Here is a 56,480-nt window from a genome sequence, read left to right as displayed (position 1 = left end):
AACCTGACCTGGTGGGGTTTCACCTTCCCGCTCGGCACCTGCGTCACCGGCAGCACCGTGCTCTACAGCCACACCGGCGCGGACCTTTTCGCGGTCGTCGCGGTGCTGCTGTATCTGGTGCTGGTCGCCGCGTGGGCGGTGGTCGCGGCACGCACCGCTCGCGGCGTGCTGGACGGATCGCTGCTGCGCCCGGCGGCGCTCACTGCAGCAGCGGAAACCGCCCGGACCGGAGCAGCCCGCTGATGCCGTCCATTTTCGCCTGCGCTCGACGAACCGGTGACGATGTCCGAGCCACCCATCGAGCGGTACATCCGTATACGTCCAGTAGATATGACAGTCAGGCTGAAATGATCCTGAGAAAAGTCCCGAATCAGCGACCGCGACTTGCCAAGATCACTCCCCATTATCTACTGTCCTAATACGTAGAACACCCCCTGAACATCACGAGCTAGCTCGCCCAGCGCGGTTCGACACCTCGGGACCTCCCTCATCAGCCCCGTGGTGTCGGTGTGTGCGGAATCGGGACTGGACATCCTTCCGCATCGCCGCACTTCGCGGTCGCAGTGACTCGTGATCCGCCACCCCCGAGTCGGCGCCGGCACGGCGACTCGGGGGTGGCTTTTTCTTTCAAGGGCCCAGCTGTGCGGAAAGTCATATAGGGCAATCACTTACGCCACCTCGGCCGCCGGATACGTTGGCGGCCGTTATAGTTCAGGTGGTTGGCGTTAGGAAGCTCGATGAAGTTCACAGCACAGCGACTCGCTTTGATCGTCTTGGCGATCGTGACATTCATCGGAGTCTCCTACTACTACGTGAACCGGGTGGAACCGCCGAAGGCGAACGCGCAGTGCGAAACCGGATCCGCCCAGGTCTGCGCCGACGCACCGGCGAGCATGCCGAGCCGCGACGCGCTGGCCCTGCTCGACACCGTCCGCGTCGCCGGGCGTGCCCCCAAAACCGGTTACACCCGTGAGCAATTCGGCCCCGCCTGGTCCGATGACGTGTCAGTACCCGGCGGACACAACGGTTGCGGCACCCGCGACGACATCCTGCAGCGTGATCTCATCGACGTCACCTTCAAGGACACCAAGCGCTGCGTCGTGGCCACCGGCACCCTCAACGATCTCTACACCGGTAAGACGATCAAATTCGTGCGCGGGCCCAAGACCTCGGACGACGTGCAGATCGACCACATCATCGCCCTCTCGGACGCCTGGCAGAAAGGCGCGCAACAGCTTTCCGCCGAGCGCCGCCGCGACCTGGCCAACGACCCGCTGAACCTGCAGGCCGTCGACGGCCCGACCAACCAGTCCAAGAGCGACTCCGACGCGGCCAGCTGGCTGCCGCCGAGCAAGGGCTACCGCTGCGCCTACTTGACCAGGCAGATCCAGGTCAAAGCGGCGTACCAGCTCTGGGTGACCCAGGCCGAGAAGGACGCCATGACACGCGAACTCGGCACCTGCCCCTGATCAGTCCATACCGACGGCGACCTTGCCGAACGGGTCGCCGTCGCGAAAGTGGCGGCACATCAACCGCGCAGCGGTTCCAGCTGATCGGCGGTGCCGCTCATCGCACGCCCTCGATGAACTGGTGGTCGGTCAGGATCCGGCCCTCGGCGTCCAGGCCGATCACATCGAAGCCACCGCCCGCGATCGCGCCGTCCGCCTTCGCCACCATCACCCAGCTGAGGCCGATCAGCCCGGCGGGCAACGGGATCGCCGGTGCCGGCACCGCGAACTCGTAGTCACCGGACGCGACGAACAGCTCGTAGGCCCGAGTCACCCGGCGCGACAACGCCGCATAGCCGCGCACCTCCAGCGCGGGCAGCGCGAACTGCAACCGCTGCACCTGCTCGCGCATCTCCACCGGCGGATCGACCAGCACCTGGACTCCGGTGGGCGCGAAGAATTCCCGGATGCGCTGCTCCCGGGCCTCGGGGTCCGATTCGTTCCACAGCGCGGCGAACTGCTCGGCGAAGGTAGCCAGTTCTCTTTCGTTCATCTGCTTGCTCATGGCACAGAGCTTTGCCGTCACGGCGATACCGCGCGATTCCCGGCAGGGAATAGCCGAATCCCTGCCCAGATGCTCGCGCCATACCCTCCGCGGAATCGCGGACCCGCAGGGCGCAGACCAGACTGAGCCCATGACAACGGCGATCGAGACCCCCGGATTCGCCCGGCAGTTGAAACATTGGCGGACCCTGCGCGGGGTCAGCCAGCTGGACCTGGCGATCCGGGCGGACACCACGCAGCGGCACCTGAGCTTCCTGGAACAGGGGCGGTCACGACCGGGCCGCACCATGGTGGTGCGGCTGGCCGAATCGCTGGAATTGTCGCTGCGGGAACGCAACGCGCTGCTCCTCGCCGCGGGGTACGCGCCCGCCTTTCCCGAATCCGCACTGGACACACCGGAATTGGGTCCGGTTCGTGAGGCGCTGACAACGATCCTGGACGGCCATCGGCCCTATCCCGCGCTGGTGGTGCGCCCGCACGGCATCCTGTTCGCCGCCAACGACGCGTTCGCCGTGCTCACCGAGGGCGCGGCGGACGCACTGCTCGAGCCGCCGGTCAACGTGCTGCGGCTCGCGCTGCATCCCGACGGGCTCGCGCGACGCGTGGTGAACCTGCCCGAGTGGGGCAAACACGTGACCGAGGCACTGAACGGCCGCCTCGCCCGCAGTCCCGACCCGGCGCTCGAAGAACTCGTCCAAGAGCTGGAAGGCTATCTCCCGCAGGCCGAACCGGGTCCCGACCACCTCGGCTTCGCGGTCCCGCTGCGGCTGCGCAGCCCCGACGGCGAACTACGGCTCATCACCACGCTGACCTCGTTCGCCACGGCCACCGACATCACCCTGGCCGAGCTACACCTGGAGGCCTTCCTCCCCGCCGACGAGCAGACGGCGCAGATCCTGCGCAGGCGCGCGGCCCAGGAGTACGGACCGCGCTGAGCGCCACGCGGTCACCACGTGCGGGCGGCGCGGCGGAGGTGGGTGTGCACCAGATCGACGTGGGGCAGGGTGGTGCCGGGCCGCCGGACGAGGAAACCGGTATTGATCGGCGGGTCCGACGGCTCCAGGAGCGGGACCAGGGCTCCTGAATGCAGTTGTGGCGCACAGAGGTAACGGGGCAGCACACTGATGCCCGCACCCGCCGCGACCGCGGCGACGACGGCTCGCAGGTCGGCGACGACGACCGCCGCCGCCGCGGTCAGGCGGATGCCGAAGACATGCCGCCAATAGCGGCGCAGGATCGGCAGATCGGCGGCATAGCTGACCAATGGCAGACCGGACAGCGCGGCCGGGCCGTCCGCGCGCAGCCGGTCGAGATCGATGCGCGCGGCCAGCGCCGGAGCGGCGACCAGGATGAATTCCTCGTCGATCAACGGCTCGGCGAGGACGGTGCGCCCCCGCGGGCGGACCGTCGAGACCACCAGGTCGTAGTGTCCGGCCCGTAGACCTGTCAGCAGTTCCTCGGAGAGTCCGGCGGTCACGGTCAGCCGGACACCGCGTCGGATCAGCGGCGCCAGCGCCGGAAGGGCCTGCACCGCCAGCATTTCCGCGGGCCCGGCCAGCCGGACCGGGGGCTGCGGCGCAGCGGCCGCGGGATCGGCGGGCCCGGCGACGGCCGTCAGCGCGTCCATCGGCTCGGCGATGCGCGCGGCCAGTTCGGCGGCCGCCGCGGTCGGCGCGACGCCCCGCGGCAAACGCTCGAACAGCTGCTGCCCCAGCCGCTTCTCCAGCGCCTGCAACTGCGCGGTCACGGTCGGCTGCGACAACCCCACCAGCCGCGCGCCGGCGGTGATCGAACCCGCCCGGTGCACCGCGAGGAACGTGCGAAGCTGATTCAGATCCAAGTTGCCATCGGGATCCCTATCGCTCACCCGGCCAGTCTATTGCCGGGCCGATGTGAGCCGCGTCGTTGCGCCCCGCTACGGCGTGTGGGGACGCAGCAGAGGTGCGTCAGCGGGGGCGCAGCGTGGTGAGCAACTCAGGACCGCGGGTAGTCAAGCGGTGCTCGGCGATGCGGGCACCGAAGAAGATCGCGGCCAGGCCGGTCGCGATGCCGACGGGAACCGCCAGCCATTCCACCGGTTCCCATTCGGTCAGGTAGCCGATGATCAGGACGGCCAGCACCGGCAGTAGGGCGACGAACTGGCCGAAGATCATGGCCACCTGGACGAGCATCTTCGCGCAACCGGGATTGCCGGAGCCGGAGAACGGGTTACCCGTCCGGGGCGGCAGCGGGTACGGCGCGAGCACGGACAGGATGAGGGCCGAGCAGACGCCGACGCCGAGCGCGGCCGCGTACAGCGACAGCACCCACGGATAGACGCCCCAGCGTCCGAGGGCACCGGGCAGGACGAGGGCGAGCAGCAGCGTGGGCACGCCGATCACGACGAGCAGGGCGAGCAACCGGCCGCGCACGTCGGCCCGCGCCGCGCCGGGCGTGATCAGGGTTTGCCACAGCGCGGTGCCGTCGTAGCCGTAGAGGTTGGCGCCGGCCAGCGCGGCGAATGCGGCGGAGGTGACGCCGGCGAACGGTACGCCGCCGGCACCGCTGCCCTGCACCGCGGGAAACACCGGCATCAGGACGCCGACCACCAGCACCGGCAGCAGTGTGGCGCGGCGCCTGCTGTCGCGGGACCAGGCGCGCAGTTCCTTCACGAGCACCGCGCCGACGGGTCCGCCCTGGCGAACCCGGCCGAGCAACCCACCGCCCGCCGACCCGCCGACCGAGTTCATCGGCGCGGCCAGCCGCCGCGCGAGCAGCACCGACCACGCCTGCCACAGGCCGAGCGAGACCAATACGAGGCCGAGCAACGGCAGCGCCGCGAGCACCCAATTCCCTTGGGCCGCAGCTTCGACCGCGACGGCGGCCCAGCCCGACGGAAGCAGGCGCACCGTGTCGGCCACCGCGGGCGGCACGTCGCGGAGCGCACCGACATGCGACAGCAGCCAGCTCATCGGGTAGTAGGCCAGCCCGAGCAGCCCCGCGACGAGCACGCCGAGGTCTTTGCCGCGCCGAGACCGCATCGCGGCCCCGACCCAGGCGAGCACCACCCTGGACAGCAGCACGACGAACACGAGCTGCAGCACCACCCCGAACACCGCGACGACCGTTGCCGCGACTCCCGATCGGGCCGCGAGCAGCACGAGCCCGCTGAACGCGACGAGATTCAGCACCGGTGCGGGCCCGGCGAACGCGGCGGCGAGCAAGCCGGTGGCCAGCTGCCGATGGCTGAGCGGCAGCAGGCGCAGATGCTCCGGTTGCACCGTCTCGTCACTGCTGCCGAACAACACCGGCCCGCACAGCCAGCCGAGCGTCCATATTCCGAAAAGCGTTGCCGCGATGGTGATGCCGCGGTCGATCTCGCCATCGCGGACCGCGAATCCGATCAGGGCCGCGGTGATGATCGCGAAGCAGAGTCCGATCACGATGCCGATGACAAAGGTGACGCCCTGCCAGCCGTTGGTCAGCGATCGTTTGGTGAGCAGCAGCCGCAGCCGGATCAGGACGCCAGCCACGACAGCCCGTCCTCTCCCCCGACCCGGCCGCCGACCAGCCGAACAAAGGTCTCTTCCAACGTGTTCTGGCCGCGCACCTCGTCCAGCGTGCCCGCGGCGACCACCCGTCCCCCGGTGATCACCGCGACGCGGTCGCACATGTTCTCCACCAGCGCCATCACGTGACTCGACAGCACCACAGAGCCGCCTGCCCCGACGAAGCGTTGCAGGATCGTGCGAATCGTGCTCGCCGACACCGGATCCACCGCTTCGAACGGCTCGTCGAGCACCAGCAGTTTCGGTCCGTGCAGCAGCGCGGTGGCCAGCCCGATCTTCTTGCGCATGCCCGCGGAGTAGTCGACGACGAGAGTGCCTTCGGCGCTGGTCAATTCGAACACCGAGAGCAGCTCGTCGGCGCGCTCGGCGACGATGCGCTCCGGCATACCGCGCAACAGGCCGGTGTAGGTGAGCAATTCGCGCCCGGTGAGCCGTTCGGGCAGCGCGAGCCCGTCCGGCAGCACACCGGCCAGCGTTTTCGCGCGCACCGGGTCGCCCCAGACGTCGGCCCCGAAGATCTCGGCCCGCCCGCCGTCGGGCCGTAACAGCCCGCAGGCCATCGACAGCGTCGTTGTCTTGCCCGCCCCGTTGGGGCCGACCAGGCCGAAGAACGAACCTGGCGGCACCACGAGACTCACGTTGTCGACCACCCAGGGTCCGCCGAAGCGTTTGCACAGGCCGGCCAGGTGTAATGCGGGCTGATGGTCAGGATGTTGCACAGGTCCCCTAGGTCGTTTCGGTGGCTTCCCAGGGTACGGACCACCAGCCCGCGCGGTTCGAACCGATCAGCCCGCGGGGGCGAGTTCCCGCTGCACCGGCGCGTCCCAGTCGATCCGGTACCGGAAATTCAGGCCCTGGGTCTTCTCCGGGTTCATCGCGGTCTTGAGCATGATCGGCATGAGCAGGTTCATGATCTTGCGCCCCACCGGCCCCGGCGTCTTGCTGTGGTTGATCTTCGCCGCGGCGGCCGTGATCCGCTCGACGCGCTCCCGGCGCAATTCCTCGTAGGCGACGAATGCCGCTCTGGGCGTGGGCAAGTCACGCAGACAACGAGCCAGCTGGACCGCGCTCTCGATTGCCAGCGACGCGCCCTGCCCCGAGCTGTTGGACGGCGCGTGCACCGAATCGCCGACCAGCACCATGCGGCCCCGCCACCAGTGCGGCACCGGCGGCATGATGTGCAGCGCCCCGGTGATCTCCAACTGTTCCTCGGTGGTGTTGCGCGCGAGTTCACCGCCGGGCGTGTCGTCGCCGTAGACGTCGCGCAAGATACCGAGCCAGTGCGCCGCCGGGAGCGCACGCGCCTCGGTGAGCGACATGTACTGCTTGCTCGGCAGATTGACGCCCCACATCACCCGGCCGTCCGGTGTCTTTCCGTACAGGTAATAGGCCCGCTTGCCGAACGCGAAGGTCATCGTGTCCGGCGCGATGTCGGCGCTGCACTCGGTGATCGCGCCGAACCCGAGCATGCCGGTGTAGTCCGGTCCGGGCGCGTTCGGATCGATCAGGCCGCGCACCGTCGAGCGGATGCCGTCCGCGCCGATCAGCACATCGGCGGTGGCGGTGCTGCCGTCGGTGAAGCGGGCCGTGATGCCGGACTCGTCCTCGACCACATCGACCAGACGCTTGTCGTATTCGAACGCCACGCCCGCTTCGACCGCGTGATCGTGCAGCACGCGGTGCAACTCGCTGCGATCCACCACGTGCAACGCCATACCGGGGATCCCCGGCACGGTGTAGGACTTGCCGCCGACTGAGAGGCTCTGCCCGGTCACGGGGTAGGCGATGGCGCGGACGGCCTTACCCGCGCCGATGATATCCAGTGCGGCAATGCCGTTCGGCGCGAGCGCGAGGCCGCTGCCGATGTTGTAGGACGGGCCGGGATAGGCCTCGTAGACGCGGGCCTCGATGCCGGCTTTGCGCAGCGCGGTCGCGGCGACCGGTCCGGCGATGCCGCCGCCGATGACCAGTGCGGTTCGTATTTCGGACATAGGTGTCTCCAGGGTTGTGTCGCGGATTTTCGAATCCCCGAACCGACCCGTGCACCACGCACCCCGTTATCCTGTGGTTGCCAGCCTTGTAGCCGGGTGCGCGCATGCGAGCACGGTTCGAGACTGTTCAATCGGGCTCGGCGGCGGTGTTGCCGCACCCCGCCGAGCTCGGTCTCGGAATCAGATCTGCCAGTCCAGCTTCTCCTTCACTGCGGCGATGGCGTCGGCGGCGCAGAAGCCGCCCGCGTGGATCTGCCGCCACCAGTCCACGCCGTCGAATGTGCCGGAACGGATCTCGTCGCGGAACGAACGCGCCCATGCGACTTCGGCTTCCAGCATCGCGACGCCGTATTCGGTCTCGATGGTGAACAGCCGGGGCAGCTTGCTCGTCGCGAGCTTGTCGAGTTCGCCGCGCACGGCAGCGATGGCGCGATCGAGCGCTTCGATGCGTTGACCGAGCAACTCGACCACCTCGTCAGGGGGCAGCACCGAAAGCACGGACAGGCCCGCAACGAACCGGTGCTGCTCGGGCTCCGGCTCGGCGACCAATTCCCTGGTCCAGTCGGTGAGTTCGGTACGGCCCGGCTCGGTGATGCGGTAGATCACCCGTTCCGGTCGCGCACCGTCGCGCTCGCTGCCGACGATCTCCAGAAAGCCGGCCTTCTCCAAGCTCTGCACGACCGTGTAGAGCGAGCCCCACTTGATCGCCATGTCCTGGTCTTTGCCGTGTTCGCGCAGGGTCTGCGCGATCTCGTAGCGGTGCATCGGCCGCTCCATCATCACCGAGAGCACGGCGAGTGCGAGCAGGTTGTTCACCTTCCGCTTCGTGGCCATCGCACCTCCTTACTCGTCTACGAATATACGTGTGCGAGCATTAGTCCGGCAAGGGGATAGCCCGCTCGGATCCGATGGTGTTCAGGCGCGCGTGTGCTCGCGCTCGGCCGCCTCCTGTTCGAGCAGCTTGCCCGCGAGATTGTCCAACGCCTGGTCGAACAGCGCGCGATCGGCAGGGTCGTCGTTGTTCCAGTCGACCAGCCGGGTATCGAGCCAGCGGCGCCAAGCCGCTTTGAGCCGGTTCAGCTCGGCCTGTCCGTGCTCGGTCAGCCGCAGTTCGCGACCGTCGTCCACCAGATAGCCGCGCTCGGCCACCTTGCGATAGATCGGCTCGAGCACGTCGTCGGGTAGTTTGTGCGCCTGCGCGATCGCGTCCAGCGTGGCCGCGCCTCCGGCACGATCGCGCAGGTAGACCTGGCCGAGCGCCCACGCCTCACCGCGACTCAGCGTGCTGCCCGCGTCCGCGAGAATCCGCGGCCCGAGCGGCCGGTCGTCGTCCTTGCGCATGGTGCCCGCGATCGCGCGTTCCAGCTGCACCACGCGGTCGGCCGAATCCGGCACCGAAAAGCCTTCGCCCACATCGCCCGCGCTCACCCGGGCGCTGTCGCGCAACGGCACCTCTTTGAGGAACCAGGCGACGACGAAGCCGACCAGCGCGACCGGCACCACCCACACGAACACGTGATCAATGGTGTCGGCGTAGGCGTCGATGATCGGCGCCGCCACGTCTTTCGGAACCGCTTGCAGCGACTGCGGATTCGCGGCCACCTCGGGCGAGACCACCTTTGCCTCCAGCAGCGCCGCGCGCAGGTTCGGGCCGATCTCGTTGCTGTACAGGGTGCCGAAAATGGCTGTGCCGAAGGTACTTCCGAGGGTGCGGAAGAAGGTGACGCCGGAGGTGGCGGTGCCGAGCTGGGCGTACGGGACGGTGTTCTGCACGACGATGGTGAGCACCTGCATGGTCAGGCCGATGCCCAGGCCGAGCACCATCATGTACAGCGACTCTTCCCAGATGCCGGTGTCGCGGCCCATGGTCGACATCAGATACAGCCCGAGCGCCATCACCAGCGTGCCGACGATCGGGAAGTACCGATAGTGCCCGGTCTTGCCGACCACCTGGCCGGACAGGATCGAGGTCACCAGCAGGCCGGCCACCAGCGGCAACGAGCGCACGCCGGACATGGTGGCCGAAACCCCGTCCACGTATTGCAGATACGCGGGCAGATAGGTGATCGAGCCGAGCATGGCGAAGCCGCAGATGAAACTCAGGATCGAGCACACGGTGAAGACTCGGCTGCGGAACAACCCCATGGGCAGCATCGGTTCTTTCGCGCGCAGCTCGACGGCCACGAACGCCGCGAACAGCACCGCCGAGGCGACGAAGAGGCCAAGGATGGTCGGCGAACCCCACGGGTACTCCTGCCCGCCCCACTCCAAGCCGAGGATCAGCGTGGAAACCGCCACGGCGACCAGGCCGATGCCCGCATAGTCGATGATCGGCTTGACGGCGGCGCGCACCCGCGGAATGGTGCGCGCGGACATCGCGATCATGATGATCGCGACCGGCACGTTGACGTAGAAGCACCAGCGCCAGCTCGCGTGGTCGGTGAACAACCCGCCGAGGGTCGGGCCGATCACCGTGGTGACGCCGAACACCGCGCCCAGCGCGCCCTGGTACTTGCCGCGCTGGCGCAACGGGATGGTGTCGGCGATCAGCGCCATCGCGGTGACCATCAGCCCGCCGCCGCCGATGCCCTGGATCCCGCGGGCCACGATCAGCATGGTCATCCCGTTGGCCAAGCCCGCGATCATCGAGCCGGCGATGAAGATCAGCGCACTGAGCTGGAAGATCAGCTTGCGCCCGAACAGGTCACCGAGCTTGCCCGCCAGCGCGGTGGCCACCGCCTCGGCGAGCAGGTAGGCCGTGACCACCCAGGCCATGTGCCCGGCTTCGCCGAGGTCGGCGACGATCGTCGGCAGCGCCGTCGAGACGATCGTCTGATCCAGTGCCGCCAGCAGCATGCCGAGCACAATCGTGGCGAACACGAGGTTGATCTTCGCCCGGCTCATCGGCTCGGGGGTTTTCTCGGCGACAGCGACTGCACCGGTCATTGCCTCAGTATGCGGCGAGACGCCGCTGCTGTCCGTCCAGCGACACGGCAGCGACGCCCGGCGAACTCGCCTCCGCCGGGCGTGCCGGGGCTCAGCCGAGCAGTCCCTCCAGCGCCCGCGCGCGGGTCGCCTGCCGCAGCTTGGCCAGGCCCTTCGCCTCGATCTGCCGGGCCCGCTCGCGGGAGACCCCGTAGACCTTGCCGATCTCGTCGAGCGACTTCGGATCGCCGCCGTCCAGGCCGAAACGCAGGGCGAGCACCTCGGCTTCGCGCCCGGCCAACCCGGCGAGCACTTTGTCGAGGTGACCGCGGACCGACGTGGCCAACGCCACTTCGGCCGGATCCGGCGCGGTGTCCGCGATGAGCTCACCGAACTCGCCCGCGTCGTCGCCCAGCGGGGTGTGCAGCGAGATCGGCTCGCGCGCATGGTCGAGCACCTCGCGCACCTTGTCCTCGGTCAGGTCCAGCTCGGCCGCGATTTCGGCCGCGGTGGCGGCGCGCCCGAGCTGCTGGGTCAGCGCGCGCTGGGCCCGCGTCACCCGGTTGAGCACCTCGACGACGTGCACCGGAATCCGGATCGTGCGGCCCTGATCGGCCAGCGCACGGCCGATGCCCTGCTTGATCCACCAGGTCGCGTAGGTGGAGAACTTGAGACCGCGATGGTGATCGAACTTCTCCACCGCGCGCATCATGCCGAGGGTGCCCTCCTGCACCAGATCGAGCAGGGACATCCCGGTGGGCAGCGGGTAGCGCTTGGCGATGGACACGACCAGGCGCAGATTCGCCTCGACCATATGGTCCTTGGCTCGTTGCCCCTCGGCCACCCGGCGCTGCAACAGCCGGCGTTTCGCGACGTCGAGTTCGCCCTGCTCGGCCAGGCGCTGTGCGGCCTGCACACCCGCCTCGATCCGGGTGGCCAGCTCGACCTCCTGCGTCGCGGTGAGCAGCGGGGTGCGGCCGATGAGCCGCAGGTAGTCCTTGATCGGGTCCTCGGAGACGGTGCCGCCGAACGGAGCGGGGCGAGCGGTGCAGTACGTGGTCACGGTGGGTCCTTCCGAGGGAGCGGTGCCTGGTCGGCGGTGCGTTCCGCCTCAATGCGAACGCCGGGATCGAGTCGAGACTTCCCGGAGGAGGACTCGATCCCGGCGTTCACCCGGCAAGACGGGTCGGGCTGGCGGGGCTGTGGACGCTCAGCCGCGACCGGGAATACGCAGCGGACGCTGCGGGGCCGCCCGGAAGGCGCTCTGGTGCCGCGGCTGTCCGCCCGTCCGGTCGAGGCGCGCCGCGCCGGGGAACCCGTTGGTGCGCCGGCTCTTTCGCGTCTTACCCGGGGCCGTCTCGGTCGGCGCGAAGCGCCGGAGGACGGCGTCGATGGTGGTCTGCGCGGTGGTCTTGTCGGCCATGGTGGCTGTTCCCTTTCGGTCGATGGTGGTGCTGGTACGGGCCGAGGTCGCTACGACAAGTCCGTGATTCAAGGCGGTGCTGCTCCTTCGTTCTCGTTGACGAAGACAAAGTTAGAACAGACCTAAAAATATGTCAAGCATAAATTTTGGTCGGTATCAGTTATGGTGTCTGCATGACCACAGAGCAGATGGGCCTTCGAGACCGGAAAAAGCTACAGACCAGGGAGAACATCTCCGATCAGGCGACCAGGCTGTTCCTCGAGCACGGCTTCGACAAGGTCACGATCGCCGACGTCGCGGCCGCCGCACAGGTCGCCAAGATGACGGTCACCAACTACTTCCCGCGCAAGGAGGACCTCGCCCTCGACCTGCGCGACGTGTTCGTCGACCAACTCGCCCGCGTCGTGCGCGAGCGCGAACCGGGCCAATCCGCGCTGGCAGCCCTGCGCGCCGCCTATCTGACGGCGGCGACCGAGCAGGACCCGGTCGCAGGCTTCTCCGGCCCCGAGTTCGCCGGCATGATCGCCGACAGCCCGGCACTGCTCGCTCGGCTCCGCGAATTCCACGACGACCGGCAACAGGCGCTCGCCGACACCTTGGCCGCCGAAACCGGAGCGGCCGCAACGGATATCACGCCCCGGGTGGCGGCAGCCCAGCTGGGCGGGGTGCACCGGGTGCTGTTCGACGAGACCATGCGGCGCACCCTCGCCGGGGAGTCCAACGACGAAATCGCCGCGGCGCTCATCGAATACATCGGCATCGCGTTCGACACGCTCACGCCGTCACTAGCGGACTACGCGGTGCGCTGATCCGGCCCCTCCAGCATGGCCAGCGCCATCGGCACCAGCACGTCCACCAGTTCGCCGACCGGAGGGCGCGGGTCGGCGAGCACCCACTCGTGCGCCAAGCCGTTGATCGCACCGATGAGCGCGCTTGCGCCCCAAGCGGTCCCGCCACGAATGCGGGCGCCGGGGGCCACCCGCGGCACGACGGCGGCCTCGAGCAACTCGGCCCACGCGTGCCGTCGTTCCCGGCGGTGCCGCTCCATCCGGTCGCTGACGCCGACCACCTCGATGAAGGCGACCTTGGCGCGGTACGGGTCGGAGCCGATCGAACCCAGATAGGCCGAGACCACCGCATTCATCGCGGCGGTCATATCGGCGCCCGGATCGAGTTCGGCCAGCGCCGGGAGCAGCGCCACGGCGGCCTCGTCCTGAATCCGATCGTAGGCGGCGACCAGCACGTCCTCCCGGGTCTGGAACTCCTCGTAGAACTGCCGCTTGGACAGTGCCGCCGCGGTGCAGACGTCGGCCAGCGAGCAGTTCGCATAGCCGCGTTCGGCGAATATCCGCGTCGCCGCGTCGAGGAAGCGCTGACGCCGTTCCGCCTTGCGCTCCGTGACGGCGCGTCCGCCGTATTGCCTACCCACGATGGTCACCCTGCCACCGTATCCGAGCGCGCACCGGACCAGCGGTGACCAGCGCGGGGAAGGTCTCATCGCGCGCTGGTTGTGATCCGGGTCATGACTGTGCATACTCGACACCATTCTGAAACCAATCGGGATCACATATGGCTCCGAGCAACAAAGAGGTTGGTCTGTGGTTACTCCGCGCACGCGCACGATGAAGTTGGTCGCGGCCCTCGCCGTGCTGGCGGCCGGGCTGCCGGTCGCCCTCGCCGGGCAGGTCGCCGCCGAACCGGGCCCGCCCCCGGTCGCGCCCGCCCTGCCGTTCCCGATTCCACCGATGCCGCCCGGTTTCGATCCCGCGTTCTATCGCCCGGCCCCGGACGCGTTCGCCGATCTCGCGCCCGGGCAGCTCATCGCGGCCCGGCAGGTGCATGTGGCGAATCTGTCGCTGATCCCGGTCAACGTGGACGCCTGGCAGCTGTCGTACCGCTCGACCAACACCCGCGGCGAACCCATCGCCGCAGTGGCCACCGTGCTGAAGCCGCGCGGCTACGTGGCAGACCGGCCGCTGTTCTCGTATCAGATCGCCGAGGACTCCACCGGCAACTACTGCATGCCGTCCTACCAGTTGCAGATGGGTTCCATCCCGGCGACGATCACCGGATCGGTCCTGGTCGCCGCCCAGTTCCTGGAGGTGCAGGCGGCCCTGGCACAGGGCTGGGCCGTGGTGGTACCGGACCACCAGGGGCCCGATTCCGCCTATGCCGCAGGACCTTTGGCGGGTCGGATCACCCTCGACGGCATCCGCGCGGCGGAGAACTTCGACCCGATGCAGCTGTCCGGCACCGCGACCCGGGTCGGCCTGATGGGCTACTCCGGCGGCGCCATCGCCACCGGTCACGCCGCCGAACTGAAGCAGAGCTACGCACCCGAACTCAACGTCGTCGGCGTGGCCGAGGGCGGCATCCCCGCCGACCTGTCGGCCGCACTGAAGATGGCCAACGGCAACCTGTCCGCCGGGTTGATCTTCGCCGGCGCGCTCGGCGTCTCCCGCGAGTACCCGGAGCTGCGCGATTTCCTGGACGAGAACATGAACGGCCTCGGCAAACTGATGATGGCGGCCAAGGAACAGCTCTGCGCGAGTTACCAGTCGATCTTCTTCCCGTTCGCGAACAACATCGGCATGCTCGCCGCGAATCCGTTCACCGATCCGAAAGTCACCGCGGTGCTGGACAAGACCAAGATGGGCAAGGCCGTCCCGGACATGCCGATGTTCATGTACCAGGCCAACCCGGACTGGTTGATCCCGGTGGGACCGGTCAACGAACTCGTCGACTACTACGCCCAGGACCCGAACGCGCGCGTCGAGTACGTCCGCGACCACTTCAGCGAGCACCTCACGCTCGATCCGATCGCCGCGCCCCGCGCCCTGCTGTGGCTGGCCGACCGGTTCGCAGGCAAGCCGGTGGCGACCGGCGTGCACACCTCCGACGTCGGCTCGATGATGCTCGACCAAGCGACCTGGCAGGTGTGGGGCGAGACGGTCGGTACCGTGCTGGCGGCCGCGTTCCAGCAACCGATCGGCAGCGGTCGCTGAATGCCGTTAGCTGCCACTGAAATCCCTGTTAGGCGGCGCTGAACCCGGCCCGGAAAGTGACCGGGATCACTTCCTGTCTGAGACACTCGATGTACGATCCGGGCGATTCTCTTCCCTCGGAACTTACTCGAGAGTAAGGTTGGCTCATGGCGTGGAAACCTACTGAAATCCCGGATCAGACCGGGCGCACCTTCGTGATCACCGGGGCGAACGGCGGGCTGGGCGCCGTGACCACCGAAGTCCTCGCGAGCAAAGGCGCGACCGTCGTCATGGCCTGCCGCAATGCGGTCAAGGCCAAGGAGGTCGCCGACGGCATCGCCGGCGACGTGCGCGTCGCCGAACTCGACCTGTCCGATCTGTCCTCGGTGCGCAGGTTCGCCGAGCAGCAGGGCGAGTTCGACGTGCTGATCAACAACGCCGGCCTGATGAACGTGCCGTTCTCGCGCACCAAGGACGGCTTCGAAACCCAGTGGGGCGTCAACCATCTCGGGCACTTCGCGCTGACCGGCCTGCTGCTGGACCGGATCGGCGACCGAGTGGTCACGCTGGCCAGCATCGCGCACAAGCAGACGCCGAAGCTCTGGGTCGACGACCTCAACTACGAGCACCGTCGCTACCAGCGCAACCTCGCCTACGCGCAGGCCAAGCTGTCGAACCTGATGTTCGCGCGGGAACTGCAACGCCGCCTCGCCGAATCCGGTTCGAGCAAACGCTCCTACGGGGTGCACCCCGGGGTTTCCGCCACCGAACTGTTCGCCAGGACCGAAACGCCGATCGACCGGATCATCAAACCGTTCGTCGCGCTGATCGGTCACCCGCCGAAGAAGGCCGCGCACTCGACGCTGTTCGCGGCCACCATGCCCGACGCCGACCCCGAGGTCTACTGGGGTCCGCGCCGGTTCTTCCAGACGCAGGGCCCGGTGGAATCCTCGCCCTCCACCCGCCTGTCCAAGAACAAGGAACTCTGGCAGAAACTCTGGACCGAGTCCGAGCGATTGACCGGCGTCACCTACAAGTTCTGAGCTCGACCGGCTCGCCCACCCGCCGGTGGGCGAGTCCGCGGGCGGCACCTGGCCGAACCTGTCCTACGTACCGTGTAGTAGACGGGGTACCGTAGTAGCCGTGTCCGCTTCACCCCGCCGCTCGGCACACAATCGCCCGGCCCTCATCGTGCTGGTGATCGTCGCCGCACTGGGCTGCCTCGCGCTGGCCTGGTGGCAGTGGCAGCGGTTCGAATCGAGCAGCGGCACCGGCCAGAATCTCGGCTACGCGTTGCAGTGGCCGCTGTTCGCGGCGTTCGCGGTGTTCGCCTACTTCCGCTTCGTCCGGCTGGAACAGGAGGCCGAGGAGCACGGCGAGTCCGGCGACGCCCCCCGGACCACCCCGAAACCCGTTGCGCCGCGCGAGATTCCGGCCGGCATCCTGCCGGAGCGGCCGCAGGCGGTGCGCGACGAGGATCCGGTGCTCGCCGAATACAACCGGTACCTGGCCGAATTGCACGCTCGAGACATCGATGATCAGGTCCGCGAGGCGGGCCTGGGCGCCCGCGATACCGAGAGGAAAGCCGGTTGACCACCAGCGAGAACTTCACCGAGGGCGGTTCGGGCTCAGCTGAGGAGACCCACCTGTCGCAGACGCCGGACAGCGTCGAGGCGACCGCGGGCGACTCGACCGCGAACGCGGCCGCAGACCGCACCGCCGCCTCGGCCGACCGCGCGGTCGCCTCGACGACCGACGGCACGCTGGCCACCGCACTGCGCGGCGACAAGGCGGCGCAGGAACAAGAAGCCCCGCCCGCCGCCGGCTCGGCGAAAACCGAGAAGATCAGGGCCGCGCTGCTGCGCTACCGCGCCCTGGCCTGGGTCACCGGTCTCTGGCTGCTGCTGCTCACCGGCGAGATGATCGCCAAATACGGCTTCGACGTGCACACCCCGAGCTGGATCGCCGTCGTGCACGGCTGGGTGTACTTCGTCTACCTGCTGGTCACCGCCGACCTCGCGGTCAAGGTGCGCTGGCCGGTGCTGCGCACCGTCGGCACGCTGCTGGCCGGCACCATCCCGCTGCTGTCCTTCTTCGTCGAGCACGTCAATGCGAAGAAGGTCAAGCAGGACTTCGGCGTCTGACGCTCAGTCGGCGAGCGCGGTGAGCGCGGGCAGCAGCTGGGTCAGCGCGCGGCCGCGGTGCGACACCGCGTCCTTCTGCGCGGGCGTCAACTGCGCCGCGGAGATGTCGCCACCGTCCGGGAAGAACAGCGGGTCGTAGCCGAAACCGCCCTCGCCCAGCGGTTTCCGGCCCACCGTGCCCGGCCATTCGCCGCGCACCACGAGTTCGGCGCCGTCCGGCACGACCAGCGCGCAGGTGGAAACGAACCGGGCGCCGCGACGCTCGTCCGGGACATCACCGAGCTGCGCCAGCAGCAGCGCGTTGTTGGCCGCGTCGTCGCCGTGCTTACCCGCCCAGCGTGCCGAGAGCACGCCGGGCATGCCGTTGAGCGCGTCCACCTCGATCCCGGAATCGTCTGCGACACAAGCCAATCCGGTGGCCGCGGCACCGTCGCGCGCCTTGGCCAGCGCGTTCTCCTCGAACGTCGCGCCGGTCTCGGGCGCTTCGTCGTAGGCGGGGACATCGTCGAGCCCGACGATCTCGATGCCCGCGATCCCCGCCTCGGCGAGGATGCGGCGCAGTTCGTTCAGCTTCTTGGCATTACGGCTGGCGACCAGCACGCGACGCGTCATTACTTCTTCTTCGACTCGGACGGCTCCGGCAGCACACCGGGATACGGCAGGGCCAGCGCCTCTTTCTGGATGGCGAACAGTTGCTCGCAACCGGCGAGCGCGGAATCGAGCAGCTTGTCCAGGGTCGAGCGCGGGAAGGTGGCGCCCTCGCCGGTGCCCTGGATCTCGACCAGGGTGCCGGTGTCGGTGGCGACCACGTTCATGTCGACCTCGGCGCGCGAATCCTCCTCGTAGGGCAGGTCGAGTCGCACCCGGCCGTCCACCACGCCGACGCTCACGGCGGCGATCGCGCAGGAGATCGGCTGCGGGTCGGCCAGACCGCCCGCGGCCCCCAGGTAGGTGACCGCGTCGGACAGCGCGACATACGCGCCGGTGATCGCGGCGGTCCTGGTACCGCCGTCGGCCTGAAGCACGTCGCAGTCGATCGCGATGGTGTTCTCTCCGATCGCGGCCAGGTCGATGCAGGCACGCAGTGAACGGCCGACCAACCGGCTGATCTCCTGGGTGCGGCCACCGACGCGGCCCTTCACCGATTCACGGCCGCTGCGGGTGTGCGTCGCGGCGGGCAGCATCGCGTATTCGGCGGTGAGCCAACCGAGTCCGGAGTCCCGCCGCCACGGCGGCACCCCCTCGGTGACGCTGGCCGTGCACATCACCCGCGTCTGCCCGAACTCCACCAGCACCGAGCCCGCCGGATGGGAGGTGAACCCCCGGGTGATCCGTACCTCGCGGAGTTCGTCGTCCGCCCTGCCATCGGCTCGTCTAGACACGCGGACAGCCTAAGGGGTGAGAGGCGGAGTCGACGGGGTGGGTCGGCACGGGGGATAGCAGGAGGCGGAACCGACGGGGTGGGTGAACTCAGATATCGAAGGTCTCGCCCGGCGCGACCGCGTGCACCGGCCCGGTGAACTGTGCCTTGGCTTCCGCGATCACGTCTTCCCGCGAGGTCCACGGCGGGATATGGGTGAGCAGCAGCTCTTTCACGCCGGCCTCGGCCGCGATCTGTCCGGCCTCGGTGCCCGAAAGATGAATGCCGGGTGGCCGATTCGCGGGATCGTGGGTCCAGGACGCTTCGGCCATCAAGATGTCGGCGCCGCGGGCGAGTTCACGCACCGACTCGCACATCGCGGTGTCGCCGGTGTAGACGAACGTGCGCCCGGCGGCGGTGACGATCCGCAGACCGTAGGACTCCGGCGGATGGAACATCCGCAACGCCGACACCGTGTGCCCCGGCCCGAATTCCACTGTCTCCTCGACGTTCCACGGACGGTGGTCGATCACGTCGGACCAGTCGTCGCATTCGCCGCCGACCTCGGCCGAGGCGTTGCCGATCCGCAGCGCGCTGTCCGACGGTCCGCGCACGATGGCCCGGCCGACCGGGGGTGTCGGGTGGTAGCGCCGCCAGACCAGCAACCCGGGCAGATCCAGGCAGTGGTCGGCGTGCAGATGGGTGAGAAAGATGTCGACCTCACCGGGGTCGGCATAGCGCTGCAACGCGCCGAGCACGCCGGGTCCGAAATCGATCACCACCGGCCGCATATCCGGGCCGGTCAGCAAATACCCCGACGCTGGGGAGTCCGGGCCGGACACACTGCCCGAGCACCCGAGGACGGTTAGGCGCATTCCCCCATGCTGCCACGACGATTCTGCGCTCAAGAAACTATCCCCCACATTTCTCGAAGGGCCGCACGCTCACCGTGGCGACGCAATGATTCCCTGCTGATCCCCGCGACGACTTCGACGTGCATCACCAGAGAGTACCCAGCCGGCGAGCAATCCACCCACGGCCCCGAAAAGATGGCCCTGCCAAGAGATTCCGGGCTGACCGGGCAATACCCCCCACAGCAGCGACCCGTAGAACGCCAGCACCACCAGCCCGAGCACGATCTGCCCGACGTTGCGGGCGAACCAGCCGCGCGAGATCAAGAATGTCAACCAGCCGAACACCAGAACCGACGCGCCCAGGTGCACGGAGCCGGTGGCGCCGGTCAGCCAGGTGCCGAGCCCGGCCACGATCCAGATGATCGCGGTGGCGACCAGGCCGCGCCCGATGCCCGCGCACAACGCCAGAAATCCGAGCAGGAGCACCGGCAGCGTGTTGCCGACCAGATGCGGCCAGCCACTGTGCAGCAGCGGCGCGAACACGATGCCCCACAGCCCGTCGGCGTCGCGGGGATGGATTCCCGCATTGTCGAGCTGATTGTTGTCGAGGGTGTCGACGCCCTCGATGCCGTACAGCAGCGCGACGAAGCCGGCGATCAGCACCCCGGCGCGCAACCACAGCTGCCGCAGCACCGCGAAGTTCGTGGATTTCGCGGGCGCACCCGCGGACCCGGGCGCCGCGGTACCCGGCTTGCCCAGTTGTGCGCGGATCCGCGCTATCCGATCCGGATCGAACGACGAACCGACGCCGGTCATCGGCACCTCCTCGGGACGCGGGCGACGGCCCGCTCTTTCGAGGGTACCGACCGGCGCCGCGCGCTACCGAGGGAAAGGCTCAGGCCCAGAGCTGTCCGTCGAGGCGATCCTCGGCCTCTTCCAGCGTGCCGTCGTACGCGCCGGTCGACAGGTACTTCCAGCCGCCGTCGGCCACCACGAACGCGATATCGGCGCGGGTGCCCGCCTTCGCCGCCTTCCGGGCGACCCCGAGCGCGGCGTGCAGGATCGCACCGGTCGAGATGCCGGCGAAAATGCCTTCCTCCGAGACCAGTTCGCGGGTGCGTTTCACCGCGTCGAACGGACCCACCGAGAAGCGGGTGGTGAGCACCGATTCGTCGTACAGCTCGGGGATGAAGCCCTCGTCGATGTTGCGCAACCCGTAGACCAACTCGCCGTAGCGCGGCTCGGCGGCGACGATCTCGATGCTCGGCACCTTCTCGCGCAGGAAGCGGCCGGTGCCCATGAGCGTGCCCGTGGTGCCGAGGCCCGCGACGAAGTGGGTGATCTCGGGCAGGTCGGCGAGGATCTCCGGACCGGTGGTCTCGTAGTGCGCCAGCGCGTTGGCCGGGTTGCCGTACTGGTAGAGCATCACCCAGTCGGGGTGCTCGGCCGCGAGCTGCTTGGCCCGCGCCACCGCCTGATTCGAGCCGCCGGCGGCCGGCGAATCGATGATCTGCGCGCCGAACATGGTGAGCAGCTGCCGCCGCTCCACCGAGGTGTTCTCCGGCATCACACAGACCAGCCGATACCCCTTGAGCTTGGCGGCCATCGCCAGCGAGATGCCGGTATTGCCGCTGGTCGGTTCCAGGATGGTGCAGCCGGGCCGCAACAGTCCGTCCCGTTCGGCCTGCTCGATCATCCGCAGGGCGGGCCGGTCCTTGATGGAACCGGTGGGATTGCGGTCTTCCAGCTTGGCCCACAGCCGCACATGGTTCTCCCCGTCCCACTGCGGGGACAGGGTGCGCAGCCCGACCAGCGGGGTGTTGCCGAGCGTCGCGATCAGCGATTCGTAGCGCGCCACGGTGTCGGTCAGCCTCCGGCGACGGCAGGCAGGATGGTCACGCTCGCGTCGGCGGGCACCTCGGCCGCGAGGCCGCCCGCGAAACGCACGTCCTCGTCGTCGACGTAGATGTTGACGTAGCGGTTCAGCTTGCCGTCCTTGAGCAGCCGCTCGGCGAGCCCGGGGTGGTTCGCCTCGAGGTCATCGATCAGCGCGGACAGGGTCGCGCCCTGCGCCTGCACGCGCTTCTCGCCTCCGGTGAGGCCACGCATGATGGTCGGGATGGACACGGTTACCGGCATGAGAACTCCTCGGTTTCACGAACAGGCATCGGTTCAGACGGATTCGTAGGCGTCGACGATGCGCACCGGTTCCTCGGTGACCTCGCCGTCGACGATGCGATAGCTGCGCAGCTCGTGCTGTTCCGGATCACGGGTGGAGATCAGCACATAGTGGGCGTAGGGCTCGGACGCGTAGGACACGTCGGTGCGGCTCGGGTAGGCCTCGGTGGCGGTGTGCGAGTGGTAGATCACCACCGGCGTCTCGTCGGCGTCGTCCATGGCGCGCCAGACGCGCAGCTGCTCACCGGAATCGAAACGGTAGAAGGTGGGCGAACGCTCGGCGTTGATCATGGCGACGAACCGCTCCGGCCGGTCCGAGCCCTCCGGTCCGGCGATGACGCCGCATGCCTCGTCCGGGTGGTCGGCGCGCGCGTGCGCCACCATCGCCGCTACGAGGTCGGCCCTGATCACCAGCACGAGTCAAACCTTTCCGCTGTGCCGACCCATCGCAGTCGACAACCAGTCACAATATTCGGCTATTCCCCGCAGCCGGTCGGCCGGTCGGTTTCGGCCGCGCGTGCCCGGCGCGTCCGGGGTGCGCGGAATCAGCGCGCGGACGGGAAGAGATCGCGATACGCGGGCACGCCCGCGACCGAGGTCGCGCACAGGATGGCGTCCACGATGGCCCGCTCCACGCAGAGCGCGGCGGCGGTGCCGAGCTGGTCGATGAGCTGCACGTCCGGCGGAAACGCCGGCGGCAGCGCGCTGCCCTCCGGCGGCGCCCAGGCGCCGGTGGCCAGCGCGAAGAGCGTGTCGCCGTCGAACGGCGAGTGCGCGGGCCGGACCGCGCGGGCCAGTCCGTCGTGCGCGACCACGGCCAGGCGCTTGCAGGCGGTGGGACCCAAAGGCGCGTCGGTGGCCACCACCCCGATGGTCGTGTTGAGCGCCATCCGCTTGCCCGGCAGCGCGTTCGCCCGCGCCACCTCCTCGTCCGTGCCGGGCCGCAGACCGAAGAACTCCGGGCCGTCGGTGCCCACGCCCCATGGCAGGCCGGTGCGCGGATCGATCACCGAGCCCGCGCAATTGGCGACGACGAGCGCGGCCACCGTCGCACCCGCCGCGGCGCCACCGCCGATCACCACACTCGCCGTGCCGATACCGCCCTTGATCGAACCGGCACGCGCGCCGACGCCCGCGCCCACCGTGCCCCGCTCGAATTCGAGCGCCGCGGCCGCCGCGGCCCGGTAGCCGAAATCGGCGGTGGGCCGAATGTCCCACGCGCCCACCGGAAGATCGAAGATCACCGCGCCCGGCACGATCGGGACCACCCGGCTCGCGTCGGTCGGATCCATCGGAATGCCCTGGCCCTGCTCCTCCAGCCAGCGCATCACACCGTCGGCGGCGGCGAGCCCGTAGGCGCTGCCGCCGCTGAGCAAAATCGCATTGGCCTGCCGGACCGTGTTGGACGGATCCAGCAGATCGGTCTCGCGGGTACCCGGTCCCGCGCCGCGCACATCGACGGCGGCGACCGCGCCGTTCGGCGCGTAGACGACGGTGGTGCCGGTCGCGGCACCCGTGCCGAGGGTGGCGTCCGCGTCGATGACGTGCTGCTGCCCGACGAGCAGACCCGCCACGTCGGTCAGCGAATTCCGTTTGCCTGCTTGCGCATTCATACGTCGACTCCTGCTCGGGGATGGGTCGGACTCAGGGCGCGAGCGCTTGCAGCAGCGAGTCCTGCATCCAGGTGAGCCAGTGGTAGACGTCCAGGTGCGGCGCGCGCGGGTCGTCGGGGCTCAGATGATCGGGGGTGTCCGCGTCGATGCCGAGCACCGTGCCCAGGGCCAGCCGGACATCGGTCAGCGCGGTCAGCCACGCGTCGGCCTGCTCGGGGGTCAGCACGATCTTGCCGCCCGCGCTGGGCAGCGTTTCCAGGATCACCGAACCCGCGGCCAGCTTGGCGTCGATGATCTCCGGCTCGTGCAGGCCACGCAGCGCGCTGTTCAGGTCGGCGCGATCGGCGTCGGGCGAACCGGGCTCGGGCCGATGGAAATCCGGCAGCAGCCTGCGCAACCTGGGATCCTCCGGTGCGACGGTGTTACCCGTGCGCAGACCGGTCAACGCGGCGAGGTCGTCCTCCGGCGCGGCATCGGCTCGTTCGGTCAGCAATCCGGACACCGCACCGACCAGCGACCGCAGCACGTTGGCCTCGCGTGCGTCCATCTCGGATCGCAGTTTGAGACCGCTCAGCGAGTTCTTCCTGCTCCACTTCCGCACGGCGTCAGGGTAGTCGTCCTGGTCACTCGTCCCGCTGCATGGTCGCCCAGAGACCGGCGGCGTGCAGCCGTTGGACATCGTGTTCCATCTTGTCCCGAGAACCGGAGGAAACCACCGCTTTGCCCTCGTTGTGCACCAGGAGCATCAGCTCGGTCGCCTTCGCTTTGCTGTAGCCGAAAAGCTTTTGAAAGATGTAGGCGACATAGTGCATGAGGTTGACCGGGTCGTCCCAGACCACAGTGACCCACGGGCGATCTTCCGCCTCCAAGATCTCGGTGTATTCGACCGCCTCCGGGGTCGCCTGTGCCGCCGACAGTGTCGCGTCCACGGCGTCCACCACGACGCCGCCTCGGACTATGTTGCACAAGGCCATAACGTCAAGGGTACGACTCGACTCCGAATGAGCAACACCCCGATCTGCCCGGATTCGAGCATTTTCCAGGTCAGCGGCCGGGCACCGACCTATGATGCGCGGCCGTGCTGTCTACAGTGGCTGCGTGGACATCCGCGATGGCGTCACCAGCACCGCTCTGCTGACCGACCAGTACGAACTGACCATGCTCGCGGCCGCGCTGGCCGACGGGTCGGCGCATCGCCGCTGCACCTTCGAGGTGTTCGCGCGCCGTCTCCCGCACGGTCGCCGCTACGGCGTGGTCGCGGGCACGGCGCGGGTGCTCGACGCGCTGGCGCACTTCCATTTCGGCGAAGCCGAACTCGCCGTCATCGCGCGCTTCCTGCCCGCCGAAACCGTGGACTGGCTGCGCGCGTACCGCTTCACCGGCGAGATCGACGGCTACGCCGAAGGTGAGCTGTATTTCCCCGGCTCCCCCATCCTCTCGGTGCGCGGCACCTTTGCCGAATGCGTCGTGCTGGAGACGCTGATCCTGTCGATCCTCAACCACGACAGCGCGATCGCGTCCGCGGCGGCGCGGATGGTCAGCGCGTCGGGCGGGCGGCGGATGATCGAGATGGGCTCGCGCCGCACGCACGAACTCGCCGCGCCGGACAGCTCCCGGGCCGCGTATCTGGCGGGCTTCGACGCCACCTCCAATCTGGAGGCGGTGCGGCGCTACGGCGTGCCCGGCGCGGGCACCAGCGCGCACGCGTTCACGCTGCTGCACACCGGGTTGGCCGGCGGCAGCGGCGAACACGAGGCGGCGGCGTTCCGCAGCCAGGTCGCCGCCCTCGGCATCGGCACCACGCTGCTGGTCGACACCTACGACATCACCCGCGGCGTGGCCACCGCCATCGAGGTGGCCGGGCCCGAACTCGGTGGCGTCCGGATCGATTCCGGCGATCTCGGCGTGCTGGCCAGGCAGGTGCGCGATCAGCTCGACGGGCTGGGCGCGACCAAGACCCGGATCGTGGTGTCCGGGGACCTGGACGAGTACGCGATCGCCGCGCTGCGTGCCGAACCGGTCGACGTCTACGGTGTCGGCACCTCGCTGGTCACCGGCTCGGGCGCGCCGACCGCGGGCATGGTCTACAAGCTGGTCGAAGTGGAGGGCGTGCCGGTCGCCAAGCGCAGCAGCCACAAGGAGTCGCGCGGCGGCACCAAGCGGGCGATCCGGCTGTCCCGGCCGACCGGGACGATCGTCGAGGAGATCGTGTATCCGGCCGCCGGACCGGCGCCGTCGGCGAACGGCTTCGAGGCCAGGGAGTTGCTCGTCCCGCTGGTGCGCGAGGGCAAGCCGGTGGCGGACCTGCCGACCCTCTCCGACAGCCGGGACCAGGTGGCCCGCGGCCTGATCAGCCTGCCGTGGGAGGGATTGAAGCTCTCCGCGGGCGAACCCGCGATCCCGACCAGCTTCCCGACCTGACCCGGCTACCCGTTCGATTCGGTGTGCGCAAAGGATTTCACCGCGCGTGCGTGCCCACGTGGTCGCCGGGGCGCACCGAGCGGCAGAATGCAGTGCAGGGACACAGTTCACACCGCGGGAGGTCACCGTGACCCGAGCCTTGATCATCGTCGATGTGCAGAACGATTTCTGCGAGGGGGGATCGCTCGCCGTCACCGGCGGTGCGGCGGTCGCGTCCCGGATCAGCGAGCAACTCGCCTCCGCCGACTACGCCGCCGTCGTGGCCACCCGCGACTTCCACATCGATCCCGGTGACCATTTCTCCGCGCACCCCGACTACGTCGACTCCTGGCCGCCGCACTGCCGCGCGGGAACGCCCGGCGCCGACTTCCATCCGAACCTGGACACGAAATCGGTCGAGGAGGTCTTCTCCAAGGGCGCGTATTCGGCCGCCTACTCCGGTTTCGAAGGCACGGCCGAAGACGGCACCGGCCTGGCCGACTGGTTGCGCGGGCGCGGCATCGAAGCGGTCGACGTGGTCGGCATCGCCACCGACCACTGCGTGCGCGCGACCGCACTGGACGCCCGGATCGAGGGCTTCGACACCCGCGTCCTGCTCGATCTGACCGCGGGCGTCGCGCGCGACACGACCGACGCCGCACTGGATCGGATGCGCACCGCGGGCGTCGACCTCGAAGGAAGCGTCTGCGGGTAGTGCGATCGCCGCTGGGCCCGCGTCCCCTGTCGGTGGCGCGCAGTAGGCTGCTCGCGTGCCCGAACTGCCGCCCGTACCCGAACTTTTGGCCACCGCTGTACAGGCGCTCGGCGGAAAAGAGCGTGTCGGACAGCTGACCATGGCCACCGCCGTGGACCACGCCATCGACACCAAGGAGCACCTCGCGGTGCAGGCGGGCACGGGCACCGGCAAGTCGCTGGCCTATTTGGTGCCGAGCCTGCGGCACGCGGTGCGCACCGGGCGCACGGTGGTGGTGTCGACCGCGACGATCGCGCTGCAGCGCCAGCTCGTCGACCGGGACCTGCCGCGGCTGTCCGAGGCGCTGAGCAAACCGCTCGGGCGCGCGGCGAAGTTCGCGATCCTCAAGGGCCGCAACAACTATCTGTGCTTGAACAAGATCAACAGCGTGATCCCGGACGAGCCGGCCGAGGCCGAGCTGTTCGACGCGTTCGCGATCTCCCGGCTCGGGCGCGAGGTGCAGCGGCTCAACGAGTGGGCCTCCGATACCGAGACCGGCGACCGCGACGAGCTGGTGCCCGGCGTCACCGACCGCGCCTGGCGGCAGGTGAGCGTCTCCTCGCGCGAATGCCTCGGCAAATCGCGCTGCCCGTTCGGGCAGGACTGCTTCGCCGAACGAGCCAGGGCCGAGTCGGCGCAGGCCGATGTGGTGGTGACCAACCACGCCCTGCTCGCCATCGACGCGATCAGCGGCATCCAGGTGCTGCCCGAACACGATGTCGTGGTCATCGACGAGGCGCACGAACTGGTCGACCGGGTCACCGGCGTGGCCACCGCGGAGCTGGCCTCCACCGCGATCAGCGCGGCCGCGCGCCGCTGCGCCAAGCTCATCGACGAACAAGAGGTCGACCGCCTCGAAGGCGCCGCCGAAGCCTGGCACGAAGTGCTCGAAGAGCTGCCCGCGGCCCGCTGGGAGCAGCTGCCCAGCGGCGTCGCCCCGGTGCTCGCGCTCATCCGGGACGCGGCGTGGAACGCGCGTACCGCGCTCGCGCCGCAGGGCGGCACCACCCAACAGGGCGACCCGGAGTCCGCGGCCGCGCGCACGCAGGCGCTGGCCGCCATCGACGAGGTGCACGACAGCGCCGTGCGCGCGCTCACCGCGTTCGACGAGCCCGATCCGGCGAACCGGCGTGACGTCATCTGGCTGTCCGCCGACGAGATGCGCGGGGTCACCCGGCGCTCGCTGCGGATGGCGCCGCTCTCGGTGGGCGGGCTGTTGCGCAGCAGGCTGTTCGGCACCGCCACCGTGGTACTCACCTCGGCGACACTGCAGATCGGCGGCTCGTTCGACGGACTGGCCATCACCTGGGGCCTGCCCGCGCAGACACCGGGGCGCGCCGATCCCGGCATGGCGAACGGCGCCGTCGCGCCCGCCGATACCGAGCAGGTGCGCTGGAGTTCACTCGACGTCGGCTCGCCGTTCGATCACGCCAAATCGGGCATTCTGTATGTCGCCAAACATCTTCCGGCCCCCGGTCGCGATGGACTCGCGCCCGCCTACCTGGACGAGATCGAGAAGCTCATCACGGCCGCGGGTGGGCGCACCCTCGGCCTGTTCTCCTCCATGCGCGCGGCCAAGGCGGCCACCGAGGCGTTGCGCGAGCGACTGGACACGCCGGTGCTGTGCCAGGGCGACGATTCGACCGGCGCGCTGGTGCGCAAGTTCGCCGACGATCCGGAGACGTCACTGTTCGGCACGCTGTCGCTGTGGCAGGGCGTCGACGTGCCGGGTCCGTCGCTGAGCCTGGTGATCCTGGACCGGATTCCGTTCCCCCGCCCCGACGATCCCCTGCTCACCGCGCGGCAGCGGGCCGTGGAATCGCGCGGCGGCAACGGGTTCATGACGGTGGCGGCCAATCACGCGGCGCTGCTGCTCGCGCAGGGCACCGGCCGATTGCTGCGCAGTGTCGACGACCGCGGCGTGGTCGCGATCCTGGACTCGCGACTGGCCACCGCCCGCTACGGCGGATACCTGCGCGCCTCGCTGCCGCCGTATTGGGAGACCGCCGACCCCGAGGTTGTAGTCAAAGCGTTGAAACGGCTCACCGCGAACGCCGTGTGATACCGCACACATTCCCGCGCACGTACTTCCGAACAGAAGTAAATTTGGCGGTGGTACTTCGGTGAACCCCAATTCCCACCGAATGTATCGGCGGTCCCCGCGCCAAGCCCTGCACGCGGCGCGGGGACACCACAAATCCCTGTCGTGTCCGGTCGATACATGAGACCGTTTCCAGATGAAGCACCCTTCAGACAGTGATGTCCTCGGCGAATTCTTGGTCAGCGCAAGATCATTGACCGAATATCGGGCGATATTCACCCTCACCGACGCCGATCTGCACGGTCGAATTCTCGATTGCCCCGGCGGCGCAGCGAGTTTCACGGCCGAGGCGAGTGCACTCGGCGCACAGGTCACCGCCGCAGATCCGATATACGCCCGGGCACCCGATGCGCTGCGCGCTTTCGCGCTCACCGAAACAGATCGCGGAAGCGATTGGGCAACAGCACATTCCGAGCGATACCGGTGGGACTGGTACGGCAGCCCGCAGCGGCACCGCGAGCTACGGCATGCCGCGGCCCGCCGGTTCGGCGCCGACCTGATCGCCCACCCCGACCGCTATGTCGCCACCGAGCTGCCGACGCTCCCGTTCCCCGACCGCAGCTTCGACCTGGTCCTCAGCTCGCATCTGCTCTTCACCTATGCCGACCGACTGGACCCGCATTTCCACCTGACCGCCCTGCTCGAACTGGCCAGGGTGTGCGCGGGCGAAGTCCGGCTGTACCCGCTGGTCGATCACCTCGGCAACCACCAGGACGACCTGCTCGCACAGCTACGAAAAGAACTGGCCGACAAAGGTATCGGCACCGAATTGCGCGCGACCGACTACGAATTCCATCACGGTGCCCGCACGGTACTGGTGCTGCACCCGTAGCTACCCGCTGTGCGCCACCGCGCGATAGGTGGTGTCGAGCAGGGCATGCAGCTGACGCTGGATCTCCTCGGCCGTCCCCGGGGTGAGGGTGAACTCGTCGTGCCCGTGGTTGTGCAGCAGGTAGCGGCCGTCCGCGGGCAGATAGTCCATCCAGTGGAAGCCGCGGCCGTCCGTGGTCGGCCTGCTGTCGATCGCACCGCCCGCGAACACCCCCACCTCACCGAGCCCGGACCGCGGCCGGCGCACAATGCGATTGAGCTGCTCGGTGTGCGACAGCCGAGTCGGATGCCGGGCGTACTCGACCCGATTCAAATCCGTGCGCCGCCCGCTGATCGGCGGAAACCGGCCCGCCGCACAGTTCGGCAATTGCGCGGTGATCAACCCGGGCAGCGCCCGCGGCGGACACCGGGTCAACACGATATCGCGGCCGTATTCCTGTGTGGGGCCGGGCATCTGGACCGCGACCGTCGCGTCGCGACCGGTCATGCCCGCATGCACGCGCACCACCTGCTTGAAATCCCGGCCGAAGAAACCGTGCACCTCGACCCGCACCTGCGGCTCGGTCAACACCGTCAACGCGGTGTACAGCTCACGACTCCCGATGCCCGACAGTCGCTGCCTGGCCTGCGCCCGCAACCGGACATAGTCCTCATACGCCTCGACACCCTCGACCGAAAAGCGCAACGGATACGGCAACCGGTCACGTCCGAGCGCCTCCAGCGCCACCTCGAACATCAAACCGTCCATGCGCCAGCGAGATTCACTCATCCGCCGATGACTCCACCCGGCGGTAGCGCGGGCGGCTGCGTACCCAGCAACTCCGAACCACGGTCATAGATCAGGTAGTCCGGCGTCTTGTGCTCGTCGTCCTCATCACCCTTACCGCGCGCCCCCGGCGCACCCATGCCACCCATCCCCGACGCGCCCGCCCGACCCGTCGACGCGGCGCGCGTCGCGGCATTCACCGCCGCCGCCGGCGTCCCGGTGTTCGCCTTACCCGGCACACTCTTCCCCGGATCCGGCGTCGCCCGCGGGCTACCCGGCGAACCAGGGACACCCGACGGCGTGCCCGTATGCGTCGACGGAACGTTCGACGTGGGCGACTGCGTCTTCGGCGCGTTCGGATCCGTCGGAGACGTGTTCGCCGGCGTCGTCGACGCCGGAGTCGTACTCGGCTGCTTCGACTTGTCCGGATCGTCGCCCGGGTTCGTGCTCGCCGGCTGCGTCGACTGCGGAGTGGTCGGGTCCTGCGAAGCCGGCTCCTCCGTAGTCTTCTTCTCCTCCGGCGACCCGTTGTTCGACGGATTATTACTGCCCGGATTACTCGACGGATTACTGCTCGGACCGGTCCCCGGATCCACCGCCTTACCCTTATCGATCGTCGTCGTCGGCTCCGGCAGAATCGGCGTGATCCCATCCACCTCGTTCACACCCGGCCGGTAATACTGCGTCATCACGAACCGAGCCTGCTTCTCCGCCTCCTCGGCGCGATAGGTGGGGCCTTTGATGACGTTCTGCAACGGCAGCGCGTCGATGAGCCGATCGCCGACGGTGTAGTTATCCGGTTTGCCGACAGACCCTTTGGCCTGCGCGAGGTGCCCCTGCGTCAAATCCAAGCCGTGCCCGACCATTTGGAACGTGGCGGCAAGCTTTGTGAAAGATGTCGAGAACTCACGGGTTGCATCGATCGCGCCGTTCCCGGACTTGCCGTCCCAATGCTCCGTGATGTCCTGGTTCACACCTTTGGAGAACTCGTCAACAGCATTGTTCGCGTCACGGGCCAAGTTCCGCCAGCCATCGGCCGAACTGTTGATCTGCCCCTCTTGCACATCCTTCAGTGCGTCGTAGATCTGCTGGTGCGACATCGTTTCGAACGGGTCCTGCACCTTGATCGCTCGCGCATCGAACGCATCACTGCCATATGTAGACAGCAGGCTCGCCCACTCATTGTTGACGAAGCTACGGTCCTGATCCCATTTGGCCCGCTCATCCGTGGCCCGCTGCTGATCGTCAGTCTTGTTCTTGTCGGCATCGGCCGACGAATCGGTGACAAGTCCGACACCCATTGCCAGGGAGTTGATCGCTACCTGAAAATCGTTGTACGACACCATTATGAATTCCCCAAATCCAGTCCGGCGAGCTTGTCGGCAGCCGACTTGTCGGCCTCAGCCAACTTGCCGCAGGCCAATTTGTAGGTGTCGCGCATGAGTGCGACTACGTCGATGCTCTGCTCGAGCCGCTTAACCGCGGAATCGGCACCGTTGTTGGCTTTGAGTGCGAACTTGGCCTGTAGATCCTGAGCGGAAGTTAGTGTGCCGAAACCGGAAAGCCGCTCCAGTCGAGCAGCTTGGTTCCGCATGTCCCCAAGCTTGGTCAGCATCTGCTCAGCACGCTGTGCCAGCTTGTCACCGACCACCTCGTCGACGCGAAGCTCGCCCCCTTCTGCCTGCCGATACAGCGTCTGCCACCGCGTCATCATGCCTTGCATTCCCGGCTGCTCGTCTGCCAACTTTCACACCTCCCACCGATACGACCTGTACGTCAGCACATGGTCAAAAACTTCGTAGCCCCAAGCGCCAATCACGAGCTCCTATTTGGGGAGGTACGGTTCAAGCTCTTTCGCATGCTGGACAGCAAGATCGCATCGATCCTTCGTCACCGGCTCGCCATACCGCCACCCAACAGCTACCTCGATCGTGCCCTGCGCGGTAGGCAGGCCCACGTAGCAACTCAACTTCTTCGTATCCGATTTATCCTCGGAGATCAGACTCGCTCGCGGGCCGATCTGAACGTCACGAAACCCGGTGAGCTTGTCATTCTTACGCGCGTCATCTAACGAGTAGATCGTGGAAGAGACCGACACGAGATACGGCCCCTCGACCGGGTACCACTGACACATCCGCGCATCCACAGGGCCCGATGGTGCATCCGTGATGACATCCTTCGTCGCCGGATCCATCCGAGCAGCCTTCAACGCTTCATCCGACAACTGCGTACACGGATTCCACTCGACCGTCTTCTCCCCGTTGACAGTCTTCGGCCCGGACGTCGTCGGCGTCCCGTCCTTGGTGGGCGAACAGCCGGTGACCAGCGCGGTTACCGCAGCGCCGACCAGCATGGTGCGGATGGCGACCCTCGACACACTGGCGGTTCGCATATCTCTCCTGACTACGGCCCCGGACTCCCGACACAGGATAAGACGCATGAGATCTCCCCCTGGTTCCGTTCCAAAATAGATCTATCCAATTGGACCGTTCCACTCAGGATGCAGAATGCCAGGTCGGCGCGCCGAGGGCCACCCCCACGACCTGGACAGACGATCAGGGGGAACTGGTGGCGGCAACGCCCGAGAGCGCCCCGCCACCAGTTCCCCCTCGGCCTCAGCCGCGGACGGCGACGGCGTCGACTTCGAATTGCATATCGGGGAGGGCGAGGGCGGCGACGCCCGCGAGGGTTTGCACGGGCGGGCGCTCGCCCCAGATCTCGGCGATCTTCTTGCCGAGCACCGCCAGCTTGTCCAGGTTGTGGTCGACGATGAAGGTGCGCAGTTGCGCCACGTCGGCGTAGTCCAAACCGGCTGAGCGCAAAGCGATTCCGAGGTTGGCGAAGGCATTGTCGACCTGGACGGCGAAGTCGCCGCTGGTGGTATGCCCCTGCGCGTCGGAGTCGTACTGTCCCGCGATGAACACCAGTTCGCCGGTCACCCGCGCCACATGACTGTAGCCGAAGCCGGTCGGATCGTGCAGTTCCGCGGGGTTACTGATCTCGGTGGCCATCATCGTCTCCTCGTATCTCGACTCATCAGCAGAACAAGAGGACGACGAAGCACCATCCCCAACTGTGACATGGCAGTCGTCACGACTCAGTTGGCAGACAACCGCCCCCGAGCCGGGCGTACCGTCGAGAGTGCGATTCACAACTTCATCGGGATCGCCACCGCGATCACCCTCGGTATCGGTGGCGCGGCCCATGCGAATCAACCGCCGAACGTGCTGCACCCGGGTGCCAAGTTCGTGGGGTCATACCCGACCGAGAAGAAGTGCTGGGCGGCGGCCGCGGATGAGATGGGGCGCGATCCCAGCCGGATCAATTACTCCTGCGCGCTGACCCCGCAGGTCAGATGGGATTTGTGGATGTGGTGACAGCGGCGCGGGCCTCTCCTCCGGTTCGGAGGCGAGGCCCGCGTGCTCATCCGGATCTCGGCCCGAACGGTGATGTTCTTCTTACAGAACCCATTTCAGGATCAAGGTAAGTATCGCCGCGACGACGGCGAGGACAACTGCGCCTGCTCCCCAGACGAATCCTTGCCGTTGCCACGGACGACCGTGATCCAGCGAGAACTGGCCGGGCCCGGTGAAGGCGATGGCCGCACCGACCGCGGCGAACAGCAGGGGCATCTCGTAGGTGTCCTTACCGAACAGCCCCAAGCTCCAGAGGGAGTTGATCGCGTTGATCATCGTGCCCAGGATGATCGCGCCGGCCAGCGGTGTCAGCAGGCCCGCCACGAGCATCAGGCCGCCGACGAATTCCGTGAGCCCGGCGAGAGTGCCGAACAGTTTGCCCGGGTTGTAGCCCGAGAGTTCGAAGCCTTCAGCGTTGGCACTCCAGCCGGGGCCTTTGAACCAGCCGAACAATTTTTGCGCACCGTGTACCGCCATCAGCGCGCCGAACACGACGCGGATGATGAGCAGTCCGATGTCGACGGTAATACCGTCCAGTTGGGGATTGGTGGTGGTGCGTTCCAGTACAGATTTCGTGGTCATGCTGGTCCTCGTCCCTGCAAGTCGATTCCAAACATCTGGTCCATTGGCCTCGGCGATGAAGCGGACTGCGGTCCGATTATCACACGATTCGACCCAACTTCCCAAGACCCGGGTCTTATTCCTGTCCTACGTTTTCATCCTGACGTGGGTTCACTCCGCAAGGAAGAAGAAGTAGCCGAGGAACACGACGAGCAAGGCCCACATGGCCGGATGCACGTCCTTGATCCGGCCCTTCGCCACCATCACAATCGGATAGAACAGCATGCCCATGGCCAGACCGTTCGCGATCGAGTAGGTCAGCGGCATCATCACGATGGTGATGAATGCGGGCACGGAGTATTCGAGACGATTCCAGTCGATCTCGCCGAGCGCACGCGCCATCAGGATGCCGACCACGATCAGTGCGGGGGCGGTGACCTCGCCCGAACCCGCGACGACCGCGAAGATCGGGTAACAGAACATGGCGACGAGGAACCAGCCCGCGGTGGTGACGGCAGTCAATCCGGTGCGACCGCCGGCGGACACACCCGCGGTGGATTCGACGTACGCGGTGGTGGTGGAGGTGCCGATGACGGCGCCCGCCATGGTGCCCACGGAGTCGGCGGCCAGTGCGCTGGCCGCGCGCGGCAGCTTGCCGTCCTTGTCGAGCAGACCCGCCTGGTTGGCGACGCCGATCAGGGTGCCGGAGGCGTCGAAGAAGTCGACGAACAGCATGGTGAGGATGACGACGGCCATCTGAGCGGTGAAGGCGTCGGGCAAATTGATGATCGCCTGACCGAAGGTGTGCTCCAAGCCTTTCGGCGCCGCGACCACGCCGTCGGGCAGGTCGACGAGCCCGCTGACGATGCCGACCGCCGCGGTGAGCACGATGCCGTAGAGCACCGCGCCGTGCCAGCCGATGACGAGGAACACGACGGTCACGACGAGCCCGAACAGGGCGAGCAGGGTGGTGCCCTTCGTGAAGTCGCCGAGGGTGACCAGGGTGGCGTCGCTGTTCACCACGATGCCGGCGTTCTTCAACCCGAGGAACGCCACGAACAACCCGATGCCCGCGCCGACGGCCAGCTTCATCTGCATCGGGATCGCGTTGAGAATGCGCTCGCGCACCTTGGTGATCGCGAGCACGAAGAAGATGACGCCGGACAGGAAAGTGCCCGACAGCGCGACCTCCCACGGGATGCCCATGCCGAGCACCACCGAGTAGGCGAAGAAGGCGTTGAGGCCCATGCCGGGCGCGAGCGCGATCGGGTACTTGGCCCACAGCCCCATGACGAGCGTGCCGAACACCGCGGCGACGGCGGTCGCGGTGAACACGGCCTGCATCGGAATGCCTTTGGCGCCGAGCGCACCCTCGTCGCCGAGCACCGACGGGTTCACGGCGAGCACATAGGACATGGCCAGGAACGTGACCGTGCCCGCCATCAACTCGCGTTTCATGGTCGAACCGGTCGCGCTGATACCGAAGAACGCGTCGATGCGACCTCGGGGCTCGGTCGGTGCGGCGGTAGCCATGGGCGATCTCCAGTCGGGAAAACGGTACGGGCGTGCCCAGGCACGGTAACCGACCGTTCGCCGAATCGGGGAATTCACGCACCGGTCGCGACCGGGCAGTTGTCCCAGCTCACACGCCCTAGGCGTTCGGCGCGGCCACCAAACCCAGCTCCGCGTCACCGGCGAGCAGTTCGTTGTGCGGGAGCACGCGCACCGTGTACCCGACGGCGCCGGACAGCGGCACGGGGGTGTCGACGACGAAGTGCGCCACCCCGGAGTCCGAACCCTGATGGGTCATCGGAATGGTCACCACATCGGACAAATCGTCGGACGGCGACACCCGCCCCAGCACAGCCTGCACCACTACATCGTCGACCGCGAGACCGCCGAGATCGATACGCGCCGTCAGCGACAACCGCGCCCCGATGATCGGCGTATCCGGCAGGCCCGCGCTGTCCACCTGGATCACTTTCACCGACGGCCACGCCGCCTCGACCCGGCGGCGGTAGTCGGCGATGGCGCGGGCAACGGCGAAATCGTCGGCCGTCGCCTGCTGGTAAGCGTTGGCGGCGGGCGCGTAGTACTCGACCGCGTAATCCCGAACCATGCGGGAGGCCAGCACCTTCGGGCCGAGAGTCTGCAACGTGTGGCGCACCATCTCGACCCAGCGCACCGGCATGCCCGCGGCATCACGGTCGTAGAAGCGCGGCGCGACCGTGCGCTCGAACAGGTCGTAGAGCGCGGCGGCTTCCAGATCGTCGCGGCGGTGCTCGTCGCTGACGCCGTCGGCGGTCGGGATGGCCCAACCGTTTTCGCCGTCGTACATCTCGTCCCACCAGCCGTCCCGGATGGACAGGTTCAGTCCGCCGTTGAGCGCGGACTTCATGCCGGAGGTGCCGCACGCCTCCAGCGGGCGCAGCGGATTGTTCAGCCACACATCGCAGCCCCAGTACAGGTAGCGGGCCATCGACATGTCGTAGTCGGGCAGGAAGACGATGCGGTGCCGCACCGCGGGGTCGTCGGCGAACCGGACCACCTGCTGGATGAGCGCCTTGCCGCCGTCGTCGGCGGGGTGGCTCTTGCCCGCGACCACCAGCTGCATCGGCCGCTGCGGGTCGAGCAGCTGAGCCCGCAACCGCTGCGGGTCACGCAGCATCAGCGTGAGCCGCTTATAGGTCGGCACCCGGCGGGCGAACCCGACGGTCAGCACATCAGGATCGAAAACGCTGTCCACCCAACCCAATTCGGCTTCGGCCGCGCCGCGGTCCAGCCAGGACGCGCGCACCCGGCGGCGCACCTCGGCAACCAGGATGGCGCGCAACGCGTTTCGAGTCGACCACAGCTCGCCGAGATCGACGTCGCGCAATCGCTCCCAGCCGCGTGCCTCCTCGACGAGTTCGGCGCCGATGTGCTCGCGCGCCTTGTCGAACCATTCGCGGGCCGCCCAGGTCGGCGCGTGCACGCCGTTGGTCACCGAGCCGATCGGCACCTCGGCCGCGTCGAAACCCGGCCACAGTCCGGCGAACATGGCGCGGCTGACCTCGCCGTGCAATTTCGATACGCCGTTGGCGCGCTGGGCAAGTCGCAATCCCATATGCGCCATGTTGAACACGGACGGATCGGCCTCGCGCCCGAGCGCGACGATCCGATCGACGGAAAGCCCTGGCAGCATGGCGGATTCGGATTCACCGTGCGCCCCGCCGAAATAGCGGCGCACCATCGGCATCGGGAACCGGTCGATACCCGCGGGCACCGGCGTATGCGTGGTGAACACCGTCCCGGCCCGGACCGCGGCCAGCGCCGTATCGTAATCCTTTCCGGCGGCGACGAATTCACGGATGCGCTCGACGCCGAGGAAACCCGCGTGACCCTCGTTCATATGGAACACGTCGGGATCGGGCAGGCCGTTCGCGGCGGTGTAGGCACGCACCGCGCGCACGCCGCCGATGCCGGCGAGAATCTCCTGCCTGATCCGGTGTTCCTGATCGCCACCGTAGAGGCGGTCGGTCACCGCGCGCAGTTCCGGATCGTTCTCGGCGATATCGGAATCCAGCAGCAACAGCGGCACCCGGCCGACCTGCGCGATCCACACCCGGGCCCGCAGCACCCGCTGGTCGGGCATCGCGACGTGGATGAGGACCGGCGCGGTCTCCGACTCCGACTGCTCAGAGGTGAGCAGCCGCAACGGCAGGCCCTGCGGATCCAGGTCCGGGTAGTGCTCGGTCTGCCAGCCGTCGGCGGACAGCGTCTGACGGAAATAGCCGGAGCGGTACAGCAATCCGACGCCGATCAGCGGCAGGCCGAGATCCGAGGCCGCCTTCAGATGATCGCCCGCCAGGATCCCGAGTCCGCCGGAGTAGTTGGGCAGCACCTCGGTGACGCCGAACTCCATGGAGAAGTAGGCGATCCCGCGCACGCCCTCCTCCCCCGCCCGGCGCTCGAACCAGCTCGGTGCCGCGAGGTAATCGCGCAGATCCGCGGCAGCGGCATCCACCCTGCGCACGTAGTCGGGGTCGGCCGCCAGCTCGTCGATCCGCGCGGCGGGTACCTCGCCGAGCATGCGCACCGGGTCGTGACCCATTTCCAGCCACCGCTGCGGATCCAGCTCGGCGAACAGGTCCTGGGTCGGCGGATGCCACGACCACCGCAGGTTCGTGGCGAGCTCCCCGAGGGCGGCCAGCCGCTCGGGCAGATGGGCACGGACGGTGAAACGACGGAGGGCCTTCACCCCGCGAACCCTACCGAACCGCAGGCCTCGAGTCCGCCCGAGCGGTCCGGCGCACAACCCTGCGCCCGGCTCCACCGCTGCTACTGCGCGCCGAACTTCTCCGCCGCGTACTCCGCGGAGAACTGCGCCACGAAGTCACCGGCGGGCGGGATCTCCTTGATCACGTCGATCAGCACGCCGCTGGGGTCGGCGATGATGAAGTGACGCTGACCGAAGTCCTCGGACCGGATCTCCAGTTCCGCCTTGTGCCCACCCTGCACGACGAGGCGCTCCCACTCGGCGTCCACGTCGTCCACCTCGAAGTTCAGCAGCAGACCCTGAACCGGTTTGCGATAGGCCGCGGGCACGGTCGGGTGGGTGTAGTCGAGCAGCGCGAGCTCGTAGGTGCGGTCGCCCGCACGGCGCAGGCTCACGTACCAGTCCGCCTCGAAGGTGATCTCGAAGCCCAGCCAGGTGGTGTAGAAGTCGCGGGCCGCCGCGATGTCGGCGGTGCCGATGACCGGGTAGAAGCTGCTCAGTTTCATGACTCTCTCACTCTCACATACCGATGGTATGTCAGCTAAACTAGGTCACATACCATCGGTATGTCAATGGAGAGGTAGGCGATGCCGAGCACGATCCGCACCCAGCAGCGAGAGGAGACCCGGCGCGCGCTGTTGCATACGAGCCGGCGCCTGTTCGCGGCGAAAGGCTATGGCGCCGTTGGCCTGTCGGAGATCGTCTCGGCGACGGGCGTGACCAAGGGCGCGCTCTATCACCACTTCGACAGCAAGGCCGCGCTGTTCGGCGCGGTGCTGGAGCAGGTGCAGCAGGAGGTCGGCGCGCGGGTTTCGGCGGCCGCCGAAGCCGTCACCGACCCGTGGGATCAACTGGTCGCGGGCTGCGAAGCCTTCCTGACCGCCTGTACCGATCCGGAGATCCAGCGGATCATGCTGATCGACGGACCCGCGGTACTCGGCTGGAACGAATGGCGCGCGCTGGACGCGGCGGCCTCGGCCCGCCATCTCGAGGAAGCGCTGCAAACGCTGATCGACGCCGGCGTGCTCGCCCGGCAGCCGGTCGCGCCGCTCACCCACCTGCTGTCCGGCGCGATGAACGAAGCCGCCCTGTGGTTGGCCACCACCACCGATCCGCGAGCACTCACCGATACGAAAGCCGCCCTGCGCCGCCTGTTGGCGGGCTACCGCGCCTAGGCGCACGTCTCCTACTTGCCCGCTGGCACGAGCGGACAGCAGCCAAGCGGGACCACCCCGAAACCCGCTGGCGACACCGCCGATCCGCATGGCAGCATCGGCAGATGCCGCACTGGGTCACCGTTCTTCCGCAATTCCTGCTGGCCTGTTCGATCCTGGCCGCGCTCCCCGGACCCGCGACGGCACTGTTTCTCCAGCGGTCGGTGCGCGACGGACGCAAGGCGGGGTTGGCCGCGGTCGCCGGGAACGAGATCGGCGTGTTCGGCTGGAGCATCGCGGGCGGTGCCGGACTCTCGGTGCTGCTGGTCGCCAACCATTTCATGAACACCGCGCTGCATGTCGTCGGCGCCTTGGTGCTGATCTGGCTCGGCATCCAGGCGTGGCGTGGGGCGCGGCGCGACGACGAGTTCGGCGGCGCGATGACCAAGCTGCTGCCGAGCGGGCGCACCCCGGGCGCGGCGTTCCGCGCGTCGCTGCTCTCGATCGCCGCCAACCCGAAGGCGGCGGTGTTCGGCCTGACGATCCTGCCGCAGTTCCTGCCGTCCAGCGGTCCGGTGCTGCCCAGCGTGCTCGCGCTGGTGCTGATCCAGGTGGTGATCGACACCGCGTGGTGCGTCGGCATCGTGCTCGCCGCCGACCGCGCGGGCACCTGGCTGCGCCGCACCGGCATCCGGCAGCGGGTGGAGCGGATTCTCGGCGCGATCCTGGTCGCCCTCGGACTCGGCCTCGCAGCCGACGCCCGCTGACTACCTCACCGGAAGCGAGCTGACCGTCCGGCGGGCCCTACCAGCGGACGCGCCACACAGCTGACCGCGGAGGCGAGCCGGACCGCCCCACCCGCCCTACCAGTAACGCTCCACCCAGCTGACCGCGAAGGCGAGCCGACCGCCGAAGCGCACCACCAGCGAATGCGCACCCCCAGCTGACCGCGCCGACGCAGGCAGAACAGCGCCCTCCCAGCCGACTCCGATGCCGTGACGAAGTCGGCCCAGTCCATCCACGGCCCTCCCCTATCACCGCGCTGATCCGGTGTATCCGCACCGGTGCCGGTAGGTTGGTCCCGTGACCGGCCGCATCGCAATCGATGACACTGCCCCGTCCATCGCAGGCGGTCGACCTGCCAAGGCCGTCGTCGGGGAGGTCTTCCCGGTGCGCACCGTGGTCTGGCGCGAGGGGCACGACGCCGTCGCCGCGACCCTGGCGGTGCGGGCGCCCGGATCATCGCGACCGATCCGGATCCGGATGGCCCCCGATTTCGAGCCCGATGTCTTCAACGCCACCTTCACGCCGAACCTGCCCGGCCTCTGGGCCTATCGCATCGAGGGCTGGAGCGATCCGATCGCCACCTGGCGCTCGGCGGTGGAGGCCAAACTCGCGGTCGGGCAGAGCGCCGCCGACCTGGACAACGATCTCGAGCTCGGCGCCCGGCTGCTGGAGCGGGCCGCGCAGGCCGTGCCGAAGAAGCAGTTCGAGCGATTGCGCGCCGCCGCAGCGGCTTTGCGCAGCGACGAGCAGCTGCCCGCTCGGGTCGCGCCCGCGTTCGCCGAGGAGATCACCGAGATCCTGCGCGCGACGCCCTTGCGCGACATGGTGACTCGCGGCCCGCAGCACACCGTGCAGGTGGATCGGCAGCGTGCGCTGTTCGGGTCGTGGTACGAGTTCTTCCCCCGCTCCACCGGCGGCCGGGACAGTTCCGGCGCACCGATCCACGGCACCTTCGCCACGGCGGCAAAGGAATTGCCGCGGATCGCCGCGATGGGCTTCGACGTGGTCTATCTGCCGCCGATCCATCCGATCGGTGCGATCAACCGCAAGGGCCGCAACAACACGCTGGTCGCCGCAGCGGACGATGTCGGTTCGCCATGGGCGATCGGCTCCGCGGAGGGCGGCCACGACGCGGTGCATCCCGCACTCGGCACCGAGGCGGATTTCGCCGAATTCGTCGGCACCGCAGCACAACTCGGTCTGGAAGTGGCCTTGGACCTGGCACTGCAGTGCGCGCCCGATCATCCGTGGGTGGCCGCGCATCCGGAGTGGTTCACCACCCTGCCGGACGGCACCATCGCGTTCGCGGAGAACCCGCCGAAGAAGTACCAGGACATCTACCCGATCAACTTCGACAACGACCCCGACGGTCTGTACGCCGAAGTGCTGCGCGTGGTCCGGCACTGGATCGCGTTGGGCGTGAAGATCTTCCGGGTCGACAACCCGCACACCAAGCCCGCCGACTTCTGGGAGTGGCTGATCGCCACCGTGCGCCGTGACGATCCGGACGTGCTCTTCCTGTCCGAGGCCTTCACCCGCCCGGCCCGGCTGTACGGGCTGGCGCGACGCGGATTCACGCAGTCCTACACGTATTTCACCTGGCGCGTGGCGAAGTGGGAGCTCGCCGAGTTCGGCCGGGAACTGGCCGCCAAGGCCGACGAGGCCAGGCCCAACCTGTTCGTCAACACCCCGGACATCCTGCACGAGAGCCTGCAGCACGGCGGGCCGGGCATGTTCGCCATCCGCGCGGTGCTCGCCGCCACCCTCGCGCCGACCTGGGGCGTGTACTCCGGTTTCGAGCTGTTCGAACACCAGGCGGTGCGACCGGGCAGCGAGGAGTACCTGGATTCGGAGAAGTACGAGTTGCGTCCGCGCCCGTTCGCCGAGGCCCTGGCGCGCGGGGAATCGCTGGAGCCGTGGCTCACCCGGCTCAACGAGATCCGCCGCGCGCATCCGGCGCTGCAACAGCTGCGCTGCATCCACTTCCACAACGTGGACAACGACTCGCTGATCGCCTATTCGAAGATCGATCCGAGCAGCGGCGACGCCGTCCTGGTGGTGGTGAACCTGAATCCGTTCGGTGCCGAATGGGGCATGCTCTCGCTCGATCTGCCCGCCATCGGCCGGGAGTGGCACGACCACCCGGTGGTGCAGGACGAGGTCAGTGGCGAGGAATACCACTGGGCCCAAACGAACTACGTGCGGCTGGACCCGGCGCACGCGGTCGCGCACATCCTCGCGCTGCCCCCGGTCGCCCAGCAGGCGCGTACCGAACTGGCCTATCGGAGCACCCTGTGATGCGCCGTAGGGATCTGATGCTGCTCGCCGCGGGCACCCATCCCGATCCGCACACGGTGCTCGGCGCGCACCCGCATCCGGACGGCGTGGAGATCAGAGCGCTACGCCCGCACGCGGATTCGGTGGCGGCCAGGGTCGGCGGCGTGGATCATCCGCTGAAGTCGCTGGGGCACGGGGTGTTCGCCGCGGTGGTGCCCTATCCCGAACTCATGGACTACCGCCTGGTGACGACCTACCCCGGCGGCCAGACGGTGCTCAGTGCCGACGGTTACCGATTCCTGCCCACAGTGGGCGAATTGGACCTGCACCTGATCGGTGAGGGCCGCCACGAACGACTCTGGGACGTGCTCGGCGCGCACCCGCGCCGGTACACCACCCTGGACGGCGACGTGCACGGCACCTCGTTCGCCGTGTGGGCGCCGAATGCGCGCGGCGTCACCGTATTCGGCGATTTCGACGGATGGGGCGGGCAGAGCGCGCCGATGCGCGCCCTCGGCACCTCGGGCATCTGGGAGGTGTTCGTGCCGGACGTCGGGCCCGGCACCATGTACAAGTTCCGGGTGCACGGCGCCGACGGCCGCACGGTCGACCACGCCGATCCGATGGCGTTCGCCACCGAGGTGCCGCCCGCCACGGCCTCGGTGGTGACCGAGAGCCACCACGTCTGGAGCGACCAGCAGTGGCTCGACACCCGCGCGCAGACCGACCCCACCCAGGCGCCGATGAGCGTCTACGAGGTGCACCTCGGTTCCTGGCGTCCCGGCCTCGGCTATCGCGAATTGGCCGACCAACTGGCCGATTACGTGCAGGCGGCCGGATTCACGCACATCGAACTGCTGCCCATCGCCGAGCACCCGTTCGGCGGTTCCTGGGGATATCAGGTCACCTCGTACTACGCCCCGACCGCGCGCTTCGGCAGCCCCGACGACTTCCGCGCCTTCGTCGACCGGCTGCACCGGGCCGGCATCGGCGTGCTGCTCGACTGGGTACCCGCACACTTCCCGCGCGACGAATGGGCACTGGCCCGCTTCGACGGCACCCCGCTCTACGAACACGCCGATCCGCGGCGCGGTGAGCAACTCGACTGGGGCACCTACGTTTTCGACTTCGGGCGGCACGAGGTGCGCAACTTCCTGGTGGCCAACGCGCGCTTCTGGATCGAGGAGTTCCACATCGACGGCCTGCGCGTCGACGCCGTCGCCTCCATGCTGTACCTGGATTACTCACGCCCGGAAGGCGGTTGGGAGCCGAACGTGCACGGCGGCCGGGAAAACCTGGAGGCCGTGGATTTCCTGCAGGATCTCAACAACACCGTGCACCGTCACCACCCCGGCGTGGTCACCATCGCCGAGGAGTCCACCAGCTGGCCGGGCGTCACCCGCGGCACCGACGTCGGCGGCCTCGGCTTCACCATGAAGTGGAACATGGGCTGGATGCACGACACCCTCGACTTCCTGGGCCGCGACCCGATCCATCGGTCCTGGCACCACAACGAGATCACCTTCTCGCTGATGTACGCGTGGAGCGAGAACTTCGTGCTGCCGATCAGTCACGACGAGGTCGTGCACGGCAAAGGCACGCTGTGGACCCGGATGCCGGGCGACGATTTCGCCAAAGCGAGTGGGGTGCGCGCGCTGCTGGCCTACATGTGGGGGCATCCCGGCAAGCAACTGCTGTTCATGGGCCAGGACTTCGGCCAGTTCCGCGAGTGGTCCCACGATCGCGGACTGGACTGGCCGGAACTGGACAACCCGCTGCACCTCGGCATCACCGCGACGGTGCGCGCACTCAACGCGGTGTACCGCGACCGTCCCGCGCTGTGGAGCCAGGACACCACACCGGGCGGCTACTCCTGGATCGAGGCGAACGATCACGCCAACAACGTGCTGTCGTTCCTGCGCTACGGGTCGGACGGCTCCGTGGTGGCCTGCGTCTACAACTTCTCCGGTTCGGTGCACGGCGAGTATCGCGTCGGGTTGCCCGGCGCGGGGCGGTGGACGGAGATCCTGAACACCGATGCCGCCGAATACGGCGGTTCCGGCATCGGCAACATGGGCGCGGTCGAGGCGACGGACGAACCGTGGCACGGCCGTCCCGCCTCGGCCGTCCTCGCCCTCGCCCCCAACAGCGCGGTCTGGCTGGCCCCGGAAAGCTGATCGCCCACCGGGGCCCGGAGCCCGCCGGTCAGTACCGCCGCGCCGCTGGTCAGTACAGCGCGGCGGCGAGCTTGCGCCGGGCGGCCACCACGAACGGCTCGGCCTGGTCGAACAATTCGAAGAGTTCGAGCAGCCGGGTGCGCGCCTTGGTGCGGTCGTCGCCCGCGGTGCGCTTGACGACCGCGATCAGCCGCTCGAACGCGGCCTCCGGCAGCTGGCTCAGCAGCTCGAGGTCGGCGGCGTCCAGAGCGGCGTCCACGTTCGCGGGGTCGGCATCGGCGGTGGCGATCGCGGTCTCCGGGATCTCCTGCGCGCGAGCGAGGAACCGCAGCTGCCGCAGCGCGCCCTTGGCCTCCTCGTTACCGGGCTCCGCGGCGATGATCGCCTCGTAGGCGGCCTCGGCACCGGCCATGTCACCCTGCTCCAGCGCCGTTTCCGCCGCGACGAAGCGCGGATCCTCCGGCGCTTCCTCGGGCGTCTCGCCGCCGGGCAGCTTGCCCGCCACCGCGTCGACGACCGCGCTCAGCCACTGCCGGACCTGCGGCTCGGGCTGGGCGCCCTGGAAATCGGCCAGCGGCTGACCCCCCGCGACCGCGATGACGGTCGGGATGCCCTGCACGCCGAACGCCTGCGCGATCCGCATGTTCGACTCGGCTTCGACGGTGGCCAGATCCCAGGCCCCGCCGCTCTCGCCGACCAGTCGTTCCAGCGTGCGGACCAGCTCGACGCTGCCCGGGCTGCGCTGCGAGTACAGCGCGACGACCACGGGCACCTGCACCGAGCGGCGCAGCACTTTCGTCTCGAAGTTCGTCTCGGTGACCGCGTAGTCGCCGCCGGCCGCGCCGGATGCTCCGGCGGGCGGCTGCTTCAGGCTGGACAGGTCCACGGCCCCGGACATGGCGGCGGCAACGGCGGGCGAAGTACGGCGTGCAGCAGGTCGAGTCACGGTTTCCAGTTTGTCACGAGGTGGCCGAGGCCGGGGCTCCGGACTCGGCAGAAACCGGGTTGCTCAGCTCACCCAGCTTGCCGGAGCGCACGGCCCAGATCTCGAACACCACGGTGAAGAACGGCGGGATGCTCGACAGCAGCGCGAGCAGCGTGGTCTTGCCGGTCCACCCCAGTTCCCGCGAGGCCACGATGACCGAGAGCACGAACAGCACGAACACGATGCCGTGCGTCATGCCGAAGACCTTCACCGGCCACAGGATCGGTTCCGGCAGCCGCTTGAGCACCATGCCGATGATCAGGAAAAACCACGAGATCGCCTCGAGCACCGCGATGAAACGAAGCCGCTTCGCGGCAGTGCTCAGGTCGAAGACATTGCCCATAGGCCTTATTGTGCCGCATGCACTACGACGTGTCGTAGTGCGACGGATCACATTGTCAAGTCCGGTTCGCGAAAATCGCCCTTCACGAAGGTTTTTCGTGAAGGGCGATCGAAAAGAGTGGCGCAGACCTCAGACTCGGACAATCAGGGCGTCACCCTGACCGCCGCCACCGCACAGCCCGGCCGCACCCACGCCGCCGCCGCGGCGCTTCAGTTCCAGCACCAGGTGCAGCAGGATGCGCGCGCCGGACATACCGAGCGGATGACCGATCGCGATGGCGCCACCGTTGACGTTCACCTTCGCCGGATCGATGCCCAGCTTGCGGGTCGAGGCGACGCCGACTGCGGCGAACGCCTCGTTGATCTCCACCAGATCCAGGTCGGCAGGCGAAATGCCCTCGCGTGCACAGGCCTTCGCGATGGCGTTGGCCGGCTGGTCCTGCAGGGTCGAATCCGGGCCCGCGACCACGCCGGCGGCGCCGATCTCGGCGAGCCAGCTCAGGCCGAGCTCCTCGGCCTTGGCCTTGCTCATCACCACGACCGCGGCCGCACCGTCGGAGATCTGCGAGGCGCTGCCCGCGGTGACCGTGCCGTCCTTGCGGAACGCCGGGCGCAGCTTGGCCAGCGACTCTGCGGTGGTGTCGGCGCGGATGCCCTCGTCCGCGGCCACCAGCACCGGGTCGCCCTTGCGCTGCGGCACCGCGACCGGCACCACCTCGTCGTCGAACAGGCCGTTCTTCCACGCCTCGGCGGCACGCTGATGCGAGGCCGCCGCGAACGCGTCCTGCTCCTCGCGGCTGACCGGCTCGGTGTCGTTGCGCTGTTCGGTCAGCGCGCCCATCGGCTGGTCGGTGAAGATGTCGTACAGCCCGTCGTAGGCCATGTGGTCGCGCATCGTGACATCGCCGTACTTGAAGCCCTCACGGCTCTTCTCCAGCAGATGCGGCGCCTGGCTCATCGATTCCTGGCCGCCCGCGACCACGATCTCGTACTCACCGGCCCGAATCAGCTGGTCGGCCAACGCGATTGCGTTGATACCGGACAAACACACCTTGTTGAGGGTCAGCGCGGGGACATCCATCGGGATGCCGGCCGCCACCGCCGCCTGTCGAGCCGGGATCTGGCCCGCGCCCGCGGTGAGCACCTGGCCCATGATCACGTAGTCGACCTGTTCGGGCGCGACGCCGCCCTTCTCCAACGCGGCTTTGATGGCGAAGCCGCCGAGATCGGAACCGCTGAAGTCCTTCAGCCCGCCGAGCAGCCGACCGACCGGGGTGCGCGCACCGGAGACGATTACTGATCTGGTCACGACGAGCCTCGCTTCGCTTGTTCCGCGGAAATTCCGTACTCAACGGTAACTCCTGTGCCCCGGTTGCCGGTACGCAGGTACGAGCTACCTTCGAGTAGTGAGCAACGATATGGATTCGTCCGTTTTCATCCCCGCGGACTACGTCGTCGCCGTCGACCACGTCGGTGTCGCCGTGCCCGATCTGGATGTCGCGGTTGCCTGGTATGCGGAGAATCTCGGCATGGTCGAGACCCATCGCGAGGTCAACGAGAGCCAGGGCGTACACGAGGCGATGCTGTCGCTGCCCGGGGCGCCCGATCGCGGGACTGCCCTGCAGTTGCTGGCTCCGCTGAACGCCGAGTCGACCATTGCGAAGTTCATCGACCGTAACGGACCCGGCCTGCAACAACTGGCCTATCGCGTCACCGACATCGATGCGGTCTGCGCGCACCTCCGAAACCGCGGTCTGCGTTTGCTGTACGAGGCGCCGAGGTCTGGAACAGCGGATTCGCGCATCAATTTCATCCACCCGAAGGATGCTGGCGGTGTGCTGATCGAGTTGGTCGAGCCGAACGCGAATGTTACGCACTAGTATCAAGATCGGGCGCGAAAAACTCATCGGAATCACATTCGCGGTCGAGTCACCATCGGGACTCGGTAGGCTGTAGTTTGTGTGCCATGTCGTCACCTGAGTCCGATCGCAATCGCTTCGTTGCACTGCCCTTCACCGTTGTGCGCAAGGGTTATGCGCAAGACGAGGTACGCAACTACTTCGACCGCTTCGACGCCGAACTAAGGGTCACCGCTACCGACCGGGATGCTGCTGCGGCACAAGCCCGTAACCTCGCGAGCCAGCTCGAGGATGCGCGTGACGAGATCGACGAGCTCCGCAAGGAGGTCGACCGTCTCTCGGTGCCACCCACCACCGCGGAAGGCATGTCCGACCGCATCTCCCGCATGCTGCGGCTGGCCTCCGACGAGGCCTCCGAAGTTCGTGCCCTGGCGCAGGCCGAAGCCGCGGAGATGGTGTCGATCGCGGAGCAGCAGGCCACCGAAATGCGTGGCAAGTACGAGTCGTTGCTGGCCGAAACCAAGGAAAAGCGCGAGGCGCTCGAGATCGAGTTCGAGCAGACCCTCGCCAACGCGCGCACCGAGTCCGCCAAGATCATCGAGGCCGCCCAGGCCGAGGCCGATCGCCTCGGTAAGGAAGCCGACGCCAAGCGCAAGGCGAACCAGCAGGACTTCGAAGTCACCATGGCCGAGCGGCGCACCAAGCTCACCCGTGCCATGGAGGAGCTGGAGGCCACCAGCCGCGCCGAGGCCGCACAGCGGATCAAGGACGCGACCGACGAGGCCAACCGCCTCATCACCTCCGCGACCCAGACCTCCGAGCGCAAGATCGCGCACGCGAAGGAACTGGCCGAAGAGATGCGCGTGCTGCGCGGCCGGGTGCTCGCCCAGCTGCTCGGTATCCGCGGCCAGCTCGACTCGGTGCCCGCGATGCTCGCCGCCGTCAACCGCGAAAGCGAACTGCTGGACGGCGTTCCGGACAACCGCAAGTCCATCGGTGGCAACACCAAGCAGGTCGCCGGCTCCAACCGCAAGGCCATTCCCGAGGTCGCGGCCGAGGACGACGAGATCGTCGACGAGGAGCGCGAGAACGCCGACATCAGCAACTGAACGGCGGGCTCGCGGCGACTAACGCAGTACCCCAACCGAATTCATCCGAAGGCCGTCCCTTACCGGGGCGGCCTTCTCTATCGCCGCTGCGCCCTTGCACTCAGGACCAGCGGCGGGTGATCCCCCGGGTGCGGCGGCCGTTCCAGCAGCCGCTGTGCCAGTGCCGGCGGTCGTCCTCGCCGCCGTCGGCCGCCCAGGCGACGATATGGGCGACGCCGATCGCGATCTCATGATCACAGCCGGGGCAGCGGTAGGGCTTCGTCGCGCGGGTGCCGGGGATGGTGCGCACCACATAGGTTTCGTCTCCCGGGCCCGTCTCGGTGCGACCGAAGACATCACCCAGCGGCGCGCCGCCCGGGGTGCGAGCGGCCCGGCCTCGACCGTCTACGCGCGGTTCCGACGAGGCATACCTCCACCCTATTACCCGCGCGGAGCGGCCTCTGAACGGCCGGTTCGCCGCTTGCCCTGCCGTCCTCAGGTTCGTGTGGCACAGTGGGGCACCGCCTGCGCTACGCACGCCGGCGCGCAGTTTCACCGCACTCGCACCGGGAATACCCTGATCGGGCCGGACAACGGAGGTAGGCATGGCCGTCGCGACGACCACGGACGACCGGGCGCCGGTCGTCGGTTCTCGTTGGTGGCGTCCGCGCGTGCCCGCAACAGTCGGCTACCTCGCCGCACTGATCCTCGTCACCTCGATCTTCTCCGTGCTCAGCGACTCGGCCCAGTCCAACGTGGTGCTGCACGCCAGCACCAATCTGCACAATCTGCTGCAGGGCCGCCTCGTCACGCTGCTGTCGAGCGCACTCGTCATCGGTGACGTCGGCGTCGCGTGGCTCATCATGCCGATGCTGGCCTGTCTGCTCGCGCTCGCGGAACTGCGTTTCGGTGCGTTGCACATGGTGCGGGTGTTTCTCGCCGGGCATATCGGCGCGACCCTGCTCGTGGCCGCCGGACTGTGGGTGGCGATCGAATTCGACTGGGTGCCCGCGAGTGTGCGGTGGAGCGAGGACGTCGGCATCAGCTACGGCGCGATGGCACTGATCGGCGCGCTCGTCTTCGTGGTCCCGCGTCGGTCCCGTATCCCTTGGGCCACAGGGTGGTTCGCGGCCGCTGTGGGCGGCGTCCTGCTCGGCCAGACCTTCACCAACGTCGGCCACCTGCTGGCCTTCTGCATCGGCTCCGCGGTCGGCTACGGCATGATCCGCACCAAAGCCCCGGTCACCCGCCCCTTCACCAAGGTGGAATTGGCGCTGCTGGGCACCAGCGCGGTGCTCGCCGGTGCCGTGCTCTTCGGCTGAATCGGACACGACCGCACTCGCGGCGGGCTGACGACAACGTCGCGCGGACGTTCACCTACAGTGCTTGGGTGCGCCTAGTGATTGCTCGCTGTCAGGTCGACTACGTAGGGCGACTCACCGCCCATCTGGCCATGGCCCGCCGACTGCTGCTGATGAAAGCGGACGGCTCGGTCCTCGTGCACTCCGACGGCGGTTCCTACAAACCGCTGAACTGGATGAGCCCACCGTGCTGGCTGGAGGAGCGCGGTGCCGCCGACGTCCCCGACGGGGCCAAGGCGCTCTGGGTCGTCACCAATAAGGCCGGCGAGGAACTCCGCATCACCATCGAGGACATCGAGCACGACTCCTCGCACGAACTCGGGGTCGACCCAGGTCTGGTGAAAGACGGTGTGGAAGCCCATCTTCAGGAACTGCTCGCCGAGCACGTGCACACCCTCGGCACCGGTTACACCCTGATCCGCCGCGAATACATGACCGCGATCGGCCCCGTCGACCTGCTGTGCCGGGACGCCGCGGGCGCCACCGTCGCGGTCGAGATCAAGCGGCGCGGCGAGATCGACGGCGTCGAACAGCTCACCCGCTATCTCGAACTACTCAACCGCGACCCGCTGTTGGCCCCCGTCGCAGGCGTTTTCGCCGCCCAGCAGATCAAACCGCAGGCCCGCACCCTCGCCGAGGACCGCGGCATCCGCTGCCTGGTCCTCGACTACGACACCCTGCGCGGTACCGAAAGCACCGAGTTCCGCCTGTTCTGAACGAGAAGTCTCAGTCGGTATACGGGATGAAGTCCGATTTTCGGGCACCGCAGGTCGGGCACACCCACCCGTCGGGGATGTCCGCGAACGCGGTGCCCGGTGGGATGCCGCCGTCCGGATCGCCCTCGGCCGGGTCGTAGATCATCCCGCAGGTCACGCAGATCCACAGCTCAGCGACCACGACGGATTTCCGCTGCGCCGCAACATCATCGGTCATGGCCGCACCGCCCCGGGCGGCACCGCGAGTCCGAACCTGTTTGCGCGACGAAACGTCCCGAAATCGTTGAACCGGACGCCGTGTTCGCGCAAGATCGCCTGGCACTCGGCTCTTATCGCCTCTCGGATATAGAACGGGTCGCGCACCACGAAGTGGTGGATCGCGTGTGTCCCACCGAAGTTGAAGCACAACGCGTGGACCGGCCACAGCCATCTCGCCGTCCAGACCTGGGTCTGCTGCAGTACATTGTGTGGCTCGACATCACCGTAGTAGTGCATGTTCGAACTGACAAAGTACAGGCAGAAGGTGCGAATCGCATTGGGCGCCAACAAGGTCACCGCGAGGAAGTCCAAAACCCGGTACGCGCCCTGGTAGCCGACGGCGCCGCCGAGCAACTCGTAGACGTGCGCCGATATGGTCAGGTACCAGAGACCGTAATGCATTGCGCTGAGCGGGAAGTAGGCGAGCGGCGTCGTGATGACCAGGCGCCGGGCCTGCGCCGGATCGCGCGCCACCCGCGCCACGTGCGCCGCCACGAGCCCGCGCATCCGGAATGGCCGCGTGGCATATCCGAGCACGCTGTCCAGCAGGCCGAGCAGCCGATGGCCACCCCACCGTTCACCGTTGCCGATCGCACGTTCCTCCAGGTCCGATTCGGTACCCGAGACGGCATGATGGTGCAGATGCAGCCGCCGGCGCACCCACGGATTGATGGTGCTGGGCCGGAGCAACCAGACACCCGCCAGCATCGCGTTGTGCACCCACTTGTTGGTGCGGAAGTACATCGCGTGGATCAGGTCGTGCTCGATCTCGTGCAGCAGCGACAACCAGAACGCGGACGCCAATACAGTTGCCCACCAAGGCAATAGCCCGCGGGCATAGAGCGCGGCGTCGCCCAGCACACCGAGCACCGCGCCCAGGAAGATCATCGCCCCGATCGTGTTCTGATGCCCGGCGATCCACGGATGCTCGACCCGCCAGCGGTCCCCGACCCGGGCGATCTCCCCGCGGATCGCGGCGATCCGGTCCGCATCCTGGGGCGCGAGCGTGTGCTCACCCGGCAGGCGGGTCGCGAGGCGCATGGTGTCTCCTGTTCGATGGTCGGTGCGAGTCGAGTTACCGAGTCAAGCCACGCCGACCTCGCGGGTCAGACCCGTATGGTCGAGATACCAGGCGATCATCGAATGCAGATGATCCGGGCTCATCGGGAAGTCGATCGCAGCGCCGTACCGTTGCGCGACATCCTGGGCGAAGGCCTTGGTGCCGACCACGTGCGGTGCGTAGAACTGCATCGTCCGATGGAATCGCTGTTCGATCGGCGTGAATCCGGTGGTGCTGCCGACGTATTCAGGTTCGGGAATGCCTGTCATCGCTGACATGATCGACATGAGGTCGCGCATGACCGGCGCGGACCCATTCGTGAGATGGATGATGCGTTCATCGAACATCGGGTGCAGTGACAACGAGACAGCTTGCCGGGCCAGCAGATCGACCGGGACGAGGTTGATCTGCGCAGCCGGGTCGGCCACCATCCGGCGCTGTCGCATGACGAATTTCGGGCCGAAGATCGCACCCACCCGCCGCCGGAACCGGCACGCGTCCTGGATCAGGCCGTAGAGACCGGCCGCGCTCACGGCCGCGAAGGTCGTGCTGTGCCCGACGACTATGCTGGGGCGCCAGATTCGAGTGTGCATCGAGTCACGCTGCAAGACATGGCTTTCGGCGATTCGCTTGCTCAGTTCGTACTGATTGTTCGGTGTGGTGTCCGTCGGCGCCGGCGACTCGCTGATCCGTCCCATCATCGACCCGGCCACGTAGGCGGTACTGATGTAGTTGAATCGCTCGACCCCGAGCTGCTCGGCCAGATCGAGCAATCTTGTCGTGCCATCCACATTCACCGCGAAGATCTCGAGCCGGTTGCGGTCCTCGAACTTCAGCGAGGCCGCGCAGTGCCACACGTCGGTGATCTCGTGCGCCGGGAGTTGCCCGGCCGCCACGTCGCACGCCAGGTCACCGGCGTGCACGTGCAGCCTGCCCCGGTGCACATCGATGAAGTCCCCGCCACGTCCGTAGAGTTCGGCCGCGACGCGCAGGACCGACAGGCACCGATCGGTCGCCTGGGGAGCGCAGCCTCGGACCAGTAGATGGATCGGCGCGCGGGTCTGCTCCAGCAGCTCGAGGGTCAGTGCGCCGCCGACAAATCCCGTAGCGCCGGTTACCAGGTATGCACTCATCGGATCCTCACTGTGCGGCGGATACTGCTTCGGGCCGGTGCAGGTGCTTGCCGGAATACGCGATAGCGGGCAGCCACCAGTTCCAACGACCCATGATCTGCATCAATGCGGGCACCAGTACCAAGCGGATGACGGTCGCATCGATGATCAGCGCCGCGGCGATGGCGAACCCGAACGCCCGCAGGCCGTTGATGTCGGATACCAGCAGGCTGCCGAAGGCGACGGCGAGAATCGCGGCGGCCAGCGAGATCGGCCGCGCCGTACGCTGCAGACCGGTCGCCACAGCACCCTGATTGTCGCCGGTCGCCGAGTACTCCTCCTGAATTCGACGCACCAGGAACAGCTCGTAGTCGGTGGACAAGCCGAACAGCAGCACGAACACGACGAGCGGCACCTGGGGCCAGAGCAACCCGGGGTCGGCCGGATCGGCGACGTCGTCACCGGTATCCCCTTGGAACAGCAACACAGTCAGCCCGAACGATGCGCCGGTTGCCAGCAGGCTCATCAGAATCGCCTTGAGCGGCAACAACACACTGCGCAGCACGGCAACCAGGACGACGAACATCATCGCGAGCACACAGCCCACCACCCACCACAGCTTCCGCGACGTCTCGGTGAGCAGATCGGCCACCAGCGCGCTCGAACCACCGACCAGCACCGGCAACCCCGGCGGGGCCGCGGCGGGCACGATCTGGGTACGAATTCGCTCTACCAACCGAACCACGGCGGGCGAATCGGGTAGATGTCTCGGCACGACGATCACGGCCTGCACCGCGACACCGTCGTCGATCACGCTCGCCCCGGCCACTTCCGCATCGGCGCGCAGCGCATCCACCAGCGGGCCGGTATCCGGCGCCGCGGTATCAGCGGGCCGTTGCACCACCACGAGCAGCGTGCTCGTCAGACCGGGCGCGTCACGGTCGACGATCTCCTGACCGGTCCGGTCCGGAGTACCGGCCAAGGCCCGCCGTTCCAGATTGATGCCGAGTTGCATATCGGCCATCGGTACCGCGGCCAGCAGCAGTCCCGCGGTGACCGCGATCGCGTAGGGCCACGGCCGCCGCATCAGATGTGCGGCCCAGCGGCCGAGCCGATCTCGACCTTCGACCTTCCCCTTTCCGCCCGGAACCTGTTCGGGCATCCATCGTGGCCGCCACTCCAACCACCGGGTCAGTGGGATCAGCGCCGCGGGCAGCAGCGAGACCGAGGCCGCCAGGGCCGCCGCGGTCACCACCATGATGCCGACCGCGGCCTGGGCGAACACCGGCCACCGCACGAGAAACAGGCTGGTGCACGCCAAGGCGAGGATGAGGCCGGAATACACCACCGTCCGTCCCGTGGTGGCGGCCGCGGTCGCCACCGCTCGCTCCGGTGGGGCCCCGCCGGCCAATTCCTCTCGATATCGGTTCATCACGAACAGCGCATAGTCGATCCCGACCCCCAGCCCCACCGCGTTGGTACCGACGAGCAACATGCCGTCCACCCGGAGCACATCATCGAGCAGCGCGAACAGGCCCAGGGTGGTCAGCACGGCCGCTCCGGCCATGCCTGCGGGCACCAGCGCGGCAACGGGCGCGCGCAATCCGATCAGCAGCACCAGTATCGCGACCGGTACCGCGACCACTTCGATGCGCAGGAGATCCGCTATCTCGGCCTGCTGTACTGCCTGGCCGAAAGCCGAGATGCCGACCAGATACGCACGCACAGTCCCATCGGATGCCGCCCGCACCGCGTCGTCGATCACGCGCTGTTGCGCGGGCACCCGATCCTGCCGTTCCTGGTCGTTGCCTGACAAGCCAACCAGCAGGTAGGCAGTGTGCTCGTCGCGGAACAATGGGCGCAGCGGTTCGAAAGTGTCAGCCAGCACGGGCGCCGGCCGAGGATCACCGATCAACGGCAACGAGACCACTCCGGAGACGCCGTTCTCTTCCCCCAGCGCCGCCATGCCGGCACCGAGCGCGGCCCGGAACTCGGGGTCCACCGCACGTCGGGTGTCCGAATTCAGCACCGCGATCATTGCGTCGTTGCCGAGCGATGGCAGCGCCGCACCGAGCACTTCGGTCGCGCGCTGCGACTCAGAGCCCTCGACCTCGATCGATGGCGAGACCACTGAACCCAATAACCGTGGTAATCCGCAGAGGCCGATGACTATCGCGATCAGCCAGCAGGCGAAGACGCGACGTCGATATCGAACCATCACCGAGGCCAGCCGCGCCAACGGATCGACCCGCAGGTCGAGCATCTCCCGCCCTTCCACTCAGCGCACGTGCGGACCCTGCGCCCCGAACCGACAGCCATCGGTGCGGGGCCGGCAGTGTCCCACTATTTCTCGATGGAGGCGTTCACCTTCGTAGCCGTGAACGTGCCGGTCGGGATCGTGGTGCAGTCCGTCATCTGCAGACCGTTGATGACCGCGGTCGCCGTCACCTGCTCGCCGTTGTCGTTCGTGCCCGATGCCTTCGCCTGCGCTGGACCGCCGTCCAGTGGGACCGTCACCTCGATGTCCCCCGCCTCCGTGGTCTCCGCCCCGTCTGGTGCTTGACCATTGGCCTTATCGACCTTCGCGGTCAGCACGCAGGACTTGCCGTCGGCGCTTTCGGTCGACTTGATCGGGCCGGAAGTCCCGTTGGCGCCGGTATCCACGCAATCTTCGTTGTCGTCGAAGTTGGTGAAGCGATCGGTCAATTCGGCGGTGCCGACGAAGCTGTCGCCCTTCGCCTTGATGGTGACTTTGCCCTTACCGTCTTTGCACTCGGAGGTCGCCGCCGCCGTGGAGCTCGGCGCCTCCACCATGTGATAGCCGACCGCCGAGAGGGCGAGCACACCGGCCGCCAGGTAGGCCAACTGCCGAGCCCGCCCGCGTCGCGGCCGAACAGACCGGGAATCTTCCGTTGCCTCGATTGCCATCGCAAACCTTCCCATCGACTGTGCGGTCATTCGGTAACTCCGTCCCCGAAGCTCAGCGGGAATAGAAGTTATGAATATCTGACATAACACCTGGTGGAGAAGTTGACTGCGCAGAACCTACCATCCGGAACGGACTTTCAGCGTGCGCCACGAGGGTTCGGCCGCAGCGACGAGCATGGGAAACGCTCGCGCACAGCGAGGTTCGGATTGTGTATGAACGCAAGAAGACCCCCGACGATGTCGGGGGTCTTCTGCAAT

59 protein-coding genes (1 of these 59 running past the window's edge) are annotated in these 56,480 nt (G+C 67.9%); 21 read left to right on the top strand and 38 right to left on the bottom strand.

Features of this window, described 5'->3' with window-relative positions:
* Positions 1–243, top strand: the final stretch of a protein-coding gene (locus NBRGI_RS00305) for a TDT family transporter (protein ID WP_029892218.1). Its footprint begins 948 nt before the window's first position; 243 of the gene's 1,191 nt are visible here — the last part of the coding sequence; its start codon lies off the left edge, out of view; it ends in the stop codon at positions 241–243.
* A 494-nt stretch (positions 244–737) separates the two neighbouring features.
* Entirely contained in the window at positions 738–1,469 is a 732-nt protein-coding gene (locus NBRGI_RS00300) for an HNH endonuclease family protein (protein ID WP_029892217.1), read from the top strand.
* A 97-nt stretch (positions 1,470–1,566) separates the two neighbouring features.
* Here the strand turns inward: NBRGI_RS00300 and NBRGI_RS00295 are convergent, their stop codons facing one another.
* A complete protein-coding gene (locus NBRGI_RS00295) occupies positions 1,567–2,013 on the bottom strand; it encodes a hypothetical protein (protein ID WP_029892216.1) in 447 nt (148 codons plus the stop codon).
* A gap of 130 nt (positions 2,014–2,143) precedes the next feature.
* On the opposite strand from NBRGI_RS00295, the gene NBRGI_RS00290 reads away from it, so the two are divergent.
* Complete coding sequence (locus tag NBRGI_RS00290; protein ID WP_029892215.1) at positions 2,144–2,947, top strand: helix-turn-helix domain-containing protein; 804 nt, start codon at positions 2,144–2,146, stop codon at positions 2,945–2,947.
* Between the two features lie 11 nt (positions 2,948–2,958).
* Here NBRGI_RS00290 and NBRGI_RS00285 read toward each other — a convergent pair whose 3' ends face one another.
* From NBRGI_RS00285 to NBRGI_RS00250, 8 genes are all read right to left on the bottom strand, one after another.
* Positions 2,959–3,879: a LysR family transcriptional regulator gene (locus NBRGI_RS00285; RefSeq protein WP_029892214.1), complete on the bottom strand. Its 921-nt coding sequence runs from the start codon at positions 3,877–3,879 to the stop codon at positions 2,959–2,961.
* Positions 3,880–3,958: 79 nt separating this feature from the next.
* Positions 3,959–5,524 (bottom strand): hypothetical protein, encoded by a 1,566-nt coding sequence (locus NBRGI_RS00280; RefSeq protein WP_029892213.1) that lies wholly within the window; start codon positions 5,522–5,524, stop codon positions 3,959–3,961.
* Positions 5,509–6,279 (bottom strand): ABC transporter ATP-binding protein, encoded by a 771-nt coding sequence (locus NBRGI_RS00275; protein WP_029892212.1) that lies wholly within the window; start codon positions 6,277–6,279, stop codon positions 5,509–5,511. Before NBRGI_RS00275 ends, NBRGI_RS00280 begins: the two co-directional genes overlap by 16 nt.
* A gap of 66 nt (positions 6,280–6,345) precedes the next feature.
* A complete protein-coding gene (locus NBRGI_RS00270) occupies positions 6,346–7,551 on the bottom strand; it encodes an FAD-dependent monooxygenase (protein ID WP_029892211.1) in 1,206 nt (401 codons plus the stop codon).
* 180 nt (positions 7,552–7,731) lie between these two features.
* A complete protein-coding gene (locus tag NBRGI_RS00265; RefSeq protein WP_029892210.1) occupies positions 7,732–8,385 on the bottom strand; it encodes a PadR family transcriptional regulator in 654 nt (217 codons plus the stop codon).
* A gap of 81 nt (positions 8,386–8,466) precedes the next feature.
* Entirely contained in the window at positions 8,467–10,497 is a 2,031-nt protein-coding gene (locus NBRGI_RS00260) for an MDR family MFS transporter (protein ID WP_029892209.1), read from the bottom strand.
* Positions 10,498–10,588: 91 nt separating this feature from the next.
* Positions 10,589–11,539: a sigma-70 family RNA polymerase sigma factor gene (locus NBRGI_RS00255; protein WP_029892208.1), complete on the bottom strand. Its 951-nt coding sequence runs from the start codon at positions 11,537–11,539 to the stop codon at positions 10,589–10,591.
* A gap of 147 nt (positions 11,540–11,686) precedes the next feature.
* A complete protein-coding gene (locus NBRGI_RS00250; RefSeq protein WP_029892207.1) occupies positions 11,687–11,899 on the bottom strand; it encodes a hypothetical protein in 213 nt (70 codons plus the stop codon).
* Between the two features lie 173 nt (positions 11,900–12,072).
* Here NBRGI_RS00250 and NBRGI_RS00245 point away from each other — a divergent pair, with 173 nt between their 5' ends.
* Positions 12,073–12,708 (top strand): TetR/AcrR family transcriptional regulator, encoded by a 636-nt coding sequence (locus NBRGI_RS00245; RefSeq protein WP_029892206.1) that lies wholly within the window; start codon positions 12,073–12,075, stop codon positions 12,706–12,708.
* On the opposite strand, the gene NBRGI_RS00240 is transcribed toward NBRGI_RS00245, so the two are convergent.
* Complete coding sequence (locus NBRGI_RS00240; RefSeq protein WP_029892205.1) at positions 12,693–13,337, bottom strand: TetR/AcrR family transcriptional regulator; 645 nt, start codon at positions 13,335–13,337, stop codon at positions 12,693–12,695. The two genes, NBRGI_RS00245 and NBRGI_RS00240, sit on opposite strands and share 16 nt — an antisense overlap.
* A gap of 184 nt (positions 13,338–13,521) precedes the next feature.
* Here NBRGI_RS00240 and NBRGI_RS00235 point away from each other — a divergent pair, with 184 nt between their 5' ends.
* The 4 genes from NBRGI_RS00235 to NBRGI_RS00220 all read left to right on the top strand — a co-directional run bounded on the left by NBRGI_RS00235 (position 13,522) and on the right by NBRGI_RS00220 (position 17,027).
* Entirely contained in the window at positions 13,522–14,904 is a 1,383-nt protein-coding gene (locus NBRGI_RS00235) for a lipase family protein (RefSeq protein ID WP_029892204.1), read from the top strand.
* Between the two features lie 146 nt (positions 14,905–15,050).
* Positions 15,051–15,926 carry an oxidoreductase gene (locus tag NBRGI_RS00230; RefSeq protein ID WP_029892203.1) on the top strand — a complete coding sequence of 292 codons (876 nt, stop codon included), beginning with the start codon at positions 15,051–15,053 and terminating at the stop codon, positions 15,924–15,926.
* Positions 15,927–16,026: 100 nt separating this feature from the next.
* A complete protein-coding gene (locus NBRGI_RS00225) occupies positions 16,027–16,476 on the top strand; it encodes a glucitol operon activator (RefSeq protein WP_029892202.1) in 450 nt (149 codons plus the stop codon).
* A 251-nt stretch (positions 16,477–16,727) separates the two neighbouring features.
* Positions 16,728–17,027: a DUF3817 domain-containing protein gene (locus NBRGI_RS00220; protein ID WP_235210800.1), complete on the top strand. Its 300-nt coding sequence runs from the start codon at positions 16,728–16,730 to the stop codon at positions 17,025–17,027.
* Positions 17,028–17,030: 3 nt separating this feature from the next.
* Here the strand turns inward: NBRGI_RS00220 and rdgB are convergent, their stop codons facing one another.
* The 10 genes from rdgB to clpS form a co-directional block, all read right to left on the bottom strand.
* A complete protein-coding gene (rdgB, locus tag NBRGI_RS00215) occupies positions 17,031–17,639 on the bottom strand; it encodes an RdgB/HAM1 family non-canonical purine NTP pyrophosphatase (protein WP_029892200.1) in 609 nt (202 codons plus the stop codon).
* Positions 17,639–18,409 carry a ribonuclease PH gene (gene rph / locus NBRGI_RS00210; protein ID WP_029892199.1) on the bottom strand — a complete coding sequence of 257 codons (771 nt, stop codon included), beginning with the start codon at positions 18,407–18,409 and terminating at the stop codon, positions 17,639–17,641. The genes rdgB and rph overlap by 1 nt, the downstream gene beginning before the upstream one ends.
* A gap of 88 nt (positions 18,410–18,497) precedes the next feature.
* Positions 18,498–19,262 (bottom strand): cyclic nucleotide-degrading phosphodiesterase, encoded by a 765-nt coding sequence (locus NBRGI_RS00205; RefSeq protein ID WP_081877855.1) that lies wholly within the window; start codon positions 19,260–19,262, stop codon positions 18,498–18,500.
* A gap of 69 nt (positions 19,263–19,331) precedes the next feature.
* Entirely contained in the window at positions 19,332–20,057 is a 726-nt protein-coding gene (locus tag NBRGI_RS00200; RefSeq protein ID WP_029892197.1) for a rhomboid family intramembrane serine protease, read from the bottom strand.
* Between the two features lie 79 nt (positions 20,058–20,136).
* Positions 20,137–21,099: a PLP-dependent cysteine synthase family protein gene (locus NBRGI_RS00195; RefSeq protein ID WP_029892196.1), complete on the bottom strand. Its 963-nt coding sequence runs from the start codon at positions 21,097–21,099 to the stop codon at positions 20,137–20,139.
* An 8-nt stretch (positions 21,100–21,107) separates the two neighbouring features.
* The gene (locus tag NBRGI_RS00190; protein ID WP_029892195.1) at positions 21,108–21,380 is read right to left on the bottom strand and encodes a MoaD/ThiS family protein; all 273 of its coding nucleotides are present in this window, start codon (positions 21,378–21,380) and stop codon (positions 21,108–21,110) included.
* Between the two features lie 33 nt (positions 21,381–21,413).
* On the bottom strand, positions 21,414–21,836 hold the full coding sequence (locus NBRGI_RS00185; protein ID WP_029892194.1) for a Mov34/MPN/PAD-1 family protein: 423 nt from the start codon (positions 21,834–21,836) through the stop codon (positions 21,414–21,416).
* 128 nt (positions 21,837–21,964) lie between these two features.
* Positions 21,965–23,032, bottom strand: a complete 1,068-nt coding sequence (locus tag NBRGI_RS00180; RefSeq protein WP_029892193.1) for a P1 family peptidase — start codon at positions 23,030–23,032, stop codon at positions 21,965–21,967.
* Positions 23,033–23,063: 31 nt separating this feature from the next.
* Positions 23,064–23,633: an oxidative stress transcriptional regulator AosR gene (gene aosR / locus NBRGI_RS00175; protein WP_014982110.1), complete on the bottom strand. Its 570-nt coding sequence runs from the start codon at positions 23,631–23,633 to the stop codon at positions 23,064–23,066.
* A gap of 22 nt (positions 23,634–23,655) precedes the next feature.
* A complete protein-coding gene (gene clpS / locus NBRGI_RS00170; RefSeq protein ID WP_029892192.1) occupies positions 23,656–24,006 on the bottom strand; it encodes an ATP-dependent Clp protease adapter ClpS in 351 nt (116 codons plus the stop codon).
* 94 nt (positions 24,007–24,100) lie between these two features.
* Here clpS and NBRGI_RS00165 point away from each other — a divergent pair, with 94 nt between their 5' ends.
* From NBRGI_RS00165 to NBRGI_RS00150, 4 genes are all read left to right on the top strand, one after another.
* On the top strand, positions 24,101–25,453 hold the full coding sequence (locus tag NBRGI_RS00165) for a nicotinate phosphoribosyltransferase (protein WP_029892191.1): 1,353 nt from the start codon (positions 24,101–24,103) through the stop codon (positions 25,451–25,453).
* Between the two features lie 127 nt (positions 25,454–25,580).
* A complete protein-coding gene (pncA, locus tag NBRGI_RS00160; protein WP_029892190.1) occupies positions 25,581–26,147 on the top strand; it encodes a pyrazinamidase PncA in 567 nt (188 codons plus the stop codon).
* A gap of 55 nt (positions 26,148–26,202) precedes the next feature.
* Entirely contained in the window at positions 26,203–28,248 is a 2,046-nt protein-coding gene (locus NBRGI_RS00155; RefSeq protein WP_029892189.1) for an ATP-dependent DNA helicase, read from the top strand.
* A gap of 175 nt (positions 28,249–28,423) precedes the next feature.
* Complete coding sequence (locus tag NBRGI_RS00150; RefSeq protein ID WP_036556769.1) at positions 28,424–29,119, top strand: methyltransferase domain-containing protein; 696 nt, start codon at positions 28,424–28,426, stop codon at positions 29,117–29,119.
* Here the strand turns inward: NBRGI_RS00150 and NBRGI_RS00145 are convergent, their stop codons facing one another.
* From NBRGI_RS00145 to NBRGI_RS00125, 5 genes are all read right to left on the bottom strand, one after another.
* Positions 29,120–29,887, bottom strand: a complete 768-nt coding sequence (locus tag NBRGI_RS00145; protein ID WP_029892187.1) for an ESX secretion-associated protein EspG — start codon at positions 29,885–29,887, stop codon at positions 29,120–29,122. It abuts the gene before it with no gap.
* Positions 29,884–31,230 (bottom strand): hypothetical protein, encoded by a 1,347-nt coding sequence (locus NBRGI_RS00140; protein WP_029892186.1) that lies wholly within the window; start codon positions 31,228–31,230, stop codon positions 29,884–29,886. The genes NBRGI_RS00145 and NBRGI_RS00140 overlap by 4 nt, the downstream gene beginning before the upstream one ends.
* Entirely contained in the window at positions 31,230–31,628 is a 399-nt protein-coding gene (locus tag NBRGI_RS00135; protein WP_051727375.1) for a hypothetical protein, read from the bottom strand. The genes NBRGI_RS00140 and NBRGI_RS00135 overlap by 1 nt, the downstream gene beginning before the upstream one ends.
* Before the next feature lie 81 nt (positions 31,629–31,709).
* Entirely contained in the window at positions 31,710–32,276 is a 567-nt protein-coding gene (locus tag NBRGI_RS00130) for a DUF3558 domain-containing protein (RefSeq protein WP_029892184.1), read from the bottom strand.
* A 223-nt stretch (positions 32,277–32,499) separates the two neighbouring features.
* Positions 32,500–32,895, bottom strand: a complete 396-nt coding sequence (locus NBRGI_RS00125) for a RidA family protein (protein ID WP_029892183.1) — start codon at positions 32,893–32,895, stop codon at positions 32,500–32,502.
* 69 nt (positions 32,896–32,964) lie between these two features.
* On the opposite strand from NBRGI_RS00125, the gene NBRGI_RS00120 reads away from it, so the two are divergent.
* Positions 32,965–33,261, top strand: a complete 297-nt coding sequence (locus tag NBRGI_RS00120; protein ID WP_029892182.1) for a hypothetical protein — start codon at positions 32,965–32,967, stop codon at positions 33,259–33,261.
* An 81-nt stretch (positions 33,262–33,342) separates the two neighbouring features.
* Here the strand turns inward: NBRGI_RS00120 and NBRGI_RS00115 are convergent, their stop codons facing one another.
* From NBRGI_RS00115 to NBRGI_RS00100, 4 genes are all read right to left on the bottom strand, one after another.
* Entirely contained in the window at positions 33,343–33,882 is a 540-nt protein-coding gene (locus tag NBRGI_RS00115) for a DoxX family protein (RefSeq protein ID WP_029892181.1), read from the bottom strand.
* Positions 33,883–34,032: 150 nt separating this feature from the next.
* Positions 34,033–35,394 (bottom strand): NCS2 family permease, encoded by a 1,362-nt coding sequence (locus NBRGI_RS00110; protein ID WP_014982097.1) that lies wholly within the window; start codon positions 35,392–35,394, stop codon positions 34,033–34,035.
* Between the two features lie 118 nt (positions 35,395–35,512).
* Complete coding sequence (glgP, locus tag NBRGI_RS00105) at positions 35,513–38,101, bottom strand: alpha-glucan family phosphorylase (RefSeq protein WP_029892180.1); 2,589 nt, start codon at positions 38,099–38,101, stop codon at positions 35,513–35,515.
* A gap of 80 nt (positions 38,102–38,181) precedes the next feature.
* Positions 38,182–38,625, bottom strand: coding sequence for a VOC family protein (locus NBRGI_RS00100; RefSeq protein WP_029892179.1), 444 nt, complete (start codon positions 38,623–38,625; stop codon positions 38,182–38,184).
* An 81-nt stretch (positions 38,626–38,706) separates the two neighbouring features.
* Here NBRGI_RS00100 and NBRGI_RS00095 point away from each other — a divergent pair, with 81 nt between their 5' ends.
* The 4 genes from NBRGI_RS00095 (at position 38,707) to glgB (ending at position 44,513) form a co-directional block, all read left to right on the top strand.
* The gene (locus NBRGI_RS00095; protein ID WP_029892178.1) at positions 38,707–39,294 is read left to right on the top strand and encodes a TetR/AcrR family transcriptional regulator; all 588 of its coding nucleotides are present in this window, start codon (positions 38,707–38,709) and stop codon (positions 39,292–39,294) included.
* 104 nt (positions 39,295–39,398) lie between these two features.
* On the top strand, positions 39,399–40,040 hold the full coding sequence (locus tag NBRGI_RS00090; RefSeq protein WP_029892177.1) for a LysE family translocator: 642 nt from the start codon (positions 39,399–39,401) through the stop codon (positions 40,038–40,040).
* Positions 40,041–40,356: 316 nt separating this feature from the next.
* Entirely contained in the window at positions 40,357–42,357 is a 2,001-nt protein-coding gene (locus tag NBRGI_RS00085; protein WP_029892176.1) for an alpha-1,4-glucan--maltose-1-phosphate maltosyltransferase, read from the top strand.
* On the top strand, positions 42,357–44,513 hold the full coding sequence (gene glgB / locus NBRGI_RS00080) for a 1,4-alpha-glucan branching protein GlgB (protein WP_029892175.1): 2,157 nt from the start codon (positions 42,357–42,359) through the stop codon (positions 44,511–44,513). The genes NBRGI_RS00085 and glgB overlap by 1 nt, the downstream gene beginning before the upstream one ends.
* A gap of 49 nt (positions 44,514–44,562) precedes the next feature.
* Here glgB and NBRGI_RS00075 read toward each other — a convergent pair whose 3' ends face one another.
* The 3 genes from NBRGI_RS00075 to NBRGI_RS00065 all read right to left on the bottom strand — a co-directional run bounded on the left by NBRGI_RS00075 (position 44,563) and on the right by NBRGI_RS00065 (position 47,149).
* A complete protein-coding gene (locus NBRGI_RS00075) occupies positions 44,563–45,411 on the bottom strand; it encodes a tetratricopeptide repeat protein (RefSeq protein WP_029892174.1) in 849 nt (282 codons plus the stop codon).
* Positions 45,412–45,472: 61 nt separating this feature from the next.
* The gene (locus NBRGI_RS00070) at positions 45,473–45,841 is read right to left on the bottom strand and encodes a DUF3817 domain-containing protein (protein WP_014982088.1); all 369 of its coding nucleotides are present in this window, start codon (positions 45,839–45,841) and stop codon (positions 45,473–45,475) included.
* A gap of 129 nt (positions 45,842–45,970) precedes the next feature.
* Positions 45,971–47,149, bottom strand: a complete 1,179-nt coding sequence (locus NBRGI_RS00065; RefSeq protein ID WP_029892173.1) for an acetyl-CoA C-acetyltransferase — start codon at positions 47,147–47,149, stop codon at positions 45,971–45,973.
* Between the two features lie 109 nt (positions 47,150–47,258).
* Here NBRGI_RS00065 and mce point away from each other — a divergent pair, with 109 nt between their 5' ends.
* Together mce and NBRGI_RS00055 are read left to right on the top strand one after the other, a co-directional pair.
* Positions 47,259–47,720, top strand: coding sequence for a methylmalonyl-CoA epimerase (gene mce, locus NBRGI_RS00060; RefSeq protein ID WP_029892172.1), 462 nt, complete (start codon positions 47,259–47,261; stop codon positions 47,718–47,720).
* A gap of 86 nt (positions 47,721–47,806) precedes the next feature.
* Complete coding sequence (locus tag NBRGI_RS00055; protein WP_014982085.1) at positions 47,807–48,808, top strand: hypothetical protein; 1,002 nt, start codon at positions 47,807–47,809, stop codon at positions 48,806–48,808.
* 100 nt (positions 48,809–48,908) lie between these two features.
* Here the strand turns inward: NBRGI_RS00055 and NBRGI_RS00050 are convergent, their stop codons facing one another.
* Complete coding sequence (locus tag NBRGI_RS00050) at positions 48,909–49,151, bottom strand: hypothetical protein (protein ID WP_029892171.1); 243 nt, start codon at positions 49,149–49,151, stop codon at positions 48,909–48,911.
* A 241-nt stretch (positions 49,152–49,392) separates the two neighbouring features.
* Here NBRGI_RS00050 and NBRGI_RS00045 point away from each other — a divergent pair, with 241 nt between their 5' ends.
* Together NBRGI_RS00045 and nucS are read left to right on the top strand one after the other, a co-directional pair.
* A complete protein-coding gene (locus NBRGI_RS00045) occupies positions 49,393–50,109 on the top strand; it encodes a rhomboid-like protein (protein ID WP_051727374.1) in 717 nt (238 codons plus the stop codon).
* Between the two features lie 68 nt (positions 50,110–50,177).
* The gene (nucS, locus tag NBRGI_RS00040) at positions 50,178–50,864 is read left to right on the top strand and encodes an endonuclease NucS (RefSeq protein WP_014982082.1); all 687 of its coding nucleotides are present in this window, start codon (positions 50,178–50,180) and stop codon (positions 50,862–50,864) included.
* A gap of 10 nt (positions 50,865–50,874) precedes the next feature.
* Here nucS and NBRGI_RS00035 read toward each other — a convergent pair whose 3' ends face one another.
* From NBRGI_RS00035 to NBRGI_RS00015, 5 genes are all read right to left on the bottom strand, one after another.
* Complete coding sequence (locus NBRGI_RS00035; protein WP_029892169.1) at positions 50,875–51,081, bottom strand: rubredoxin; 207 nt, start codon at positions 51,079–51,081, stop codon at positions 50,875–50,877.
* Positions 51,078–52,163: a fatty acid desaturase gene (locus NBRGI_RS00030; RefSeq protein ID WP_051727373.1), complete on the bottom strand. Its 1,086-nt coding sequence runs from the start codon at positions 52,161–52,163 to the stop codon at positions 51,078–51,080. Before NBRGI_RS00030 ends, NBRGI_RS00035 begins: the two co-directional genes overlap by 4 nt.
* Before the next feature lie 42 nt (positions 52,164–52,205).
* The gene (locus NBRGI_RS00025; protein WP_051727372.1) at positions 52,206–53,315 is read right to left on the bottom strand and encodes an SDR family oxidoreductase; all 1,110 of its coding nucleotides are present in this window, start codon (positions 53,313–53,315) and stop codon (positions 52,206–52,208) included.
* Between the two features lie 7 nt (positions 53,316–53,322).
* Positions 53,323–55,557 carry an MMPL family transporter gene (locus NBRGI_RS00020; protein ID WP_029892166.1) on the bottom strand — a complete coding sequence of 745 codons (2,235 nt, stop codon included), beginning with the start codon at positions 55,555–55,557 and terminating at the stop codon, positions 53,323–53,325.
* An 80-nt stretch (positions 55,558–55,637) separates the two neighbouring features.
* Positions 55,638–56,252: a hypothetical protein gene (locus tag NBRGI_RS00015; protein ID WP_148310635.1), complete on the bottom strand. Its 615-nt coding sequence runs from the start codon at positions 56,250–56,252 to the stop codon at positions 55,638–55,640.
* Positions 56,253–56,480: the final 228 nt, after the last annotated feature.

This window comes from Nocardia brasiliensis IFM 10847 (assembly GCF_000710915.1).
GTDB classification, from domain to species: Bacteria; Actinomycetota; Actinomycetes; order Mycobacteriales; family Mycobacteriaceae; genus Nocardia; species Nocardia brasiliensis_A.
This window is presented reverse-complemented; position numbering and strand designations above follow the sequence as displayed.

Excerpts from the sequence above, each read along its gene's own strand:
- NBRGI_RS00300 (WP_029892217.1), top strand. The coding sequence starts at position 738 with ATGAAGTTCACAGCACAGCGACTCGCTTTGATCGTCTTGGCGATCGTG.
- NBRGI_RS00295 (WP_029892216.1), bottom strand. The coding sequence starts at position 2,013 with ATGAGCAAGCAGATGAACGAAAGAGAACTGGCTACCTTCGCCGAGCAG.
- NBRGI_RS00290 (WP_029892215.1), top strand. The coding sequence starts at position 2,144 with ATGACAACGGCGATCGAGACCCCCGGATTCGCCCGGCAGTTGAAACAT.
- NBRGI_RS00270 (WP_029892211.1), bottom strand. The coding sequence starts at position 7,551 with ATGTCCGAAATACGAACCGCACTGGTCATCGGCGGCGGCATCGCCGGA.
- NBRGI_RS00265 (WP_029892210.1), bottom strand. The coding sequence starts at position 8,385 with ATGGCCACGAAGCGGAAGGTGAACAACCTGCTCGCACTCGCCGTGCTC.
- NBRGI_RS00260 (WP_029892209.1), bottom strand. The coding sequence starts at position 10,497 with ATGACCGGTGCAGTCGCTGTCGCCGAGAAAACCCCCGAGCCGATGAGC.
- NBRGI_RS00250 (WP_029892207.1), bottom strand. The coding sequence starts at position 11,899 with ATGGCCGACAAGACCACCGCGCAGACCACCATCGACGCCGTCCTCCGG.
- NBRGI_RS00245 (WP_029892206.1), top strand. The coding sequence starts at position 12,073 with ATGACCACAGAGCAGATGGGCCTTCGAGACCGGAAAAAGCTACAGACC.
- NBRGI_RS00235 (WP_029892204.1), top strand. The coding sequence starts at position 13,522 with ATGAAGTTGGTCGCGGCCCTCGCCGTGCTGGCGGCCGGGCTGCCGGTC.
- NBRGI_RS00230 (WP_029892203.1), top strand. The coding sequence starts at position 15,051 with ATGGCGTGGAAACCTACTGAAATCCCGGATCAGACCGGGCGCACCTTC.
- rdgB (WP_029892200.1), bottom strand. The coding sequence starts at position 17,639 with ATGACGCGTCGCGTGCTGGTCGCCAGCCGTAATGCCAAGAAGCTGAAC.
- NBRGI_RS00205 (WP_081877855.1), bottom strand. The coding sequence starts at position 19,262 with ATGCGCCTAACCGTCCTCGGGTGCTCGGGCAGTGTGTCCGGCCCGGAC.
- NBRGI_RS00200 (WP_029892197.1), bottom strand. The coding sequence starts at position 20,057 with ATGACCGGCGTCGGTTCGTCGTTCGATCCGGATCGGATAGCGCGGATC.
- NBRGI_RS00190 (WP_029892195.1), bottom strand. The coding sequence starts at position 21,380 with ATGCCGGTAACCGTGTCCATCCCGACCATCATGCGTGGCCTCACCGGA.
- NBRGI_RS00180 (WP_029892193.1), bottom strand. The coding sequence starts at position 23,032 with ATGAATGCGCAAGCAGGCAAACGGAATTCGCTGACCGACGTGGCGGGT.
- clpS (WP_029892192.1), bottom strand. The coding sequence starts at position 24,006 with ATGGCCTTGTGCAACATAGTCCGAGGCGGCGTCGTGGTGGACGCCGTG.
- NBRGI_RS00165 (WP_029892191.1), top strand. The coding sequence starts at position 24,101 with ATGCGCGGCCGTGCTGTCTACAGTGGCTGCGTGGACATCCGCGATGGC.
- NBRGI_RS00150 (WP_036556769.1), top strand. The coding sequence starts at position 28,424 with ATGAAGCACCCTTCAGACAGTGATGTCCTCGGCGAATTCTTGGTCAGC.
- NBRGI_RS00145 (WP_029892187.1), bottom strand. The coding sequence starts at position 29,887 with ATGAGTGAATCTCGCTGGCGCATGGACGGTTTGATGTTCGAGGTGGCG.
- NBRGI_RS00140 (WP_029892186.1), bottom strand. The coding sequence starts at position 31,230 with ATGGTGTCGTACAACGATTTTCAGGTAGCGATCAACTCCCTGGCAATG.
- NBRGI_RS00130 (WP_029892184.1), bottom strand. The coding sequence starts at position 32,276 with ATGCGAACCGCCAGTGTGTCGAGGGTCGCCATCCGCACCATGCTGGTC.
- NBRGI_RS00125 (WP_029892183.1), bottom strand. The coding sequence starts at position 32,895 with ATGGCCACCGAGATCAGTAACCCCGCGGAACTGCACGATCCGACCGGC.
- NBRGI_RS00120 (WP_029892182.1), top strand. The coding sequence starts at position 32,965 with ATGGCAGTCGTCACGACTCAGTTGGCAGACAACCGCCCCCGAGCCGGG.
- NBRGI_RS00115 (WP_029892181.1), bottom strand. The coding sequence starts at position 33,882 with ATGACCACGAAATCTGTACTGGAACGCACCACCACCAATCCCCAACTG.
- NBRGI_RS00110 (WP_014982097.1), bottom strand. The coding sequence starts at position 35,394 with ATGGCTACCGCCGCACCGACCGAGCCCCGAGGTCGCATCGACGCGTTC.
- NBRGI_RS00100 (WP_029892179.1), bottom strand. The coding sequence starts at position 38,625 with ATGAAACTGAGCAGCTTCTACCCGGTCATCGGCACCGCCGACATCGCG.
- NBRGI_RS00095 (WP_029892178.1), top strand. The coding sequence starts at position 38,707 with ATGCCGAGCACGATCCGCACCCAGCAGCGAGAGGAGACCCGGCGCGCG.
- NBRGI_RS00090 (WP_029892177.1), top strand. The coding sequence starts at position 39,399 with ATGCCGCACTGGGTCACCGTTCTTCCGCAATTCCTGCTGGCCTGTTCG.
- glgB (WP_029892175.1), top strand. The coding sequence starts at position 42,357 with ATGCGCCGTAGGGATCTGATGCTGCTCGCCGCGGGCACCCATCCCGAT.
- NBRGI_RS00075 (WP_029892174.1), bottom strand. The coding sequence starts at position 45,411 with ATGTCCGGGGCCGTGGACCTGTCCAGCCTGAAGCAGCCGCCCGCCGGA.
- NBRGI_RS00070 (WP_014982088.1), bottom strand. The coding sequence starts at position 45,841 with ATGGGCAATGTCTTCGACCTGAGCACTGCCGCGAAGCGGCTTCGTTTC.
- mce (WP_029892172.1), top strand. The coding sequence starts at position 47,259 with ATGGATTCGTCCGTTTTCATCCCCGCGGACTACGTCGTCGCCGTCGAC.
- NBRGI_RS00055 (WP_014982085.1), top strand. The coding sequence starts at position 47,807 with ATGTCGTCACCTGAGTCCGATCGCAATCGCTTCGTTGCACTGCCCTTC.
- NBRGI_RS00045 (WP_051727374.1), top strand. The coding sequence starts at position 49,393 with ATGGCCGTCGCGACGACCACGGACGACCGGGCGCCGGTCGTCGGTTCT.
- NBRGI_RS00035 (WP_029892169.1), bottom strand. The coding sequence starts at position 51,081 with ATGACCGATGATGTTGCGGCGCAGCGGAAATCCGTCGTGGTCGCTGAG.
- NBRGI_RS00030 (WP_051727373.1), bottom strand. The coding sequence starts at position 52,163 with ATGCGCCTCGCGACCCGCCTGCCGGGTGAGCACACGCTCGCGCCCCAG.
- NBRGI_RS00025 (WP_051727372.1), bottom strand. The coding sequence starts at position 53,315 with ATGAGTGCATACCTGGTAACCGGCGCTACGGGATTTGTCGGCGGCGCA.
- NBRGI_RS00020 (WP_029892166.1), bottom strand. The coding sequence starts at position 55,557 with ATGCTCGACCTGCGGGTCGATCCGTTGGCGCGGCTGGCCTCGGTGATG.
- NBRGI_RS00015 (WP_148310635.1), bottom strand. The coding sequence starts at position 56,252 with ATGACCGCACAGTCGATGGGAAGGTTTGCGATGGCAATCGAGGCAACG.